This window comes from Massilia sp. Root133 (genome assembly GCF_001426525.1).
Lineage (GTDB): Bacteria > Pseudomonadota > Gammaproteobacteria > Burkholderiales > Burkholderiaceae_D > Telluria > Telluria orientalis.
This window is the reverse complement of the sequence record NZ_LMEW01000001.1, coordinates 338,751-395,544: the sequence shown is the minus strand read 5'-3', so window position 1 is coordinate 395,544 and position 56,794 is coordinate 338,751. Positions and strand designations below refer to the sequence as shown.

Below are 56,794 nucleotides of genomic sequence, written 5' to 3'. Positions count from 1 at the left end.
CCGACCATGCCCACCTGCACCTGGCGCACGAATTCGCGCGCCACGCCGCCGTCGCGGGTGAATACGGCGACGCCGTTGCCGTACTCGTTGCGGTTGATGAGGGCCAAAGCGCTGCCCACGTCGGGCAGGCGCACGACGCACAGCACGGGGCCGAAGATTTCCTCCTTGTAGATGGACATCGAAGGCTGGACGTGGTCGAACAAGGTGCCGCCCACGAAGAAGCCGTTGTCGCGCTCCGGCACCTTGAAGCCGCGGCCGTCGACGACCAGCGTCGCGCCCTGCTCCACGCCTTCCCCGATCAGTTTTTCGATGCGCTGCTTGGCCGCCTGCGTGACCACGGGCCCCATCTCCGCACCATCCGCCATGCCGTCCGCGATTTTCAGGGCGCGGGTGCGCTCGGCCAACCGCGCGACCAGTGCGTCGCCCGCGTCGCCGATCGCGACCGCCACCGAGATCGCCATGCAGCGCTCGCCGGCCGATCCGTACGCGGCGCCGATGAGTGCATCGACCGCCATGTCCATGTCGGCATCCGGCATCACGACCATGTGGTTCTTCGCGCCGCCCAGCGCCTGCACGCGCTTGCCGGCAGCGCTGCCGCGCGCATAGATGTATTCCGCGATCGGCGTCGAGCCCACGAAGCTGACGGCCTGGATGTCCGGGTGATCCAGCAGCGCGTCGACCGCGCCTTTGTCGCCCTGGACGACGTTGAACACGCCGTCCGGCAGCCCCGCTTCTTTCAGCAGCCGCGCATGCAGCAGCGACGCCGACGGATCGCGTTCGGACGGTTTCAGGATGAACGTGTTGCCGCACGCGATGGCGACCGGGAACATCCACATCGGCACCATCACGGGGAAGTTGAACGGCGTGATGCCCGCGACGACGCCCAGCGGCTGGCGCATCGACCAGGCGTCGATGCCGCGCGCGATCTGGTCCGTGAATTCGCCCTTGAGCAGCTGCGGGATGCCCACCGCGAACTCGACGACTTCGATGCCGCGGGCGACTTCGCCGCGCGCGTCGGCGAACGTCTTGCCGTGTTCGCGCACGACCAGCGCCGCGAATTCGTCCGTGTGGCGCTGGCACAGCTGCAGGTAGTTGAACAGCACGCGGGCGCGGGCCAGCGGCGGTGTCGCGGCCCAGGCGGGGAATGCGGCGCCGGCGGCCGCCACGGCGGCGGCGACGTCGTCGTCGCTCGCCAGCGCCACGCGTGCACAAGGCTCGCCCAGCGCGGGGTTGTAGACGTCGGCGAAGCGTTCGCCGCCGTCAAGCACGCGGCCGCCGATAAAGTGGTTGATGGTCTCCATGGTCGCCTTTCAGTCGAGGTTTTTCAGGACGGCGGCCAGCTTGCCGAACAATTCGTCGATATGTTTTTTCTCCAGCACGAGCGGCGGCGACAGCGCGATGATGTCGCCCGTCGTGCGGATCAGGATGCCGTCCGCGAAAGCCTGCTTGAACGCGGCAAAGGCACGCGCGCCTGGCTTGCCGGGGATGCTTTCCAGCTCGATGCCGGCGACGAGGCCGATGGTGCGGATGTCGATCACGTGCGGCAGGCCGCGCAGGCTGTGCACCGCGTCTTCCCAGTACGGTTGCAGTGACTTCGCGTTTTCCAGGATGCCCTGCTCCTTGAAGACTTCCAGCGTGGCGATCGACGCGGCGCACGCGAGCGGGTGGCCGGAATACGTGTAGCCGTGGAACAGTTCGATGCCGGCCGGCGCTTCCATGAACGCGTCGTGGATGAATTTTTTCGAGAACACGGCGCCCATCGGCACGGTGCCGTTGGTGAGGCCTTTCGCCGTCGTCATCATGTCCGGCTCGACGTCGAAGTAATCGACGGCGAACGGCGTCGTCAGGCGGCCGAAGCCCGTGATCACTTCGTCGAAGATCAGCAGGATGCCGTGCTTCGTGCAGAGTTCGCGCAGGCGCTTCAGGTAACCCTGCGGCGGAATCAGCACGCCCGTCGATCCGGCCACGGGTTCGACGATGACGGCGGCGATGGTCGACGCGTCGTGCAGCGCGACGATGCGTTCCAGTTCGTCGGCCAGTTCCGCGCCATGTTCCGGCTCGCCGCGCGAGAACGCGTTCTTGCCGAGATTGTGCGTGTGCGGCAGGTGATCGACACCCGGCAGCAGCGGCCCGAAGGCCTTGCGATTCGGGCCGATGCCGCCGACGGACAGCCCGCCGAAGCCGACGCCGTGATAGCCCCGCTCGCGCCCGATCAGCCGCGTGCGGCCGGCGTCGCCGCGGGCCTTGTGATACGCGAGCGCGATCTTGAGGGCCGTGTCCACCGCTTCCGAGCCGGAATTCGTGTAGAACACGTGGCCGAACTTGTGGTTCGTGTAGTCCATCAGGCGTTCGGCCAGGTCGAAGGCGGCCGGGTGGCCCATCTGGAACGTCGGTGCGAAGTCGAGCTGGCCGACCATCTCGCTGACGGCGGCGACGATCTTCGGCTGCGCGTGGCCGCACGGGACGCACCACAGGCCGGCGGTGCCGTCGAGGACCGCGTTGCCGTCGACGTCCTTGTAATACATTCCTTGTGCCGAGACGAGGAGGCGCGGATGGGCCTTGAAGTCACGGTTGTTGGTGAATGGCATCCAGAAGGATGACATCGATTCGGGTCTGGACTCGTTCATGCGACTCCCCTTTTAGAATCAGTGGCCAGTACAAAATTTACCAACTGGCAAAAACAATGATGCAATAATAGACAGCAGTACAACAGTGGCACATATACACAGTCTGCGAAAATGGCCAACCGTATAGGTAGCATAGCCTGTACAGTTTCGGACGTCGCGCGATGGAGGCGCATGGAACCCACCGAAAAGAGCGAGAGCGAGGGATGGCCGGTGCTGGCGATCGACCGCCAGCGCCGCGGCAGCCTGGTCGACCAGATCGTCGCGGCCATCGCCGAGATGGTAAATCGGCGCACGCTGCCCGCCGGGACGAAGATGCCGTCCGTTCGACAATTCGCAAAAGTGAATGGCGTCAGCACCTTCACCGTCGTCGAATCGTACGACCGCCTGCTGCACCTGGGCCTGCTGTCATCGCGGCGCGGGTCCGGCTTTTTCGTCGCGCGCGGCGCGGAAGCCCCGGCGCAGCAAGCGTGCCTCCCCGCGGCCGCCAATGTCGTCGACACGCTCACGCCCGACCTCTATTCCGGCCAGACGGATGCGCTGCCCGTCGGCGCCGGCTGGCTGCCGCCCGAGTGGTATGGCGAATCGACGATCCTCGACGCGGTGCGCCACGCGATGAAGATCCCGGCCGGCCGCCTGCGCGGCTACGGCCATCCGCTCGGCTTTCCCAGCCTGCGCCAGCATCTCGCCACGACGCTGTCGGCCGATCTGTGCGCGGTTGAACCGGAACAGATACTGCTCACGCACGGCGCCACGCATGCGTTCGACCTCGTGCTGCGCACGCTCACGCGGCCGGGCGACGTCGTGTTCGTCGAGGATCCCGGCTACGGCAATCTGCTCGCGCTCGTCCGGCATCACGGCTGCGAGGCCGTCGGCATCCCGCGCGGCGCCCATGGCCTGGACATGGACGTCCTCGCGCGCGAGTCCCAGGCGCGCCAGCCGAAGCTCATGTTCGTCAACACGGTGCTGCAGAATCCCCTCGGCACGTCGCTGTCGCAGGCGCAGGCGCACCGGCTGCTCGCGCTGTCCGAGCAGTACGATTTCTGGCTCGTCGAGGACGACATCTACCGCGAACTGGCCGCCCGCGGCGACTCGTCGCTGGCCGCCATGGACGGGCTGCGCCGCGTGATCCGCATCGGCAGCTTTTCCAAGACCCTGTCGCCCGTGCTGCGCGTGGGTTCCGTTTGCGCGTCGGGCTCGTTGATGCCGGAACTGGTGCGCGTCAAGATGCTCACGGGCCTGACGACGTCCGAGGTGAACGAACGCGCCGTGTACGATGCCGTCAGCAGCCGCGCCTACCGCAAGCAGGTCGAGCGCCTCGTGCTGCAGCTGGACGACGCGCGCGAGCTGGCGCTGGAGCGCCTCGGCGGCGCGGGCCTCGTGCCGCTGGCCCGGCCGCGCGGCGGGATGTTCGTCAGCGCAGGCTGGCCGGCGCAAAAACAAAGCGGCCGCGCCATCGCCGAACGGGCGCTGCGCGCGAGCATCCTGCTGGCGCCGGGCGAATTCTTTGCGCTGAAGCCGCCCGCCACGGCCTGGTTCCGCTTCAACGTCGCCTATGCCCACGAGCCGGCCCTGCTCGACTTCCTGCGTTCGATTTGAGGAGAACACCCATGACCGTTGCCCCCGTCAAACACCGCGTCAGTCATCGCATCAGTCACCGAGACAGAGTCGAAGCGACCATCCTCGGCGAAGCCGTGCGCCAGTTCGCCGAATGCGGCTACGAAGGCACGTCGATCGCCACCGTCGCCGAGCGCGCGGGCCTGTCGAAGCAGAACCTGATGTACTACTTCCCGACCAAGCAGGCCCTGTACCAGCGCGTGCTCGACAACGTGCTGGACGACTGGCTCGCGCGCATGGCCAGCCTCGCGGATCCGGGCAAGGACCCGGGCGACGTCCTGCGCGCCTATGTGCGCGCGAAGCTGACGTTCTCGCGCGAGCAGCCGCTCGCGTCGCGCGTGTATGCGATGGAAGTGATCGGCGGCGCCAAGCTGTACGCCGACCAGATCCGCCGCCGCGTGATCCCGCTGCTGCGCGCGGACATCGCCGTGTTCGAGCGCTGGATCGCGGAAGGAAAAATCGCGCCCGTCAACGCCACCCATCTGCTGTTCGCCGTCTGGGCGATGACGCAGTCGTACGCCGACTTCGCCGCCCAGATGACGCTCGTGCTCGACCGCGAACAATTGGAACCATCCGACTTCGACGACGCCGAGCGCCTGATCACGGGCATGGTCCTCGCCGCCGTCGGCCTCCAGGAGAATCCATGCCCACCCTGAGCCCCATCGAACTGTTCACACCCCGCCTGAAACTGCGCTGGATGGACGAGCGCGACGTCGACGCGCACTATGCCGTGTTTGCCGATCCGGAAGTGGCGCGCTACTGGAGCAGCGGGCCGTGGACGTCGCTCGACCAGTCGCGCGAGCATATCGCCGCCACCCAGGCCGCCTATGCGGACGGCAGCGGCATGCGCCTGGGCGTGGAACTGATCGACACGGGAGAACTGATCGGCAACGTGAGCCTGCACCGCTTCGTCGACACCAGCCGCCGCTGCGAAATGGGCTACGCACTGGCCCGCGCCCACTGGGGCGGCGGCTACGTCAGCGAGGCGCTGCGCGCGCTGCTGGCCTACGGTTTTACGACGCTGGACCTGAACCGCATCGAGGCCGACGTCGACCCGCGCAACGGGGCGTCCGCGCGGGTGCTGGAAAAGCTGGGCTTTCAAAAGGAAGGCTATATGCCCGAGCGCTGGATCGTGCAGGGCGAGCCCGCCGATACGGTGTATTACGGCCTGCTGCGCCGGCACTGGAACGGGTGATCCGCTAGTCCACCGCCAGGATCCAGTCGCGCAGCGCGGCCACCTTCGGGTTGTCCTGCCGGGCCTCCGGATAGACCAGGTAGTAGGCGAACGTCTCCATGTGGGCCGGTTTCGCGAGGCTGACCAGGCGCCCGGCGTCCACCTCGTGCGCCACCATCGCGGCCGGCAGCAGGCCGGCGCCCTGCCCGGCCAGGACTGCAGCGAGCAGCAGGCTGGCGTCGTCGAACGACGGGCCGCGCGGCAGCGCGACGTCGTCCACGCCGTTTGCCTGGAACCACAAGCTCCATCCCTTGCGGTCGGCGTCGTGCACGTGCGGCCAGCGCGCCAGGTCCGCAGGAGATGACGGCAAGCCAAGGCGTTCCACGAGGGCCGGCGCGGCCACCGGCACGATCTCGACGGAGGCCACGCGATAGCTGCGCAAGCCGGGATAGCGGCCCGCGCCGTGCCGGACGGCGACGTCCACGCCGTCGCGCGCAAAATCCGCCAGCGCGGTGCTGGTCACGATATGCAGGTCGATGCCGGGATGCGCGTCGCGGAACCGCTGCAGGCGCGGCATCAGCCACGCGGACGCGAAGAACGGCGTGACGCTCAACGTCAGCGTGCCGGCATCCGCGGACGCCGCGAGGCGCTGCGTGGCCTGCGCGATCTGCCGGAAGGCGTTGCGCACGGGCGGCAGGTAGTCGCGGCCCGCCTGGGTCAGCAGGATGCCCCGGTTGACCCGCTCGAACAGCTTTACGCCGAGGTGCTCCTCCAGTTGCCGCACGAGCTGGCTGACGGCGCCCGGCGTCACGCACAACTCTTCCGCCGCGGCTTTCACGGACAGGTGCCGCGCGGCGGCTTCGAACGCGCGCAGCGGCTTCAAGGGCGGCACCGGTTCACGGATCATTTAGAAAATCTCAATTGAAACAGACAGGAAAACTCGGTTGTGCCACTGTCACGCCGAGGCTACAGTACCCGCATTGTAAGCCGATTCAGGAAAGAGAATGACTAAACCGACAGACGTCCTGCACTATCGCGACATCGGCGCGCTTGCGGCCCTGATCCGCAACCGCGACGTGTCTTCCCGCGAGGTGACGCAAGCGCTGCTCGATCGCATCGCCGCGCTCGACGGCGACCTGCATGCGTACGCGCTGGTGCTGGCCGACGCCGCGCGCGCGCAAGCCGACGCGGCCGACAGGGAGATCGCGGCCGGCGGATGGCGCGGGCCGCTGCACGGCGTGCCGATCGCGGTGAAGGACTTGTTCGACATCGAAGGTGTGCCGACGCGCGCCGGCATGCGGCTGCGCAGCCAGCCCGTCGCCACCCGCGACGCGACGGTGGTGCGGCGCCTGCGCGACGCCGGCGCTGTCCTCATCGGCAAGCCCGAGCTCACCGAAGGCGCGTATTCCGATCACCACCCGGCCGTCAGCCCGCCGCGCAATCCGTGGCACGCGGACTATTGGCCGGGCATCTCGTCGAGCGGTTCCGGCGTCGCCGTCGCGGCAGGCATGGCATATGGCTCGCTGGCCTCGGATACGGGCGGGTCGATCCGCTGGCCGTCCGCGGCGAATGGCCTCACGGGACTGAAGCCGACGTGGGGCCGCGTGAGCCGCCACGGCGCGGCCGAACTGGCGGCGTCGCTGGACCATGTCGGGACCATGGCCCGCAGCGCCATCGACGCCGGCATCCTGCTGGGCGCCATCGCGGGGGCCGATCCGGACGACCCGACGGCGTCGCTGATGCCTGTCCCCGACGACACGGCAGGCGCCGGCATCGCGGGCTGGCGCATCGGCGTGGACGCGGCGTGGAACCGCGACGGCGTGGACGCCGGCACGCGCGCGGTCCTCGCCGACGCGCTCGCGACGTTTGCCGCGCTGGGCGCCGGCATCGTCGACGTCCGCTTCCCCGACGTCGCGCAGGCCGTCGCCGACTGGGTACCGCAATGTGCCGTGGAGGCGGCCGTGGCGCACCGGGACCGCTATCCGCGCATGCAAGCGGATTACGGCGCCGTCCTCGCGGCGGTCATCGAGGCCGGCAAGGCGTTGTCCGGCACCGATTACCAGGCCATCCTGCTGCGGCGCGCGGCCTTCCGCGGCCGTGTCGACCGGGTCCTCTCAGCCGTCGACGTCCTGCTCACGCCCGTGCAACCGTTCGCCCCGCTCACGCTCGCGCAGATCCGGACGCTGGGTGAGCAGCCCGACCTCATCGCCGGGCTGCAGCGCTACACGTGCCCCTTCAACATGTCCGGCCATCCGACGCTCACGCTGCCGGGCGGCTTCACCGACGCTGGCATGCCGGTCGGCCTGCAACTGGTGGCGCCCCGCTGGCGTGAGGACGCGCTCGTACGCGCCGGCGCCGCGTTCCAGGCGCGAACGCCATGGCACCGGCGCCATCCAGAGCGCTAGCATGGGATCGCGTGTCTTCTATGGCTGGGTCGTCGTCGCGGCGGCGTTCGCGGTCTGTTTCGTCGGATTCGGCTGCGCGTACACGTTCAGCGCGTTCGTGCCGGCGCTGCAGCGGGACTTCGCGGCGTCGCGCGGGTCCGTGTCGCTCGTGTTTTCGCTGGCGGGGTTCCTGTATTTTGCGCTGGGCGTCGTCAGCGGCCCGCTCGCGGACCGCTGGGGCGCGCGCCGCCTGGCCATGCTCGGCATGCTGCTGGTGGGCGCCGGCCTCGCGCTGGCCGGCGTCGCGCGCAGCCTGCATGCGGTGTACGCGGCCTACGGCCTCGGCGTCGGCCTGGGCATCGGTTGTGCGTACGTGCCCGCGCTGGGCGCCGTGCAGCGCTGGTTCGTCACGCGCCGCGGCGTCGCATCGGGCCTCGCAGTCAGCGGCATCGGCGTCGGCACGCTGGTCATGCCCCCGCTCGCGACCGCGCTGATCGACGCGCTGGGATGGCGCGGCGCCTACCTCGCGCTCGGCTGCGGCGCCGCCGTCGCCGGCATCGGCATGGCCGCGCTCATTGCCGACGATCCCGTCGACAAGGACATGGGGCCGGCCCGCGTCCATGCCGGCATGCTGCTGCGCGAGGCCGTCCGGTCGCGGCAATTCGCATTGCTGTACGCGGCCTGCCTGGTCTGCTCGTTCGGGGTGTTCGTGCCGTTCGTCCACCTGGTGCCGTATGCGCTGGACCACGGCATCGGCCAGAAGGACGCGGCTTACCTGCTGGGGTCGATCGGCATCGGCAGCACGCTGGGCCGGTTCTTCCTCGGTGGACTGGCGGACAGGGTCGGGCGACTGGCGTTCCTGCTGGCGATGTTTGCGGGCATGGCTGCCGCACTGGCGGTGTGGGCCGTCTCGACGGGCTTCCTCGCACTGGCCGGGTTCGCCCTGCTGTTCGGCCTGTTCTACGGCGGCTGGGTCGCGATCATGCCGCCCGTGGTGACGGATTTGTTCGGCAACCGCCAGGTCGGCAGCATCATCGGCGTCCTGTACACGAGCGTCGCGGTGGGTACGCTGCTCGGACCCACCGCGGCCGGCTATCTGTTCGACGCGAGCGGCAGCTATACGGTGCCGATCGTGGCCAGCGCAGCCGTCAACGTCGCCGCGGCGGGGATCGCCGCGCTGGTGGGCAGGCCGGCCTGATCACCATTCGTGCGCCGTCCGCTGCCACGCCGGCAGCGCCTGAATGCGCTCGAACCAGGCCAGCAGGTGCGGATACGCATCCAGCGGCAGGTGCGCCCTGTCCTTGTACATGAGCGGCGCCGCGACGGCGTAGTCGGCCAGGGTCACGCCGTCGCCGGCGAGCCAGTTGCGCGTGGCCAGGTGCTGGTCCAGCACGCGGGCCGCCTCGGCCAGGTCGGCTGCGCCGCGCGCGACTTCCGTCGGATCGGCGTCCTGGCCGGTGACGAATTTCTTCCAGAGGTGTTCCCACGTGAACACGCCGATGGCCGGAGCGAAATGCTGGCAGGCCCAGAACATCCAGCGGCCGACGTCCGCGCGCGCCCGGCGCTCCTGCGGCCACACGGTCTGGCCGGGCGTGCCCTCGGCCAGGTATTGCATGATCGCGCACGATTCCCACAGGATGAAGTCGCCGTCGATCAGCACGGGCAGCTTGGCGTTCGGATTGACCTCGCCAAGGCGACGGCGGTCGTCCTGGCTGGCCAGGTTGATCTGGATGAGGTCGAACTCGATGCCGAGGTGGTCGGCTGCCAGCAGCACGCGGCGGGTATTGGACGAGTAGTGGTTGTAATAAAGCTGCATGGCCGTCTCCTGTGGGTTGGTTGATGCGTTTATGTTAAGACGGGCCACTGACAGATCCTGTCAGGAGTATTCCGGAATGTCGTACAGCTTGCGCCACTCCCGCAGCAGCTGGTGCCGCGGCGACGGATAGCGCTCCGTGCTCGGTTCGGCCCGGACGATGCGGTCGACGCGGAAGTGGCGGATCGCATCGCGCAGTTCGCACCACGCCGCCATCACGCGCTTGCCCTCGAAGAACGCGAGCGCGAACGGCCACACGATGCGCTCCGTCGCCGTGTCGCGCTCGTCGCGGTAGGCGATGCGCAGCTTGCACTGGCGCCGGATCGCCTCGCGCGCGGGCTGGATGAACGCCTCGACCGGCGCCGCTTCCGGAAAGGCCGGCACCCACAGGCTCATCTCGGCCATGTGGTCGCGCAGGTCGCGCGGCGTGGCCGTCGCGATCTTGGCCAGGGAGCGGTCGGCCGCGTCGGACAGCGCCGCGTCGCCCTGCTGGCGCACCCAGCGCGCGCCCAGCACGAGGGCTTCCAGCTCGTCGGCGTCGAACATCAACGGCGGCAGGAAAAAGCCCGTGCGCAGCACATAGCCGACACCGGCCGAGCCCTCGACGGGCGCGCCCAGTTGCACGAGCGTCTGGATGTCGCGGTAGATCGTGCGTTCCGACACGCCGAGGCGTTCGGCCAGGGCACTGGCCGTCACGGGGCGGCGGTGGCCGCGCAGGGCGTCCATCAGCTGGAACAGGCGTCCGGTGCGGCTCATGGCAGGCGTAAAAGTTTCATGGACGACATCATATTACGCCGGACCGGCGGGGTCCAGACGCCCCCGCCCATCCGGCCGCACGACCAGTCATCCCGCATTTTCGGCAGTTCGTCGGCGCCCCGTGGCCACGATGCCTGCAGGGATGTAGAGTGACTCCATCGAAACAAGTTCCAACCGCAAGGAGTGATCATGACCAGGACCTACCACCGCAGCTTCGGCGCCACGCTGGAAGACCTCGCCCGCGACATCGTCGACGCCTGCCGCCGCGCCGCGCGCGCCATCGCCGTGATGCCGTGGCCCGCGATGCTGGTGTGCTGCATCGCCCTCGCCGTCGTGATCAGCATCCTGCCGCTCGCATTGTTCCTGTTCGTCCTGTTCATGGGCATCAAGGTGATCATCGGCGCATTCGTCGTGGACCAGCGCCGCACAAGCCGCGACCACTACAGCGAGAAATAAGCAGGAGAGCATCATGCGCGCCAGCGACATCAACCGCGTACTCGACTTCGTACGCGACGCCTTCCACGAAGCCAGCAAGCTGTGGTGGCGCTTCTTCGACTGGCTCGCCGTCGTCGAATGGCGCCAGCTGTTCCTCACGTGGTTCTTCGTCGTGATCTTCTTCCAGCTCGTGAATACGCCCGAGCCGGGTTTCTGGTACATCTTCATCTCGTTCGCCGTCAAGGTGCTGGCGGGCGGCAAGCGCAAGGCGGAGCTGATGGCGCGCGAAGCCACGGCGCAGGCCAACGTCGCCACGCTGGAACGCCGCCTGATGGAGGCGCAGATGGCCGCGCTGCAGGCGCAGGTCGAACCGCACTTCCTGTTCAACACGCTGGCCCTGATCGGCCAGCTGATCGAGACGGACCCGAAGGAAGCGGCGCGCGTGCATGCCCACCTGATCGACTACCTGCGCTCGACCCTGCCGCAGATGCGCCAGCGCGGCGGCACGACACTGGGCAAGCAGGTCGAGCTGTCGCGGGCTTACCTCGCCATCATGCAGGCGCGGATGAAGGAACGGCTCAACGTGCGCTTCGACGTGCCCGACTTCCTCGGCAGCGCCCCGTTCCCGCCGATGATGCTGCAGACCCTGATCGAGAACGCCATCAAGCACGGCCTGGAGCCGAAGATCGAAGGCGGCACAGTCGCCGTGCGCGCCCACGTGGTGGGGGCTGACCTGCACGTGGAAGTGTGCGACGATGGCGTCGGCATCGATCCGCACGCGGACGACGGCGTCGGCCTCGCGAACATCCGCGAGCGCCTGCAACTGCTGTACGGCGCGGAAGCGTCGCTGGCCATCTCGACCCCGCCGGGCGGCGGCGCCTGCGCCACGATCCGGCTGCCCTACAAGATGATGGAGGATGCTTGAACATGGTTACCGCCCTGATCGCCGACGACGAAGCCCCGATGCGCGACCTGCTGCGCACACGCCTGCAGCAGGCGTGGCCCGACCTGCAGATCGTCGCCGAGGCCGCGAACGGCGTGGAAGCCGTCGAGCTGGGCGAAAAGCTGCGGCCCGACATCGCCTTCCTCGACATCCGCATGCCGGGCCTGTCCGGCATCGAAGCGGCGCGGCGGCTGTACGAGAGGTCGCACATCGTGTTCGCCACGGCCTACGACCAGTACGCGCTGGACGCGTTCGAACAGGGCGCGCTCGACTATCTGCTGAAGCCCGTGTCGGCCGAACGGCTCGCGACCACCTGCGCGCGGCTGCAGGCACGCCTGCACAAACGTTCGTCGGCCGATGCCGCGCCCCCACAGGATATCGGCCAGCAACTGGCGAAGCTGACCACCTTGCTGGAAAACAAGGGCAAGCCCGAAAAGCCAACTTACCTGCGCTGGATCCAGGCCCAGGTCGGCGCCAGCCTGCGCATGGTGAGCACGCGCGAGATCCTGTTCTTCCAGTCGGACGAAAAATACACGCGGGTGCAGACGGGCGCTGCCGAGTTTCTGATTCGCAAGACGCTGAAGGAATTGCTGGACGAACTCGACCCGGACGAGTTCTGGCGCATCCACCGCTCGACGCTCGTGCGCGTGGACGCCATCGCCGAAGTGAAACGCGACCTGCGCGGACGCCAGATGCTGAAGGTGCGCGGCTATCCGGGCGAGTTGGAAGTGAGCCGCAACCACAGCTATCTGTTCCAGCAGATGTGAATCAATCCCATAGGAGACCGCCATGCCCTCGATCGCCATCCCCTGCCTGCGCTACCGCGACACCCCGGCCGCCATCGACTGGCTGTGCGAAGTCTTCGGCTTCGCCTGCCAGGTCGCCGTGCCCGGCATCGACGGCGCCATCGCCCACGCGCAACTGACGCTCGGCGACGGCATGATCATGCTGGGCTCGGTCAGCGACGAGGGAGAATATGGCAAGGTGCTGGTGCAGCCGGACGAGATCAAGGGCCGCCAGACCCAGACCGTCTACCTGCAGGTGAACGACGCCGACCGCGTGTGCGAGCGCGCGCGCAATGCCGGCGCCATCATCCTGCAGGAACCGAGCGACACGGAGTTCGGCAGCCGCGGTTTCATGTGCCGCGACCTCGAAGGCCATGTGTGGAATGTGGGGACGTACGATCCGTGGAAGCCGGAGGATTTGTTTGCCACGAATTCATAGCTACCGTCGCCCCCGCGGAGGCGAGAACCCATAATGAGGCACCGAAGTCAGACGTTAAAAATATTTCGGTGCCTCCGAGATACCGAATTCTGTAAGTCGGCATGGATTCCCGCTGGCGCGGGAATGACGAGCTTATCTCAGCTGAACAGCCCTTCGTCGGAACCATCCCCGTCGAAAAAGCCCTGCCCGCCGTCGATGCTGCCATTGTCGACACTGCTGTCGAACAACCCTTCCGACGAGCCATTGTCCAGCACACGGTCCACATCGCCCAGCCCCGCCTGGTCGGCCAGTGAGCTGCCGGACTGGTCGCTGAACAGGTTGTTGCTCGGATCGTCGCTGTTCAACAAGCGGTTGCCGCCTTGGTCGTGGTGGCCGAACATGTTCTCCAGGCCCTGGAAGAGGAAGCCGCCGGCCGCGACACCCGCCGCCGTCGCGGCGATCGAGCCGAGCGTGCCGCCAAAGCCGCCGAAGCCGCCGCGCAGGAAGCCCGACGACGGTGCCGACTGATATTGCGGCTGCTGATACTGCGGCTGATTTTGCGGTTGGGATTGGTACGGCTGCTGGGTATCGCGCTGGTAGGACTGCGCCGGCGGCGTCCTGCCGCTATTGCCCCACGAGTTTGCGTCGAGGAATTTACCGTCGTCACCTTGCTGACCGGAACGTACCTGGTTTTCCAACGACGCGATGCGGTCCTTGGCATTGTTCAGCGCCTGTTCGAGCAGCAACGCCCTTTGCACCAGCAGGTAGGCGGCATCGGGCTGCTGGGCCACGGCGCGCTGGATCAGGGCATCCGCTTCCGGGTCTTTCTGGATGCCGCGGGCCTGGATCAACTGGCTCAGGAAATCGTGCAACATCTGCGAATCTTGCGGGCTCATGACGTCTGCTCCTTTGAATGGTCGGATAGCCCACATGTTGTGGGCCCGTCCTTGAATTCAAGTTTGACAGCATCCGGGCAAGATTGCCTTAAACGGCGCTGAACCGTGCGCTCAAGACTTCTGGAGGTCGCGCCCGCCGAACGCGTTCGGCAACTGTGCGGCCGCGGTCGTCTCCATCACGTCGCCCTTCAGGTTCGCCAGCACGACCGCGAGGTCGTTGCCGCCCAGTTCCAGGATCACCTGGCGGCAGGCGCCGCACGGGGCGATCGGACCGTCGGTGTCGCCGATCACGGCCAGCGCCGCGAAATCGCCCGGCACGTAGCCGTGCGCGATGGCGGAAAAGAATGCCGTGCGCTCGGCGCAGTTGCACAGGCCGTAGGATGCGTTCTCGACGTTACAGCCGCGGAACACGCGGCCGTCCTTCGTCTCGAGCGCGGCGCCCACCTTGAAGCGCGAATAAGGCACGTAGGCCAGTTCGCGCGCGGCGCGGGCTTCGTCGATCAGTGTTTCGTATTTCATGGGGACTCCCAGGAACGTCGTCCCGAAGGCGGGGACCCAATTTTGCTTGCGTATCGACTACGCAGGTAACTTGGGCTCCTGCCTCCGCGGGAGCGACGGTAGATATGATCTTATGGGCGAATGGTCTTGTAGATCATCGGCTGCGCGGCAGGCTGTTCGGCCGCGATGCGGTAGGCCGCCTGCACTTCGCGCACGGCGCGTTGCGCGGCATCCTGCGTGCGCGCGTGGACGAGCGCCAGCGGCTGGCCCGCTTCCAGTCGCGTGCCCAGCTCGACGAGGTCCGTGAGGCCGACGGCGAAGTCGATCGGGTCCTGTGGACGGATACGCCCGCCGCCCAGGCCGACGACGGCCAGGCCCAGGCCGCGGCAATCCGTCGCGTACGCGTAGCCCGATTCGAGCGCCGGCACAGGCACGACGACCGGCGCCTTGGCGAGGTGCGCGTCCGGATTGTCCATCAGGTCGGCCGGACCGCCCAGCGCCTTGACCATGCGCGCGAAACGCTCGGCCGCTTCGCCCGAATCCAGCGCGTGCTGCAGCTTGGCGCGCGCTGCCTCGTCGGTGGCGGCGAGGCCGGAGATGACGAGCATCTCGGCGCACAGCGCGATCGTCACTTCGTGCAGGCGGGCCGGGCGCGATTTACCCGTCAGGTAGTCGATCGCGACGCGCACCTCGACGGCATTGCCGGCCGCCGGGCACAGCGACTCGTTCATGCCGGTCAGGATCGCGGACGTGCGCGTGCCCGCACCGTTGCCCACGTGGACGATGGATTCCGCCAGCTCGACGGATTTTTCATACGTCGGCATGAACGCGCCGCTGCCGGCCTTGACGTCCATGACGAGGGCGTCGAGGCCCGCCGCCAGCTTCTTCGACAGGATCGAGCCCGTGATCATGGCGACGGATTCCACGGTGGCCGTCGTGTCGCGGATGCTGTAGAAACGCTTGTCGGCCGGCGCCAGCTGCGCGGTCTGGCCGATGATGGCGACGCCGACGTCCTTGACGATCTTGCGGAACAGTTCCGGATCCGGCACGGTGCAATAGCCGGGAATCGAATCGAATTTATCGAGCGTGCCGCCCGTGTGACCGAGGCCGCGGCCGGAAATCATCGGGACAAAGCCGCCGCATGCCGCGACCATCGGGCCGAGCATCAGCGACACGACGTCGCCGACGCCGCCCGTCGAATGCTTGTCGACGACGGGGCCGGGCAGGTCCAGCGACTTCCACTCCATGACCTGGCCGGAATCGCGCATCGCGAGCGTGAACGCGACGCGCTCGTCCATCGACATGTCGTTGAAGTAAACGGCCATCGCGAGCGCGGCGATCTGGCCTTCGGTGACGCTGCCGTCCGGGATGCCGCGCACGAAGAAGCGGATCTCTTCCGCGGTCAAGGTGCCGCCGTCGCGTTTTTTACGGACGATTTCCTGGGGGAGGAACATAGGTTATCCCGTTTAAGAGTTTTCTCTAAAACGTCATTCCCGCGGAAGCGGGAACCCATGCTGAGCGATCGAAGTCGACTTCGGTGCCTCAGTATGGATTCCCGCCTGCGCGGGAATGACGGGCTTGGGGTTCCGGGCCTCAAACGCCGTACGGAATCCACACATTCTTGACCTGGCTCGCGTGCTGCAGCACCGCGCGCCCGCCCGCCTGCTTCGCATCGAACCAGTCGCGCCCTTTCGCGCCGCCCGTCCACGTGCGCTTCAGCGACTCGGCCGACAGGCGCTCGACTTCCGCGCAGCCTTCCGCCGAGCCATCGTGGCGCCACACGGCATCCACGTCGAAGTGCGACGCCAGCGTGCGGGCCAGTTCGTCGTGGCTGCCCGTGACGATGTTCAGCGCGCCGCCCGGCAGGTCGGACGTGTCCAGCACCTGGTACAGGTCCGTGCTTGAGAGCGGATGCGCTTCCGACGGCACCGCCACGACGCGGTTGCCCAGCGCCAGTGCCGGCGCGACGAGCGAGATGAAGCCCAGCAGCGGGTTCTCGTTCGGGCACACGATGCCGATCACGCCCACCGGTTCGTTCAGCGCGACGGTGATGCCGTGCATCGGCGGCTGATGCGCCAGCCCGTCGTATTTGTCGGCCCATGCGGCCCAGTAGAACAGGCGCTCGACTGACGCTTTTACTTCGCCTTCGGCATCCTTGGCACCGGTCTGCGCAAAGATGCGCGCCGCGAATTCGTCGGCGCGGATCGCCAGGTTCTCGGCGATGTAGTACAGCACCTGCGCGCGATTGTGCGCGGTCGCCTTCGCCCAGCCGGACGCCTTGTGCGCCGCTTCGACGGCGTTGCGGATGTCCTTGCGGTTGCCCTCGCCCACGTCGGCCAGGAACTCGCCGCCCGCGCCATGGATCGCGCGGCTGTACGCGCCGTCCGGGCGCGCCTGTTTGCCGCCGATGTACAGCTTCGCCGTGCGGTCGATCGTGAACGGGCTGTCGCCACTTGCCAGTTTTACCTTGCCCTTCTCTGCCACGACCGGTGCGGCCGGACGCGCATCTTCCGCCAGCGGCACCAGGTATTCCGTCATGCCCTCTTTACCGCCCTCGCGGCCGAAGCCCGATTCCTTGTAGCCGCCGAAGCCGCACGCGGCATCGAACTGGTTCGCCGTGTTGATCCACACGACGCCGGCCTTGATCTGGGGAGCGACGTCCAGCGCGAGGCTGATCGACTCGCTCCACACGCACGCGGCCAGGCCGTACACGGTGTTGTTCGCGAGTTGCACGGCTTCGCCCGGCGTGCGGAAGCTCGACGCGACGAGCACGGGGCCGAAGATCTCGGTCTGCGACACGGTGGCCGACGTCGACGCGCCCGTGATCAGGGTCGGCAGATACCACGAACCGGCAACCGGCGTTTCGCCTTGCGGCTGCCAGATCTCGCAGCCTTCGGCACGCGCCGCTTCCACGAGGCCGTGGATGCGCTGCTGCTGCACCGGATCGACGAGCGCGCCGATGTCGTTCGATTTGTCCAGCGGCGAGCCGACGCGCAGGTTCTGCATGCGCGCCTTGACCTTCTCGATGAAGCGCGGGTAGACGCTTTCCTGCACGAGCAGGCGCGAACCGGCGCAGCAGACCTGGCCCTGGTTGAACCAGATCGAATCGACGAGGCCTTCGACGGCCGCATCCAGGTCGGCGTCGTCGAACACGATGAACGGCGACTTGCCGCCCAGTTCCAGCGACAGTTTCTTGCCCGTGCCGGCCGTGGCCTTGCGGATGATGCGGCCCACTTCCGTCGAGCCGGTGAACGCCAGCTTGTCGATGCCCGGGTGGTTGACGATCGCCTCGCCCACGCGGCCGTCGCCGGTGACGATGTTGACGACGCCGGCCGGCACGCCGGCCTGCTGGCAGATCTCGGCGAACAGCAAGGCGGTCAGCGACGTGTACTCGGCCGGCTTGAACACGATGGTGTTGCCGGCGGCGAGCGCGGGCGCGATCTTCCAGGCCAGCATCAAGAGCGGGAAGTTCCACGGCACGATCTGGCCGACGACGCCGACGGCGCGGTAGTCCGCGAATTCTTCCGACTGCAGCTGGGCCCAGCCGGCGTGGTGGTAGAAATGACGGGCGGCCAGCGGCAGGTCGGCGTCGCGCGTTTCGCGGATCGTCTTGCCGTTGTCCAGCGTCTCGAGCACGGCGAACAGGCGCGCGTGCTTTTGCAGCAGGCGCGCCAGCGAATACAGGACTTTCGCGCGGCCGTGGCCACCGAGGGCGACCCAGCCCGGCTGCGCGCGGCGCGCGGCGTCCACGGCGCGGTCGACGTCGGCCTGGCTCGCCTGCGTCACCTGCGCCAGCTCGCTGCCGTCGGCCGGGTTGAACGAGCCGAACGTCGCAGTGTCGTCACCTTCGGCATCCGTCCAGGTGCCGTCGACGAACAGGCCGAAACGGCGGCCATGGGCGTCCAGCCATGCTTGCGCTTCCTTGGTGCTCTCGGGTGCGGGGCCGTAATCCATCGTTTGCAGAATCTCTTTAATAGTGGGCATGACAGGTCCGATCGATCAAGGTTGCGCGTGACGGTGGGCGGCCGAATAGCTGCCCGTGACGTAGTGTTCGAGCTGGCGCTCGATGTCGGTCAGGAGGCTGGAAGCACCGATGCGGAACAAATGCGGTTGCAGCCATTCGTTGCCCAGCTCTTCCTTCATCACGGTCAGGTATTGCAATGCGGTCTTGGCGGAGGACACACCCCCGGCCGGCTTGTAGCCGACCTTGTAGCCGGTGCGTTCATAGTACTCGCGGATCGCTCGTACCATCACCAGCGACACGGGAATGGTCGCGTTCACACCTTCCTTGCCGGTCGATGTCTTGATGAAATCGGCGCCTGCCATCATGCAGACCCACGATGCTTTTGCTACGTTTTCCAAAGTGACGAGATCGCCCGTCGCGAGGATCGCCTTCACGTGCGCCTCGCCGCACGCCTGGCGGTACGCGACCATCTCGTCGTACAGCGCCTGCCAGTTGCCCGTCAGGACGTGCTGGCGCGTGATGACGATGTCGATCTCGGTGGCGCCCGCGGCCACGGACAGTTCGATCTCGCGGATCTTCGTTTCGAGGCTCGACAGGCCGGCCGGGAACGCGGTCGATACGGCGGCGATCGGCAGGCGGCCCTGCAGCACCTGCGCGGCCGGCTGGATCATCTCGTGGTAGACGCACACGGCGCCCGTCGTCAGGGAGTCCAGGCCCAGCGCCTGCATCAGGTCCGCGCGCAGCGGACGCATCGCCTTGCGGCACAGGCGCTCGACGCGGCCCGGGGTGTCGTCGCCGGACAAGGTCGTCAGGTCGATGCACTCGATGGCGCGGATCAGCCACGCGGCCTGGTATTCCTTCTTGACCGTGCGGCGGTTCGCGAGGCTCGCGGCGCGGCGGTCGGCGGCGTTGCGGTTGACCTTCAGGTGGTTGATCCAGCCCAGGTCAAGATCGATCGCGGTATTACGTTTGAAATCGAGGTTCGGGCTCATAGCAAAGCGGTTCCGTTGGCAGTAGGTTTGACGCCGAGGTGGTGCGCCAGGGTGGCGCCGATGTCGGAGAACGTGTCGGACACGGGCAGCTCGCGCGCCGGCGCGGCCGGGCCGAAGAACAGCATCGGGATGTGTTCGCGCGTGTGGTCCGAACCGGCCCACGTCGGGTCGCAGCCGTGGTCCGCCGTGATGACGACGAGGTCGCCCTCTTTCAGCTTGCCGATGAAGTCCGGCAGGCGCGCATCCAGTTCGTGCAGCGCGTTCGCGTAGCCCGCGACGTCGCGGCGGTGGCCGAAGTGCATGTCGAAGTCGACGAAGTTCACGAACGTCAGCGACTTGTCCGGCGCGGTATCGGTCACTTCCAGCAGGCGGTCGAACAGCGCCATGTTGTCGGCGCCCTTGATGAGTTGCGTGACGCCCTGGCCGGCAAAAATATCGCTGATCTTGCCCAGCGCGATGACCTCAAAGCCGGCATCCTTCACGTGGTCCAGCAAGGTCGGCGCGACGGGCGGCACCGCGTAATCGTGGCGGTTGCTCGTGCGCTTGTAGTTGCCGTTGCTGCCGGTGAAAGGACGCGCGATCACGCGGCCGATGTTGTACGGCTTGACCAGCTCATAGGCGGCTTCGCACACCTGGTACAGGCGCTCGAGGCCGAAATGCTCTTCGTGCGCGGCGATCTGCATCACGGAGTCGGCCGACGTGTAGATGATCGGCTTAGCCGTAGCGACGTGCTCGTCGCCCAGTTCCGTGATGATCGTCGTGCCGGACGCGTGGCAGTTGCCCAGCCAGCCCGGCACGTTCGTGATCCCGGCCAGTTTATCGGTCAGCTCTTGCGGAAACGTGGGCACCGTCTTCGGGAAGTAGCCCCAGTCGAACAGCACGGGCACGCCGGCGATTTCCCAGTGGCCGCTCTGCGTGTCCTTGCCCGTCGAGCGTTCGCGCGCGACGCCCCAGGCGCCCGTGAAACCGTCGCGTTTCGCAAAACCCGCTGGCCATTCGCCGCTCGCCTTGTGCGCGGCGGCGCCGAGGCCGATGGTTTCCAGCGTGGGCAGCGACATCGGCTTGCCCGCATCCGCGGCCCACTTCGCGATGTGGCCGAGCGTGTTGGCGCCCGTGTCGCCGTATTTGTCGGCGTCGGGCAAGGCGCCCAGGCCGAAGGAGTCCAGCAGGAGGATGAATGCGCGTGACATGTCTATTTTTCCAAGTCAGATAACACGTCATTCCCGCGAAGGCGGGAATCCATACTGAAGCCCGGAACTCGACAGCGTCGGCATTACCCGTAACGATTGCCGGCACCTCAGCATGGGTTCCCGCGTCCGCGGGAACGACGGTGTGTTTAGGCCGCGTTAGTCGTTTTACCCAGTCGTTCAATAAACCCGTGAATCAGCGTAACCATATCCTTGGCCGCAACCGCAGCATACTTCAGGGTCTGCTCGTGCGACAGCGGGAACGGGGTCAGGCCTTCGGCCAGGTTCGTGATGGCGGACATGCCCGCGACCTTCAGGCCGCAATGACGGGCCGAGATCACTTCCGGGACGACCGACATGCCGACGACGTCCGCGCCCAGCGCCTTGAACGCGCGGATCTCGGCGGCCGTTTCGAAGTTCGGGCCCGGGCAGGCGAGGTACACGCCTTCGTTCACGGTGATGTTCTTCTCCGCCGCCGTGGCCTTGATCAGGTCGCGCATGTCGGCATCGTACGCATTGGCCATGCTGAAGAAGCGCGGGCCGAAGCGGTCGTCGTTCGGGCCGGCCATCGGGCTGCCCGGCAGCAGGTTGATGTGGTCCGTCAGCACGACGACGCTGCCCGCATCCACTTCCGGACGCAGCGAGCCGGCGGCATTCGTCACGAACAGCAGTTCGCAGCCGATCAGTTTGAAGGTGCGCACGGCGGAGGTCATCACGGCCGGGCCATAGCCTTCATAGAAGTGGCCGCGGCCCTTCATGCACACGACCGGCACGCCCGCCAGCGTACCCAGCACCAGTTCGCCCGCGTGGCCGTGCACGGTGCTGATCGGGAAGCCCGGCAGGTCGGCATAGCTGATCGATACCGCATCCTCCATCTGCTCGGCCAGCACGCCGAGGCCGGAACCGAGGATCAGGGCCACGCGCGGCATGAAGCCCGGCTTGCGGGCGCGGATGACGTCGGCGGCTTCGAAGGGGGTGTTGCTGAACTGGTGAGTAGTCATTGTCGCGGTCTGGTCGAGGATGGGGCGGCGGGATGCACCAAAATATGTCAACTATGCATGAATGCCGATTGTGTTGGCAAATACCATTTTTCTGGGGTATTTATATCTTCACGCAATAAATTCGCACTAGACTTTAGCCATGCATATGTCCGCGTTGACCTTGCGCAAACAAATGTTTAATATGAAAAACAAAAGTTTAAACTATTCGTCATCGTGACAGAACCGTCGAAGAAACAACAGCTCTACGAGGCCATCCGCGCGAATCCTTTCATTTCGCAGCAGGAGCTCGCCAACCAGCTCGGGCTGTCGCGCTCCGCGGTCGCCGGCTATATCGCGGGCCTGATCCGCGAGCGCAAGCTGCTCGGGCGCGCCTACGTGCTGCCGGACCACCGCCCCGTCGTGTGCGTGGGTGCGGCGAACCTCGACCGCAAGCTGCGCTCGACGGATACGATCGCCCTGCGCACGTCGAACCCGGCCAGCCAGAGCGAATCGTTCGGCGGCGTGGCGCGCAACATCGCCGAGAACCTCGCCCGGCTGGGCACGACGGTCGCGCTGCTGACCGCGATCGGCGCGGATTCCTCCGGCGCCGCCCTGCTCGACCACGCGGACAGCCTCGGCATCGACGTGCGCGGCGCACTGCGTCTCGACGGCTGCTGCAGCGGCACCTACACGGCCGTGCTGGACCGCGACGGCGAGATGGTCGTCGCGCTGGCCGACATGGCGCTGTACGACCGCATGGAGCCGGCGTTCGTCGACGCGCGCCAGGCGCAGCTCGCGGGCGCCGCGCTCGTCGTCGCGGACCTGAACCTGCCGCGCGACACCGTTGCCGCCCTCGCCCACCAGGCGCGCCGCAACGCGACGCCGCTCGTACTCGTCGCCGTGTCCGAACCGAAGATGGCGCGCCTGCCCGACGACCTGTCCGGCGTGCGCCTGCTGATTCTCAACGCCGGCGAGCTGGCGGCGCGGGTCGGGCGTCCGCTGGTCGACGACGCTGCGCTCGCGGAGGCCATCCGCGCCGTGCAGGCCCAGGGCGCGCAAGACCTGATCGTCACGCGCGGCGCGCGCGGCGTCCTCGTCAGCGCGGGCGATGCCATCGTCGACCTGCCCGCGCCGGCGGTCGACGTCGTCGACGTGACGGGTGCCGGCGACGCGTTCGCCGCCGCCGTCTGCTGGTCGCTCGTGCAGGACGCCGGGACCGAAGACCTCGTGCTCGCGTGCCGCCGCGGCCTGCATTTGTCGGCCCTCACCCTGGGCGTGCCCGAGACCGTGCATCCTGGCCTGGGACCGGACAGCCTCGCCACCGAATCCCCTCCGATTTCACAGGACTGAACATGCAAGCCTTCCTCCAGTTTTCCCCCGAAGTGCAAGCCGCGCGCGCGGCCGGCAAACCCGTCGTCGCGCTCGAGTCGACGATCATCTCGCACGGCATGCCGTACCCGCAGAACGTGCAGACGGCGCGCGAGGTCGAGCAGGTGATCCGCGACGCCGGCGCGGTGCCGGCCACCATCGCCCTCATCGACGGCCGCATCTGCGTGGGCCTGGCCGACGACCAGCTCGAACAACTGGGCACCGCCAAAGATGCGTTGAAAGTGAGCCGGCGCGACCTCGCGTACGTGCTGGCCGAGAAGAAGCTGGGCGCGACGACGGTCGCCGCCACGATGATCTGCGCGGCGCTGGCCGGCATCGAGGTGTTCGTCACGGGCGGCATCGGCGGCGTGCACCGCGGCGCGGAGACGAGCTTCGACATCTCCGCCGACCTGCAGGAACTGGCGCGCACCAACGTCGCCGTCGTGTGCGCGGGTGTGAAATCCATCCTCGACATCGGCCTCACCCTGGAATACCTGGAGACGCATGGCGTGCCGGTGGTCAGCGTCGGCCAGCCCGGCTTCCCCGCGTTCTTCACGCGCGAATCCGGCTTCAACGCCGACTTCCAGCTCGACACGCCGGAACAGCAGGCCCGCTTCATCCGCACCAAGTGGCAGCTGGGTTTGACGGGCGGCGTCGTCGTCAGCAATCCGGTGCCGGCGGAATCCGCGCTGAAGAACGAGGAGATCGACGGCATCATCGCGCAGGCCCTTCGGGAGGCCGCCGACCAGGGCGTGAAAGGCAAGGCCGTGACGCCGTTCCTGCTGGCCCGCATCAAGGACCTGACGGGCGGCCGGAGTCTCGCCACGAACATCGCGCTCGTGAAGCACAATGCCCTCGTCGGCGCCCGCCTCGCGGTGGCGCTGCACGCGGCGGCCCACGTTTGAGACCATCATGTCGATCGACCTGAAGCAACTGAAATACTTCCTGGCGGTGGCCGAAGAAAAAAGCTTCAGCCGCGCCGCCGAGCGCCTGCACATCTCGCAGCCGCCGCTGTCGCAGCAGATCATGAAGCTGGAGAGCGAACTGGGCGTGCGCCTGTTCGCGCGCACGACGCGCAGCTTCGAGCTGACGGTGGCCGGCAAGGCGCTGATGCACGAAGCGGCCGACCTGCTGGGCCGCATGCGCATGACCATCGACACCATCCGCCAGATCGACCGCGGCGAAGTGGGCCGCCTGCGCGTGGGCATCGTCGGTTCGGCGATGTGGGGCCCGATCCCCGGCCTGCTGGAACAATTCCAGAGCCAGTTCCCGCGCGTGACGTGGACCATCCACGAACTCGGCCCGAACGACCAGTGGGACGCGCTGCGCGGCAAGCAGATCGACGTGGGTTTCTGGCGCGAGCCGAAGATCGACGAGGACATGCTGAGGAACGCCGGCCTGCGCCAGGAACTGGCTTTCCGCGAAGACGTGTGCATCGCGATCAACGCCCAGCATCCGCTCGCGCAGCAGGATGCGATCGAACTGATCGCCATCGCCGACGAGCCGATGCTGACCCTGCACCTGGACCAGTCGGCCGAGCCGCGCTACCTGATCCAGTGCTGCGTCAACGCGGGCTTCCAGCCGACGATCTTCCAGGAAGCCGCGGAGCCGCAGACCCTGCTCGCGATGGTCGGCGCGGGACTCGGCGTGGCGCTGATGCCGGCGACGACGAGCCGCATCGGCTGGCCCGGCGTGCGCTTCCTGCCGGTGCGTACCAATCCACCGTCGGCCAATCTGTACATCACGTATCCGACGCAGGACGATGCGCCGGTGGTGCGGGCATTCCTCAAGATCCTGCATCCGGCCGGCGAGTGATCGTCTAGCGCAGCGAACTGTAATTCAGCGGCGCCCACGCGTAGCCGCTGCCGCTGCGCTCGACGTGGCCGAGGCCGGGGAACGGCGTGTGCGCCGCCGCCACGATATAGCCGCGCGCCGCTGCGTCGGCGAACAGCGTCTCGCGCTGGCGCCGCGCCGCGGCGGCATCTTCGTCGAAACGGATCGTCACCTGCGGCTCCGCCATCTGCACGTCCTTCGCATGCACCGCGTCGCCCACGAAACGGAGCGTCTGCCCGCCCGCCGTCAATTCATACATCGTGTGGCCCGGCGTATGCCCCGGCACCGGCACCGCCCGGATGCCGGGCACCACCTCGCCGGGACCGTCGAACGTCCGCACCCGGCCCGCCTTCCGGTAAGGCGCGAACGCCGCCAGCGCCTCGTCGATCACGTGGACGCTTTCCGGCCGCACCTTCGCGCGGTTGGCCGGATCCAGCCACGCATCGGCATCGCGCCTGGCCACCACCACCTCCGCGTTGGGCAACACGGCCTTGCCGTCTATCGCCAGGCCGTTCGAATGGTCGCCGTGGATATGCGTGAGCAGCACGGCGTCGACGTCCTCGGGACGATAGCCGGCGGCGCGGATGCTGTCCGCCAGGTGGCCGCCGTGCGCGCCGAAGCTGGCGCCGGCGCCGGTATCGATCAGCACCAGCTGTTTGCCGGTGTTGACGAGGAAGGCGTTGATCGACGTCTCGACCTGGGTGCCGAGGTGGTGGAACGCCAGCACGTCCTTCACGTGGGCCGCGCTGGTATTCGTCAGCAGCTTGTCGAGCGCGATGGTCACGGTGCCGTCGGACAGCGCGGTGATCTCGACGTCGCCGAGCAGCACGCGATAAAAACCGGGCGCCTGGGTGCGCACCTGGGGCGCGGCCGCGTGCGCGGCGGGCAGCCATGCGGGCGCGGCCAGCAGCACGGCGGCGGACAGGAACAGGGGTGAAAGCGTGGTCATGGTGAACTCCTCTGGCGTTGAACGATGCATCCATGATCCAATGGCGCACGACATCAATCAAATCGATTATCGAGATTATGGGAATCAGTGAAAATGATTTCAGGGGCGTCGACCTGAATCTGATGGTGACATTTCTTGTGCTGATGCGCGAACGCAGCGTGTCCGCCGCCGCCCACAAGCTGTTCCTCGGCCAGCCGGCCGTCAGCGGTGCGCTGGCGCGGCTGCGCCAGTTGTTCGGCGACGAATTGCTCGTGCGAGGCACGCGCGGCATGGAACCGACGCCGCGCGCGCTCGACCTTGCAGCGGCCATCGAACCGGCCGTGGCGCTGCTGCAAAAGGCGATCGCCGTGCCGCCGGCCTTCGACCCGGCGAGCAGCGAGCGCCTGTTCGTCGTCGGCATGCCGGACTGGGTCGAGCACTGGCTGATGCCCGGCCTGCTGACGCGGGTGCGCCGGCTGGCGCCGCGCGTGCGCATCGTGCTCAAGGAAAGCAATCCGTTCGCCGTCGGCGACATGCTGGACAAGGACGAGATCGAACTCGGGGTGGCGGCGCTGCGAACCGGCCCGCGCTGGCAGCATCAGCGGCCGCTGCGCGAGATGGGGTTCCGCTGCGTGTACGACCCGCGCCAGCTGCCGTTCGCGGGCGCCGTGACGCTGGCGCAGTACGTCGCCGTGCCGCACCTGCTGGTGAGCTACCGGGGCGCCGTCGAAGGCACGGCCGACGCGGTACTGGCCGGGCTCGGGCTGCGCCGCGACGTGTGCTACACGACGCCGCGCTTCTCGGCGGTGCCCGGCGTGCTCGGGGCGAACGCCATCGTGTCGACGGTGCCGGAAGTGCTGGCGGACCGCTGGGCCGCGGCGGGCCTGCTGGCGTCGAGCGCGCTGCCCATCGCGATGGACCGCTTCACCGTGTCGATGGCATGGCATGCGCGGCGCGACGACGACGCGGCGCTGCACTGGCTGATGGGTGTGATCGAGGACGAGGCGCGCGCGGCCCCGTGACGGCCTCAATGCGTGGCGCCGCCCGCCTCGTGGGTATCGGTCTCCGTCACCACCGCCACCTCCACCGCGATCCTGAGCGCATCGACGATGTCGCGCAGCGCCATCGACGGCGGCCGCTCCGGACGATCTGCCGCCTGCTCGGGCAGGAACGGCACGTGGATGAAGCCCGCCTTCACGGGTTGCCCGACCGCGTGGTGCATCAGGCCATAGAACACGTGGTTGCACACGAACGTGCCGGCCGTCTGCGACACGCCGGACGGGAAGCCGCGCAGGCGCAGCGCCTTCACGATGGCCTTGACGGGCAAGGTGGTGAAATAGGCAGCCGGGCCATCGGCCGCGATCGGCGTGTCGAGGGGCTGGTTGCCCGCGTTGTCGCGGATCGACGCATCGTCGACGTTGATGGCCACGCGCTCCAGCGACATCTCGGAACGGCCGCCGGCCTGGCCGACGGCGATCACGATGTCGGGCTTGACGCCCGCGATGGATTCGCGCAGCACGTCGAGGGCGGTGCCGAACACGCACGGCAGCTGGCGCGCGACGACCGCGAAGCCCGGCCCGGACCAGCCGTCCAGCGCGCGCACGGCTTCCCACGACGGGTTGATGGTGGCGCCGTTGAACGGTTCGAATCCGGTCAGCAGGACGGTCCTGGTGGGCACTTGAGTGGTGGGTGCGGTCATGGTCGGCTCATCGATACATCAGGAAGTACAACAGGACGATATTCGCGCCCAGCAGCGGCAACGCGGTCGGCAGCTGGGCCTTGATCACGGCATTCTTGTCGGGCAGTTCGAGCAGTGCCGCCGGCACGATGTTGAAATTCGCCGCCATCGGCGTCATCAGGGTGCCGCAATACGCGCTGAACATGCCGATCGCGGCCATCACGGCCGGGTTCGCATGGTACACCCCGACCAGCACGGGAATCCCGATGCCGCCCGCGATGACGGGGAACGCGGCAAAGCCGTTGCCCATCACGACGGTAAATAATGCCATGCCTACGCAGAACGCGGCGCAAGCCAGCAGGCGCGAATCGAGCGGGATGTAACTCGTCGCGACGTAGGCCACGGCCTTGCCCACGCCCGCCTCGGAAAACAGCAGCCCGAGCACCGCGAGCATGTGCGGCAGCACGACGGCCCAGCTCATCGCGTCGATCAGGCGCCGCGCCTCGCGCACGCCCTGCAGCGGCGTCGCGCGCGTGAGCCAGCATGCGAGCGCCAGCGCGGCGATGCTGCCGCAGCCCATGCTCACCAGGGTCAGGTTCTTCGGGTCCAGCAGGTAGCGCATGCCGACGTGGACGTCCTTCAGGACGACGGAACCGAGCATCGTCACGACGGGAATCGCCAGCGCCGGCACGAGCAGGCGGTTGCCCAGGCGCGCGGCGGTGGATTGTCTTTGGTCTTCCGGCAGCACGTCCGCCTTCCCCGGCCGCACGAAACCGAATCCGGCGACCAGCGCCATCACGATCATCAGCACGCCGGCGACGCTTGGGGGCAGGCGTTCGCCCAGCAGGTAGACGAGCGCGTACAGGCCCCAGAACAACGCCGTCGTGTAGCGGCGCGGATTCGTTTTGTCGCCCAGCGTCATGAGCGCGCAGGCGGCGAACAGCAGGCCGACGAGCAGGTAAAAGAAGTCGAGAGATACGATCATCGCGCGGTCTCGCGGCGGATGCGGGCGTCGAGCCGGCGCAGGTTCCACGCGTGGATCACGAACGCCGTCACCGCCGTCGGGATGCCCCACAACGCCATGTGGATGGGATCGACGTCCAGGCCCTCGGCTTTCAGGATCGTCTGCATCAGCACGATGGCGCCGAACGCGACGAACACGTCCTCGCCGAAGAAGAGGCCGACGTTGTCCGTGGCCGCGCTCATCGCCCGGATGCGCTGGCGCAGCGGTTCGGGCAGGTGCCCGTGGCGCGCCTCGGCCGCCGCCTCGGCCATCGGCGCGACGAGCGGACGCACCATGTTCGGATGGCCGCCCAGGCTCGTGAGGCCGAACGCGGCGGCCACCTCGCGCGCCAGCAGGTACACGGTCAGCAGGCGCCCCGTCGTGGCCGAGCGGATGCGCGCGATGCTGGCCTGCGCGTGCTCCTTCAGGCCAAAGCGTTCCAGCAGGCCGATCGCGGCCAGCGGCAGCAACAGGATCAGCGGCAGGTTGCGCGTCTTGATGAACGCCGTGCCGAGCGATTCCAGCAGGTGCAGCAGCGGCAGGTGCGCGGCCCAGCCGGTCACGCCGCAGGCCACGATCACGACGAGCACCGGATTGGCGCGCAACACGAATCCGGCGGCCACGGCCGCAATGCCGAGCAGCGGCCACAGGTTGACGGCAGATTGCATGATCCTCCAGCGGTTGTGGTTGCGTGCGGAATCTTAACCTAGAGCTAGCTCTGCGCCGCTCGTGTCTTGTGCATCCGGTGATGCCGTCGCTTCGCCACGACGCCCCGCCGACCTGCACACAAGCGGCCGGCACGCTTTGCGCGCACGCATGGCCTACGGGGCGATGCGCGCTAAGCTCGATGCCGTTTCCATTCGGGGTAAGGCCATGACAGTTTTCGAACGCACGCTACGCTGGTTTGTGTCTGGCGTCCTGCTGCTGGGCTTGTCCAGTTGCGGTGGCGACGTGGGCATCGGCATCGGGATCGGCTGGTTCCACGAGCCCGACCATCCATGGCCCGACCATCCCGACTGGCCCAGCTGGCCCGACCGGCCGCAGGGCGCCACAGGCCTGTTTCCGATCGCGGGCAACGTCTGCGGGCAATGCGCCGGCTCGCAGGACGGCACCGGCGGCGGCGCGCGCTTCAACGGTCCGCAGGGCATCGCGGCGGACGCGGCGGGCAATCTATATGTGGCGGAAAGCGCCAGCGCCACCGTGCGCAAGATTTCTCCCGACGGCGTGGTGACGACGCTGGCGGGCACGCGCGGCGCCCTCGGCTATGCGGACGGGACCGGCGCGGCGGCCCGCTTCAACGATCCGAGCCGGCTCGTCGCGGACGGCAACGGCAATGTGTACTTGACGGACAGCGGCAATTCCGTCATCCGCCGCGTGGCGCCGGACGGCACGACGACGACCATCGCCGGCGACGGCACCTGCGGCAGCGCGGACGGCAAAGGCACGGCGGCGCGCTTCTGCAAGCCGCGCGGCATCGCGCTGGACCGCGTGGGCAATGTGTGGGTGGCCGATACCGGCAACCACATGCTGCGCCGTATCGACGCGGGCGGCAACGTCACGACGGTCGCCGGAAGCCCGGGCGTGTGCGGCAGCCGCGACGGCAACGGCGGGCAGGCGCAGTTCTGCGAACCGCAGGACGTGGGCGTCGACAACTGGAACAACGTCTACGTCGTCGACACCGGCAATTCGACGGTCCGCATGGTGAATGACAAGGGTGTCGTGTCCACGCTGGCCGGCCAGCCGGGACGCTGCGACGCCGTGGACGGCAGCCCGGGCGTCTCGCGCCTGTGCGCGCCCAGCGGCATCGCGGTCGACGGCAACGATCTCTATATCGCCGACACGGGCAACTCGACGATCCGCCGCATCAACCTCGACAACGTGACGAGCACCGTGGCCGGCGTGCCGGGCCACGCGGGCATCACCCTCGGTGCCCTGCCCGGCAGCCTGGACCGGCCGATCGGTGTGGCCCTGGCCCCCGACCGCTCGATCGCGCTCACGACGCACAACCTCGTCGTGAAGCTGTTGCCGGCGAAATGATTACTCCGGGCGGACCGGGGTGCTGGCGTCCTGGCCAACCACGGTGATCCAGGGCCGCACGTGCCACTGCGTGACGAGTCCATTCACGACATACGGATCGGCACGGGCAAAGCGCTCGGCGGCGTCCGACGATTCGCCGCTGAACAGCAGCACGGCCTTGTCGGCAGGATCGGCCAGGGCACCGGCGATGACGATCTCGCCGCGTTGCTGGGCGTCCCAGGCCAGCTTCAGGTGTTCGTTGCGGAATGCGCCGCGGCGTTCAAGGTAGTCCGGGGCCAGGTCATAGATCAGCAGGAAGTGCACAGTAGGTCTCCGTAAAAACGCGATGGTGCGGGACATGGTAATCGCTTCGGCGCGGCGGCGCCGTGTCAAGGCGGTTTGCACAACGTCCACGACGGCGGCGCGTGACAGCATGGGAAGATGAAGCGACATCACATCACACTGGGTGCGGCCACCACGGCCGGCGGCACCGTGACCTCCGCGAGCGCGCTGGTCTCGATCAACGGCGTCCGCGTTGCGCTGGAGGGCGACACGGTCGCTTGCCGGACGTGCGGCAGCACGGGCGTCATCCGCTGCGTCGGGCCGCGCCTTCCGGAGCGCTACAACGGCAAGCAGGTCGCGCTGGAGAACGACTTGTGCATCTGCAACTGCCCGAGGCCGCCCGGACTGGTGGCGAACCAGACGATCAAGGCGCAGTTCGTCGACGATGGCGATACGCCATGAATGTACCGTGCGTAGCCAATCGCCAGCCAGGATGCTGCCGGGCGACGAACGCATCGATCACGCGCTGCACGACGCGGAACGTTACGCGCCCTCGTCCGGCCCCATGCTGCACTAGAGCTGGGCAGCGCTACGGCGGACACCGTTGTTGGGCGCGCCCGGCGTCGCCAGGTCGCCCGCCGCCGTCATCACCGTGCCTGCCGGGTGGGCCTTGGCGAGCGGGACGGCAAGGGTGATGCCGGTGCCCGATACGCTGGCGCCCGTGTCATGGGCGCGGGCCAACGGCGCCTGGAGCGTCAGCTTGCCCGTCCGCCAACCCGTCTCCACCGCGGCGACGACACCTTGCTCTTCATCCGCGCCGCTACCGACGATCACCGGCTGGCCGGCCACGAACTGGCGCGCGTCGTCGACGCGGACGACCGTCGCGCCCTTGTCGGCGGGCGCCGAGGCACGGGTGAGCCCCGATGAACCGACCGTGGCGACCGTCAGGGTTTCGGCGTGGTCGCCCGCATCGATGACGACGGACTGGCCGGGCGCAAAGTGCGCGACCGTGGCGGCCCTGACGCTCGTCGAGCCCGCCGCCGTCGCGCCCGTCCGGATCGAGACGGACGTCACGAAATCCGTGCAATCGTTGTCGTTGTCCTGGCCGTCGGGATAGCGTCCCGTGCTGCCCTGGGCCGCGTCGACTTGCGCGACGGCGCCGCTGAACGGGATGCCCGGGAGTGCGCGGTCCCACGTCGGCTCGTTGGCGATGCCCGGCGCTGCCGCGTGACAGGTGGCGGCCTTGCCGGCGGCGCCGCGGAATCCACCGGATGCCCATGGATCGACGAGATCCCCGTAGTTCAGGCTGTCGACGACGTGCCCCGCCGCATCGCGCAACACCATGCTGCCCGCTTCGCGCGACAGCGCCGGGCCGCCGAACCACTGGTTCGGTGTGCCCTGGAATCCCGCGGCGGTCACGGTGTCCACGCGCACGACGGCATCCGTGTCATGCGCACGCGCCAGGGCGCGGTCGAGCACGATTCCGCTGCCCGCCGGGCGCACCGGTTCGTTGCTCGAGTGCGCATGGCGGGTGGCGGGGGTGAAGGTAATGCCCGTACCGCGCACGCTGAACGGCAGGTTGGCGGCATGGGGGTACTTCAATGGCGCCGCCAGGTCGAGGCCCGTGCCCGGTTCCACGAACGGTTCGTTGGCCACGTGGTCCTGGGCGAGCGCCGGAGAAATGGTCAGCGTGAGGTTGCCGCCCGGCGTGCCCTCGACGCGCACGATGTCCACGGTCTGGAGCTTGCCCGGCGCGCCGATCACGGCCTTGCCGGGCGTGTAATCGACGTTCTTCTTCGTGGGGAAGCCGATCGCGCCATGCACGACGATCGTCGTGGCGCCCGCAGCGGCATCACGGGCCAGGCTCGTACGGCGGGCGGCCGTGCCCACGTGCTTGACGGTGACCGTATCGATGCCGTGATCGGCGCTGTCGATGTCGAGACGGATCCTGTCGCCGGCGGCGATGCCGGCGGTCGACGTCACCTGGATATTGGTGGAACCTGGCGCCGCATCGAGACCCAGCCATGCCTGGCTGCCCGCGGTGCCGACGCCGGTGATGGTCACTTTTTCGTAGTGCTCGGTCGCGCGCCCATCGACCGGATACGCGGTGCCGTAGCCGAGGGCAAGCGTATCGCCGACGGCAAAACCTTCGGTGCTGGTCACGGGGACGGTCGTCGAACCGGCCGGGATGGTGATGATGGGACCGTCCGGCAGCGGCTGCCACAGCGGCGTCGCCTGGCCGGCCGCCGTGCCGACGCGGACGACCTTGCGGGTTTCGTCGCCGACAACGATGGTGTCGCCCGGCTTGATGCCATCGACGTTGCGCACGTGGATGGTCGCATCGCCCGGCCGGGCAGGCAGCACGAGGCCCGAATTGGACAAGCCCAGTACATAAAAACCGTGCGGCGCCAGCCGGGTCCCGGCAGGCATCTTCACCTTGGAAAACAGGGGCTCGCGCGTCGCGTGTTGCGCGAACGTCCAGTTCGAGATATCGACTTCTTTCTCGCCGGCGTTGTATAACTCGACGAACGCATTGGTCGCGTTCGTGCGCGCGCCGTCGCTCAGGCGGAATTCGTTGATTTTTACCGGCGCCACGTTGCGCACCTTCGCGGCGGCCGATTCGGTGCGGCCTGCCCACGTCGCCACGCCTTTCAGATCGCCATTGAACGGGGCGGCGCCGGATGTCACCTTGAACACGGCATGCACGCTCTGACCGGGCGCGATCGCATCAAGGATGGTTTGCGCGGCCGCGTCGACATGCCAGCCCTTCGGCACCGCCAGCGACAGCGCGACGCCCCGGACGGGCTGGCCCGTCGTATTCGTGAACGTGACCGCCAGGTCCTTGGACGCCCGCGGCGCGAACGTGTGCAGGCTGGCCGGGACGTCGGACGCCGACGTGGCCCCGACACTCACGGCAGCCGCGTCGTAGCGGGCCGCCGCCACGTTCCGGGCGACCAGCTGGTCCGTCTCGTTGGACGGATACGTCCGCGGCGCCGTCATCGCGCCTTCGTAGAACGTGCCTTGCGACGCGGTACTGTTGTCGCCGCCATTGCCGAGAAGGACGGCGCCTTGCTTGCGCATGGGGTCGTACGACGCATCGATCCGGCGGCCTTCGTACATGACGGCCAGTTGTCCCCGCTGGGCATCGCCGCCCAGGGTTGCCCAATGTCCGGGCTTGCCTTTCGTGACGGCGGTGACGAAGCGCGTAGCGAGGGTGGGCAGGTTGGCGCACAGCTTCGATTTGTCGTCGTTGACGCAACCGACGAGATTGTTTTCGTGGTCGGCCATCACCCACGGCCCGGCCCCGCTGCCGCGATACCACCCTTTCGCGTTACCGAAATAGATCGCTTCCATGGTGCCGTTGTCGTCATCGATGCTGTCGATCTCGCCGTTGCCATAGTCGAAGCAGCAGGCACCGTTGTAGTGATAGCCATTGATGACGGCATATTGCCCACCCGCCTGGTCATCGACGGGCACGCCGTGCGTATCGTTCAGGCGCAGGCCCATGCCGGGCGCAATGTACACGCCATAGACCTTGTGCCCCATGATGGTGACCGGCGCCAGGTCCGCGAGCGGCAGGTTGTCCATGCCGCCCAGCGCGGGCCCGGTCCACGTGCCGCGCGGCGCCTGGACCAGGTGATTGCGCTTGCCCGACTGGTCGTACAGGATCGTGATCCAGCAATAGGTGTCGGCGCAAAATGCGTCCTGCGCCGCCGCGTTTGCGTAGCCGGCGCCTCGCACGACGCCGATGTCGCGCGTCTTGCCGTCCGACTGGCGCATGACCTGGTACAGCGGGCCGTCGTACGCGGCATAGAGCGCGCGCGTGGTGCTGTGCGCGGCCACGCAGGGCGCGCCCGCCTTCGCATAGATGTCGCAGGGGCCTTCCGGCCGGGCCGCCTGGGTGGATGCCCAGGCCGGCAGTCCACTCAACAGCAGCGCCAGGCTGAAGAACAATTTTAGAATATTCATGTTATCGATCTCTCCAAGAATCTCCCATCGTAGAGTCGATCACATGACCTGGACCAATTACTTTTTTTGCTTGATCGATATCCGATTTGCAATGTCCCGTTGATCCGCCGCGCGGGCGACGATCGCATCCGCATGCGCCTGCGCACGCGCTTTCTGTTCCGGCGTGAGGCCGGTGCCGATCTCGTCCAGGAACGGGCCGTTGAACGGGATGGCCTGCTGCTCGGGCACGCCATCCAGCTTGACCATGATGTCGCGCAGCGCCATGCCGTAGGCCAGCGCGCTCTGGCGGTCCGCGGCGATGGCCGGATGGCCGAACCAGAAACCGGTAAAGAGCTGGTACAGGCTCGCCCAGTAGCCCTGCTCCGCCTGCTCGTTCAGCATCCCGTTGATCCTTTCCTTCCATTCCTTCACGAGCGGATCGTCGGGACGCGTCGTGAGGGCGGTCGGGTCGCCGAACGGGCCCTCTTCGACCAGTTCCGCCAGCGCACCGTCCACGCCCCCGCGCGCGGCGCGTTCGAGATGGTCGATGCGCGCCATCTTCATTCTTTCGTTGACGGTCGCGCAGGCATGCGCGGGATCGGCGATGGCATCCGGCTCGGTCCCGTCACGTTCGGGCAGGTGACCGGTGCGCCCGAACACGACGCAGGCATGCAACAGCCACCACGCACGATACGCGTCACGCGGATCGCCGCTCGCCACCAGCCGCTCGATGCGCTGCGCCAGCGGTTCGGCAGGCGCCGGCAGCGGGACCGGCGGCGCGCCGAGGTCGGACAGCCAGGCCGGCCCGGCCGCCGCACCGGTCGTCGACGCGGGCGGCACAGGCGCCACCGCCGGCGTGACGGCCGGCGGCGTCGACCGCCACGCCGGCACCATCAGCACCGCCAACAGGCCCAGCCCGGCACATGCCGGCACGACCGCTTTCCACGTCATCCCGCCTCCACATCCTGTCTTCATGGACAGCCTAACAAAGCCTGTCACGCGACGACAACGCCCGCGCTGTAACAGGATGTTGCAGCAAAGCTACTCTTCGTGAATTCGCACCATAATGAAGGTGTATTTGATGGGCAGCGCACAGACTTCATCCGTAGCCAGAGGTAGACTGTATACATGAGCACACATAAAAAATTGGCGGCAGGTATGGCTGGCTTTGCCAGCATGTTGTGGCTGGGCCTCACGGCCGCGGTCGCGGCAAACCAGCGCCGTCTCGTGTTCAATCCCACCGTCGAGCGCGAAGTGGCGCATCCGCGCAGCAGCGGCCACCGCACCCGCCCTGTCGTGCTGCGCGCCAAGGACGGCACGCGGCTGTCCGGCTGGCTGATGACGCCGAAGATGCCCGGCCTGCGTCCCGCCGTCGTCTATTTCGGCGGCCGGTCCGAGGAAGTGTCCTGGGTCGTGCGCGATGCCGGCAAGCTGTTCCCCGGGATGGCCGTGCTGGCCGTGAACTACCGCGGCTATGGCGACTCCCACGGCGACCCGGCCGAAGCGCACATGATCGACGACGCCTGCATGCTGTTCGACTGGATGGCGGCGCACCACCACGTGGACCCGAAACGCATCGCCGTCGTCGGCCGCAGCCTCGGGTCCGGCGTGGCCGTGCAGGTCGCGAAAGAGCGGCCCGTGCATTCCGTCGTGCTGATCACGCCGTACGATTCGATCCTCGCCCTCGCGAAGCGCAAGTTCCGCGTGATGCCGATCGAATACATGCTGCGCCACCGTTTCGAGTCGATCAAGTACGCACCCACGCTGAAGGCACCGACCTTCGTGCTGCGCGCGGCCAGCGACGACATCGTGCCGCACTCGCACACCGACCAGCTGGTCGCCAAGCTGGCCCGGCTGATCGGGGACGAGACCGTGCCCGACTCGGACCACCTGAATATCCCGTACCTGGAAGACACGCAAACCCGCATCGCGCGCTTCCTCACGTCGCAGTTCGCCAAGCCGATCGAGGTCGCCAACCTCGCATCCGCCGCACCGATTCCGGCGCCGGCCGCGGACATCGTCATCCCAACCGTGACGACAGCCACCGCCCCCACCGCCGTCGCCAGCATCGCCGTTCCGCCCGCGCTCCCGCTCGCCGACTGAAACGGCGCTATTTATATGTCAACGAAATAAATAGCAAAGTAAAATCGTATTTGCCACGAATAAACTGGCTGATGCATAGTTCCGAAAATCCCCCTCCCTGCACAGCCGTTGCGCCGGTAAAATACGGGATCCAGGAGCCCAAATCGATGAAATTCAAGCAACTTTGTACGATGATCGCGGCGCTGTGCATCAGCGCCGGCGCCAGTGCCGACATGGCGGGCGCGAAACTGGCGATCGTCTACGATGCCGGCGGCAAGTTCGACAAATCCTTCAACCAGTCCGCCGCCGAAGGCGTCGCGCGGTTCACGAAGGAAACCGGCGTCAAGGTGTTTGAAGCCCAGGCTAACTACGACACCCAGGCCGAGCAGGTCCTGCGCGCCCTCGCCCGCAAGAAGCTGAAACTGATCGTCTCGATCGGCTTCTCGCAGACGCAGCCCGTGCAAAAGATCGCGGCCGAATACCCGAACGTGCACTTCGTCATCATCGACGGCAATGCGCAGGGCAAGAACGTCAACTCCGTCCTGTTCAAGGAAGAGGAAGGCTCGTACCTCGTCGGCGTCGCCGCGGCGATGGCGTCGAAGACGAAGACGATCAGCTTCGTCGGCGGCATGGACATCCCGCTGATCCGCGCGTTCGCCTGCGGCTACGTGCAGGGCGCGCGAGCGGTCAATCCGAAGGTGCAGGTCTTGCAGAACATGGTCGGCACGACGGCCGCGGCCTGGAACGACCCGGCCAAGGGCGGCGAGCTGGCGCGCGCGCAATTCGAACGCGGCTCCGATGTCGTCTTCGCGGTCGCGGGTGGCTCCGGCATGGGCGCGCTGCAGATGGCCAAGGAAAAGGGCAAGCTGGCGATCGGCGTGGACTCCAACCAGAACTACCTGTACCCGGGCACGATGCTGACGTCGATGGTCAAGCGCGTCGATAACGCCGCGTACGAAGCGTTCATGAAGGCGAAGAACGGCCAGTTCACGTCCGGCATCACGTACGAAGGCCTGAAGGAAGGTGGCGTGGACTGGGTGCTCGACAAGGACAACCGCATGGTCGTCACGCCCGAGATGGAAAAGCGCGTGACGGGCGCCCGGGCCGACATCATCGCCGGCAAGATCAAGGTGGTCGACTATCGCGCGGCCAATTCGTGCCCAGTGCAGTAACACGGCATCGAACACAGTTTGACAGTGAAGCGCGCCGCGCCGGTTTCCATGCCGGCGCGGCGCGCTTTTAAATGAATGGACAGACCGCTATGCAGCCAGCCGTAGAATTTCGCAACATAAGCAAAGCCTTCGGGGCGGTGCAGGCGAATGCCGACGTCAGCTTCGCCATCGCCAAGGGCTCGATCCATGGCGTGATCGGCGAAAACGGCGCCGGCAAGTCGACCCTGATGAGCATCCTGTACGGCTACTACAACGCCGACAGCGGCCAGGTCCTCATCGACGGCCAGCCCCAGGACATCCGCACCAGTCACGAGGCGATCGCGCTCGGCATCGGCATGGTGCACCAGCACTTCATGCTCGTCGAGAACATGACCGTCCTCGACAACGTCATGCTGGGCAACGAGGGCGGCTTCAAGCTGGCCGCGAAACGCGGCGCCGTGGAAGCGAAGCTGCGCGAGATCTGCGACCGCTACCGCCTCGACGTCGATCCGCTCGCGACGATCCACGATCTATCCGTCGGCGCGCAGCAGCGCGTGGAGATCCTCAAGCAGATCTACCGCAGCGCCAACATCCTGATCCTCGACGAGCCCACCGCCGTGCTGACCGCGCAGGAGACGGCGTCGCTGTTCGAGATCCTGCGGTTGTTCAAGGAACAAGGCAAGACCATCATCCTGATCACCCACAAGCTCCAGGAAATCATGGAGATCACGGACGAGGTGACGGTGATGCGCGCGGGCCGCGTCGTCGGCGCCGTCAAGACCGCGGAGACGTCGCGTGAAGAACTGGCCAACATGATGGTCGGCCGCCCGATCCAGAGCGAGCTGCCGCGCGCGCCGTACAATCCGGGCACCGAGGTGCTGAAAGTGTCGGACCTGCAGCTGCAGGATGCGAACGGCGTCGCCCTCCTCGCCGACATCGATTTTACATTGCGCGCGGGCGAAGTCGTCGCCATCGCGGGCGTGTCAGGCAATGGCCAGAGCGAGCTGCTGGAAATCCTGTCCGGCATGCGCCTGCCGACGTCGGGCAAGGTCGAATTCGATGGACGCGCGCTGCCGTACGGCGGCCGCACGAACGCGGACGGCCTGCCGGCAGAATTCCGCGAACTGGGCATCGGCCACGTGCCGGAAGACCGCCTGCGCGACGGCGTGATCAAGGATTTCTCCGTGATGCAGAACACGGTGTTCGGCTACCAGGACAAGGTGACGAACCGCTGGGGCCTGTTCGACCATAAAAGGATCGCGCAGCGCTGCGCGCACCTGATGACGGCGTTCGACGTCCGCCCGAACAATCCGGACTTGCGTATCGGCCTGCTCTCGGGCGGCAACCAGCAGAAGGTCGTCATCGCGCGCGAAGTGGCCGCGAAGCCGAAGCTGATGCTGGTCGGCCAGCCGACGCGCGGCGTAGACATCGGCACCATCGAAAGCATCCACACGCAGCTCCTGCGCCTGCGCGACGAAGGCGTGGCGATCCTGCTGTCGTCCGTGGAACTGGAAGAGGTGCGCGCACTCGCGGACCGCATCATCGTGATGTCCGGCGGCCGCATCACCGGCATCCTCCCCATCGACGAATTCGACACCACCCGCATCGGCCTCTTGATGGGCGGGATGCACAAGCACTGACATCATGCCAAAGACTGAATTGCCACGCTGGGCCACCGGTTTCGTCCTGCCCATCCTGAACCTGATGTCGGCGCTGCTCGTCGCGGGGCTCGTGATCCACCTGCTGGGCGAGAGCCCGTCGGAATCGCTGCGCATCCTCGTCGACAGCGCCATCCTCGACCCGGAAGGCCTCGGCTACACGCTGTTCTACGCGAGCACCTTCATCTTCGCGGGCCTCGCCGTGTCGATCGCGATGCAGGCGGGCCTCTTCAACATCGGCGCGGAAGGCCAGATGTACGTGGGCGGCCTGGGCCTGACGTGGGCCGTGCTGGCGCTCGACGCACACCTGCCCGGCATCCTGATGATCCCGCTCGCGATGATCGGCGCGGCCGTCTTCGGCGCGCTGTGGGCGTTCATTCCCGGCTATCTGCAGGCGAAACGGGGCAGCCACGTCGTCGTCACGACGATCATGTTCAACTTCATCGCTGCGAGCCTGATGAACTTCGTGATCGTCAAATACCTGATCCCGGAAGGCCAGCAGAACCCGGCCTCGCGCGTGTTCGCCGACAGCGCCGCCCTGCCCCTGCTGAACAAGGTGCTGCCCGTGTTCGGCGATACGCCGCTGAACATCAGCTTCGTTCTCGCGCTCCTCGCGTTGGTCATCTACGGCGCCGTCGTGTGGCGTTCGTCGTGGGGCTACCAGCTGCGCGCCACGGGCCTGAACGCGCACGCCGCGCACTACGCCGGCGTAAAAATCAGCCGCACGATCATCGTGACGATGCTCGTGTCGGGCGCCCTGGCCGGCCTGGGCGCCGTCAACTCCGTGATGGGCTCGACGCACTATTTGTCGCTGAATTTCCCCGCCGGCGCGGGCTTCGTCGGCATCGCGATCGCGCTGATGGGCCGCCAGCATCCGGTCGGCATCTTCCTGTCGTCCGTGCTGTTCGGCGCGCTGATCCAGGGCGGCTTCGACCTGTCGCTGGAAAAGCCGAACATCCCACAGGAGACGTTCATTTTCATCCAGGGCCTGATCATCCTGTTCTGCGGCGCGATGGAAAACTTCTACGCCCCGGCCATCCTGAAACTGCTCAACGTCACCCGTACCAACAAGGGGATTTGAATGGAAGACTTCCAACTCGCCAGCATCATCGTCTCCACGGTCCGCAATGCGCCCGTGCTGATGTTCGCCGCGCTGGCCGGCCTGTTCGCCGAGCGCTCGGGCGTCGTCGACATCGGCCTCGAAGGCAAGATCCTCGCCTCCGCGTTCGCATCGGCCGCTGTTGCGTACACGACGCAGAATCCGTGGTATGGCATCCTGGCCGGCATGGGCGTGTCGGTCGCCCTCGCGATGGTGCAGGCATTCGTGTCGATCACGCAGAAGGGCAACCAGCTCGTGGCCGGCATCGCCATCAACATCGCGATGAGCGGCCTGACGTTCGTGCTCGCGCAATTCTTCTTCCAGCAGGGCGGCCGCACGCCGGACCTGCGCAACGCGCGCCTGTTCGACGTCGTCCTGCCCGGCACGGCGGCCGTCGAGCACATTCCCGTCATCGGCTGGCTGTACGGCCACCTGATCGGCGGCCAATCGGTGCTGGTCTACGTCGCGTTCCTCCTGCTGCCCGTCGTGCACTGGGTCGTGTACCACAGCCGCTTCGGCCTGCGCCTGCGCGCGTGCGGCGAGAATCCGCATGCGGCCGACGCGGCCGGCGTGTCCGTCGAGCGCACACGCTATCTCGGCATGTTCGTGGCCGGTGTCCTGTGCTCGTTCTCGGGTGCGTACCTGACGCTGGTCCAGAGCGGCTTCTTCCTGCGTGACATGTCGGCCGGCGCCGGCTACCTGGCGCTGACGGCGCTCGTCTTCGGCAACTGGCGCCCGCTGCACACGGTGCTGGGCTGTTTGATGTTCGGCCTGTTCGGCGCGATCCAGATCCAGCTCGAAGGCGTCGACCTGCCGGTCGTCGGCCGCCTGCCGGGGTCCCTGATCCAGGCGATTCCGTATATCGTTACCGTGGTCGTGCTGGCCGGCCTGATGGCCAAGTCGGTCGCGCCGAAGGCCATCGGCAAGCCGTTCGTCAAGTCGCGTTGAACATCACTCGTTGGCGCGCTTGCTCGAGCGCGCCAACGTCCACGCCAGCCCCACCCCGGCCGACGCGCCGACATCCTTCCTGAACAGCGGACTCTCCCGGTTCGCATTCCCCGCATAGCTGTCGAGCCGCACGAACGCGAACGCGCGCACGTCCGGATTGACCCTGACCGTACCGAACACGCCCGTCCGCACGAGCATCAACCCGCTGCCGGCCCGGTACGCCGGGCGGTCCGCCGTCGCATACTGCGGCGCGACGTCGAAGAAATAGCCGTGGATGCGGCGGTCGCCGAACACGGCCCCGACCTGCGCCTCCATCGTCCAGCGGCCCCCATCGCCGCGGCGTTCCCACACGAAGCGCGGCTCCGTCGTCCAGCCCTGGCGGCGCAGGCCGCCGCGGGCTTCGATGACGGCGCGCACGGGCAGTTCGAAACGCAGGCGCCCCGCCTCGCCCAGGTCGGCGAATTTATACTTCACGCGCGGGCCGAATTCGACGAGCGTGCCGAGGTCGGGCATGCCGCGGCGCGCCTCGACGTCGTCCGAACGGGACGGCAGCGCGCCCGCGAAACCGATGTCGAATTCGACCTTGTCCGTGTCCAGCAGGCGCGCGCCGACGCCCTGCTGGTCGGCGCGCAGCACCTTGCCGCGATAGAGCAGGAACGGCAGCACGAGGCCGCGGTTGCTGCGGTCGGATGCGCCCGGATAGGCGGGCGTGTTGAACACGGCGGCGCCGATGCCGGCTTCCCACAGCGGCAGGTTGGGTTCGGCGGCCACGGCGGGCACGAGTGCCACCAGTGTGGACGCGGGGATGATGAAACGAAGAATCGTGGGCATGGTGAGGGTCCGTATGAATGCCGCGATTCTAACCCACGAAAAAAAACCGCCGCGGCCTTGTGGGCGCGCGGCGGCTTGCGGAAGGCTGGCGCCGGGATTACGGCCAGATCGCCTTCAGCAGCGCGGCCAGGTTGTAGCCGCCCTTGATCATCTGTGTCTTTGCGAGCGCGGAGCTGGGCACCGGATAGTCGGCCGGCACTTCCAGGGTCCACGTGTAATAGGTCTCGCCCTTCTTGCTCACCTGCGGCACGATCTTGCCCGCGGTGACGCCGGCGAATGCAATCTTCGAGACGGCCAGCGTATCGTCCGCCCACTGGTACGGCCACGTGACGGGATCGCCGCTGTTCTGCGCCACGTTCGGCTTGCCGTCGATGGCGGCTTGCGCGAACTGTTCCGGCGTCTTCGTGCGGATCCGGCGGAACGCGTAGTCGACCGTCGTGCTGTCCCAGTACGAGTGGAACGGCTTCGTCAGCGCCTTCGGCACGCCCGGCTTGGCCGGCGTCGGTTCGCCGGGCGGAATCAGGTTGGCGGACATCTGCTCGATCTTGGCGTCGTCCATCAGGAAGTTGTTGCCGCCGCGCGAATCGAAGACGACGGTCTCGTCGATCTCTGCCTTCGTCTTCGGCACGATGAACTTCCCGTCCTTGTCGACGAAGGCGGCGCCCACGTGCAGCGGCTGGACGATGTCGCCCGCCAGGTGGGTCACGAGGATCAGCGCCTGGCGCTTCGTGAACTTGTGCGGATTGGTCGCCGGCGTGTCCTTGCCCTGCAGGACCGCGATGGCTTCCTTCAAGGTCTGCACGATGTCGTCGTCGGCCGTGCCGGCGGCGCCGTCGTGGTAGTGGTCGAGCTGGAACGGCACGTCCGTGTAGTGGTATTCGCTGTGCTTCGGATTCGCGTTCACGTACTCGATCATTTCCGGCGTCTGCGGACCGCACCAGTTGCCCTTCACGCAGTCGGGCCACGTCGACACGGCTTCCAGCGATTCGCCCGGCAGCAGCAGCGCCTTCACCTGCGCCTCGGCATGCGTGCCCTTGATCAGCTTGTCGGCGATGGCGCCCACGGCGCGGTGGCCGTCCGTGCCCCATGCGGCCGCATCCAGCGACACGAAGGCGCCGGCCAGCGCCACGACACATGCGATTTTCTTCATGAGCTATCTCTCAATACGGTTTATATCGTTAGCGGACCTTGCGGATGCGCTGTGGTGCGGTCAGGCTCATGCCGCCGGCTTCCGGATGCTTCTGCAGGTACGCGATCAGCGCATCGAGGTCACGCAGGCCCGTCTCCACGCGGCGCGTGCCCTTCGCGAACATCGGGATGTTGTCGCCGCCCTCGGCCAGGAAGTTGTTGGCCACGACGCGATACACCTTGTTATCGTCGAGCGCCTTGCCGTCCACCTTCACGTTCGCCGTGCGGCGGCCGGCGGGTTGCGTGCCATCCCAGTCGTACGTCAGGCTGCTGGACACCGCAAGGACCGACGGGCTCGATGCCGCCGGCCGGTCCCACTGCTGTTCGAGCACGCGGCGCAATTGCGCGCCGGTGAGGTCCATCACGACGAGCGTGTTCCCGAACGGGAGCACGGCCTGCGCCTGGCCGAAGCTGACGATGCCGCCTTCTCCCGTTTCCAGGTCCTTGCGGATGCCGCCCGGGTTCATGAAACCGACCTGCGCGCCCTGGTCGCGCGTGGCGGCGACGGCCGCGTCGGCGATCACGCCGCCCAGCACCGATTCGCCGGCCGGATTCTCCTTGCGCGACAACGCCCCCTGCACGCGCGCCACCGGTTTCGCGAGCGCCGCGCGGCTCTTCGCGCGCACGTCGGCGAGGTACGCGGACAGGCTCGCGTCGGGCTGGAATGCGTCCGGCGCCATCACGACGTTGCGCACCTGGATGTCCTGGACGGCCTTCGTGGCCGGATCGAGCGTCAGCCGGATGCGCGACAGCAGGTGGCCGTACGCGTCCGCCTGCGTGACGACCTTGCCGTCCACCTTGCACAGATAGCCCGTGTGCGAATGGCCGCTGATGACGAGGCGGATGGCCGGGTCGAGTTGCTTCGTGATGGCGACGATCGGGCCATGCAGGGTGTCGCAATCGGCCTTGTCGTAGGGCTGGTCGGCGAAACCGCCTTCGTGGATCAGCACGACGAACACCTGCGCGCCCTGCGCACGCATGACGGGCAGCACGGCGTTGATCGATGCCGCTTCATCCTCGATGGCCAGGCCGTTGATGGACGAGGCGATCGTCACGGAGGCGAGGTCGTGCAGCACGGCGCCGATCAGGCCCACCTTGACGCCCTTGACGTCGACGATGCGCCAGCCCGGCACGAGGGTCTTGCCCGTCTGCGCGTCAACGACGTTCGCGGCGAGGTAGGTAAAACCGGCGCCCTTGAAATCGGGCGAGAGGCGGCATGCCTTCGCGGGCCGCGGCGAATCGCAGCCGCCGTGCTGCTGGCGCAGCAGTTCCTTCGGGCCCTGGTCGAATTCGTGGTTGCCGAGCGAGCTGGCGACGAGGCCCATGCGGTTCAGCGCCTCGATGCTCGGTTCGTCCGCGAACATCGACGACGCGGCGGGGCTCGCGCCGACGAGGTCACCGGCCGCGACGAACAGCAGGTCCGGGTCGTCCTTGCGGAACGTGTCCAGCGCGCCTTTCAGCACGTCGATGCCGCCCGCCTGGATCGTGCGCGGCTGCGTGGAACCCGGCGGCGTGTACGTGTACTTGCTGGGCTCGAGATTGCCGTGGAAGTCGTTCAGCGCGACGAGATTGATCTCGAGCGGACGGACCGGCGCGGAGGCGCAGCCGGACAGCAGCAACGCGGCGCCCAGGGCCAGCGCGAACGGACGGGTTACGATCATATGAAATCTTTTGTGATGCAAACGGCAGCCATCGATTATGGCACGCGCGTTCGCCTTTCTGGTCTTTACAAGGGAAGAAAAACGGCCGGTGTCGCCACCGGCCGTCTCATTTACGTCATGTCAGGCCCGGATCAGAACTCGTACTTGACGGTGACCTGTGCCGACCACTGCGACTCGCCCTTCACCTGGCGGATCTGCAGCGGATCGGCGGCCGAGCGGACCGCGTAGACATAACGGCCCTGGCTGTCCATGCCGGCGTAGTCGACGAAGCCGCGGGTCTGGCCGCCGTTCGAGAAGAACGGTGCTTCGTAGATCTGGCCCCACTTCTTGTTCAGCAGGTTGCCGACGTTCAGGATGTCGAACGAGACCGACGCCTTGTTGCGTGCGAACAGGCCCGGGATTTCCTGGCTGATGCGCAGGTCGAAGCTGTTCGTCCACGGCGAGAAGTCGCCGTAGCGGGCCACGGTGCCGCCGGCTGCCTGGCGCAGGGCCTTGTTGGCGTTGACGACGTCCCAGAAACGCTGCTCGTTGGCGTGGCTGGTCGCCGTATCGCCCGCGAACACGACTTCACCCGAACCGAAGGCTTTCGGGATGTACATCAGGTCGTTGCTGCCGATGCCGTCGCCGTTCATGTCGTTCTTGAAGGTCCAGCTGTACGGCTTGCCGGTACGGCCTTCGTAGAACACGCCGAAGCGGGTCTTGTACTTGCCGAAGAACGCCTTCTCGAAGTTCAGCAGCGCGTTGATGCGGTTCTTCACCAGGTACGCCGAGTTGGCGGCCACGTTGTCGTTCGGGTTCAGGGCCGAACGGGCGCCGTAGTTCGAGCCGGACGTCGACGACGTCAGGTTCGAGACTTCCGTCGCATAGGTGTGGCTTGCCGCGACCGACCAGCCGAAGCCCTTGGTCATCGGGTACGACAGCGACAGCGTCGAGACGCGGTTCTCGCCCTTGTCCGTGCCGGTGACCTTGATCACGTTGCCGAACGCGGAATTCGACAGCGACTTGGTCGTGTTGGTGCAGCCCTTGGCGGTGCTGACGGCGTTGTTACCCACGCTCCAGCAGTTCTGCGACAGGCCGTTCGCGTTCCAGAACAGCTGGCGGCCATCGACGCCGATGCGGGTCGGCTGGCCCAGGTTCAGGTTCTGGAAGAAGATACCGTCCTTGGTGTGCGCGTACAGCACTTCGGCGCCGGCGACGAGGCCGTACCACGGCAGTTCCGTTTCGAAGGCCAGGTTGGCTTTCCATACGGACGGCTGCTTCACGTTCGGGTCGATCAGGTCGACGTTGGCGATCGGCGGGGTCGAGCCGCCCAGCTTCGGCTGGTTGTTGATGTCGGTGCTGAACGCGCCGTTCGGCGTGCCGGCGACCGGCGGGCACTTGGTGTTACCCGTGGCCGAGCAGGTAATCTGCTGCGTCGTCATGCCGGTGTTCTGGAACGGGTTCGCGAGCCAGACGGACATCGCGGCGCCCTGGAACAGGCCGAAGCCGCCGCGCAGCTGCATGCGGCGCGGGGTGTCGAAGTTGTAGTTGAAGCCGAAGCGCGGCTGGAACAGCTTGGTGCCGTCGATCGTCTGCTGGTTGTTGTAGCCGAAGCCGCCGGTCTGGCGTGCGTTCGGGTTCAGCACGGCAGCCTGGGCCACTTTCGTGTTCGCGACCGGCGTGCCGCCGACGCCCACCTGGTCCACGCGGAAGCCGTAGTTCAGGGTCAGCTGGCGGTTGACGTTCCAGGTGTCCTGCAGGAACAGGCCGGTGTTCGTCATGTTGAACTGCGCGACGGCGTCGTTCAGCGTGAAGCCCGGTGCGGCGACCTGCAGCGTGTACGACGTGTAGCGGCCGCTGCGCAGGTTTTCCAGCACCGCGGCTTCGACCTGCGCCTGGGACGCGGTCGTGCAGTTGATGCTGCCGAACGAGTAGCTCAGGTTGTTGTCGCAACCGAAGGTGTAATTGCCGTACACGTTCTGCAGGAACGCGTTGTAGATCTTGTTCTTCTGGTAGTCCGCACCGAACTTGATCTCGTGGTCGCCCACCGTCCAGTTGGCGCCCGCGTAGAAGTCCTGCGTGCGGGTGCGCAGCAGGTTCATGTGACGCGAGTTGTCGGTGCCCAGGTTGATCGTGCGGCTACCCGTCGTGACGTTGCTCGGGGTGCCGGCCGGCAGCGCGCCGGTGAACTGCACGCCGATGGTCGGCAGCTGCGTGTTGTTGGTCGGGACGGAGTCGTAGTTGCGCGACGACGCCTTCAGTTCGGTCGAGAACGTCGGGGTCCAGTCCGAGAACAGCTGGGCGACAGTCGTCTCGATCTGCTTGCCCTGCGAGTAGTACGCCGAATCCAGGCTCAGGCCGGTGGCGCTGAACAGCGAATACTGCGGCTCGGCCTGCGTGGTGCGCTGGTAGCGGATATTGGCGCGGTGGTTGTCGCTGATGTTCCAGTCGACCTTCAGCATCTGCTCGCGCGACACGAAGTTACCGCCGCCCTGCGCCAGGCCGCCGGCGTTGACGCCGTACTGGTTCTTCATGATGTTCTGCACGGCGGCGATTTCCGCCGGGGTCACGGCGACCGTCGTGCCGTTGTTCGAGCCGACCGGACCGTAGTCGGGCGCGCTGCGCGACGAGTTGGTCTCTTCCGACAGCGCGTACAGGAACAGCTTGTCCTCGACGAGCGGGCCGCTCGCCCACACGCCCTTGGTCGTTTCCTTGAACGGGACCGGATCCGAATAGGTGTCGTTGGCCGGGTTGTAGCGCTGGCCGGCCAGGCGGTCGTCGCGGTACACGTAGTACACGCCGCCCTTCCACTGGTTCGTGCCGGACTTGGTGACGGCGTTGATGTTGCCGCCGGTGTAGCCCTTCTGCGTGACGTCGTAGTTGGCGACGTTCACCTGGGTCGACTGGATCGCTTCGATCGAGATCGGCTGGCGCGAGGTCGGGCTGCCGTTCGCTTCCAGGCCGAACGTGTCGTTCACGTTCACGCCGTCGATGGTGATCGAGTTGTAGCGCGAGTTCTGGCCGGCGACGGACAGTTCGCCGCGTTCCTTGTCGGTCTGCGAGACGCGCGGGTCGGCGCGGGCGTAGTCCTGCAGGTTGCGGTTGACCGACGCCTGGATCTGCAGCTGCGCGTTGCTGATCGCGGTGCCCGCGCCCATGTTGGAGCGGCTGAAGATGTCGGAGCGGGCGCGGTTGCCGGCGACGGTCACGGTCTGCATCGGTGCGCCGACGGTCGCGTCGACGGTGGCGGTTTCCGCCAGCTGCAGGTAGATGCCTTCGCGTTTTTCGGTAACGCCGTCCTTCGTGATGATGATCGTGTACGGACCGCCGGTACGCAGGCCGCGCGCGATATAGCGGCCTTCCGCATCGGTGACGACATTGCTGACCGAACCGGATTCGGTGTGAACGATTTGCACTGCGGCGCCGGCGGCCGGTCGGCCGTCAGCGCTCGAGATACGACCACCGACAGCCGACGTCGTGTTCTGCGCCAGGGCCGGCGCCCCCGCGAGCGCAATCGACAGAGCCAGCGCCAGCTTCGTCAGCTGGATCCGTTTTTGATAGATCATTGGATTAACCCCAAATAGACTTGATAGTTATGGTTGGGAACGGAGTTCCCCCCTCTTGAGTACTGCAATCCTGGACCGGTCGCTCATGACGGCCGGTCTCTTGTTCTGTCTGCCTGCTGTTCGATGGTGCGGATGCGGATGACAATGCACCAGCAAAAAGCAGCGCACGCGAGTCTAGCGGTTAATTGTTTCCAGGCTATTACACCCAAAACCGCGCATTTTCTCGGACGTTGGCTTAATAAAAGGCCAATATGGCATGAAGCCGTTTATCGAGACAAATACGTTTTCACTTGGGAATTTATAGCTTGCGCGTATAAGTTGCTTAAGAAGTGAGCAGATGATCGCGTGCAGGTTGCCTCTTCCCTCAGAAACAGACACGGCGGGATGATAAATGGGGCGTTCTGGAATGAAATTGTTTAGCTTGGTTTTTAAGCAAGCGACGTGAGAATTAATCCATTCTGTAGCGAGTTGGCCACAGGGACGGCATATGCATATACCTGTTCCACCTGGTCGGGTGGCAACCGGAGTTTGGAGGAAGATGCCGGCGGCGGGACCGCCGCCGGCGGGAGGTCGATACTTAATGCTTCACGGCGGTGCGTTCGAGCGCGGCGACGTCCGACTCGAAGCGTGCGAAGCGTGCATCGAGCAGGCGCGTCAGGCGCTGCTTGTCGGATTCCGGCAGGAAGCTGTAGCGGATGCTGTTGTACGACGCCTTCTTCACTTCCGCATAGCTCGGCTTGTAGCGGCTGGCGAACAGCACGTATTCGTTGGCCAGGTTGTGGCGCGTGACGCCCGCGTCGTCCGTCGAGATCACGTACGGCACGCCGTATTTGCGGTACAGCGTGATCGGGTGGTTCTCGCCCTGCACGCCCTCGATGAACGCGTTCGACGTCAGGTTGATCTCGACCGGGATGTCCTTCGCGCGCATCGTCTTCATGATGCCGACGGCGTTCGTCTCGTGCGCGAGGTCGATGCCGTGGCCGATGCGCTGCGCGCCCGCCACGTTCAGCGCCTGGTCGATGTGGTATTTCAAGTCTTCCGGCGGCACGTCGCCCAGCGCCAGCTCGCCCGCGTGCAGCGCGACGTTGACCTTCGGGTACACCTTCTTCAGGTAGCGGAACATCTGCATGTGCAAGGTGTAGTCGCGCATGGAGACCATCTGGCTTTCCTGGCCCACGATGTTCACGCCGACGATCTTGCCGCCCCGCGCGGCCGATTCGAACGCGGCCAGCATCGAGGAAAACACGCGCGACGGCGAGAACAGGCGCACGACGTAGGTCTGGTAGCGCATGGTGAAGTTCTCGTCGTCGATGCCCAGCGCCGCTTCGTTGACGGTGCGGACGAACGTGTCGACGGAGGTGCGGAACGCCGGCGTCGCGTTCAGCTTCTGGCGCGCGGATTCCAGCAACTGGGCGAATTTCGCCTCGTCGCGCGCGCTGTCCCACGCGCGCTTGTCGAATTCGGGATCCGAGACCGTGTCCGGGCTCTTGAACATCGTCTCGATATAGGCCACGTTCTCGGCCAGCGCGCGGTTCTTCAGTTCGACGAGGCCGTCGTGGAAGTTGCGGTCGGAGACGGGGCCGAAGTAGCCGAACGTCTGGAAGAACTGGCGGTCCGGCGGCGGCTGGATGGCGCCGTGGTTATTGAAATCCTTGCTCGACCAGCGCTGCAGCAGCTCGCGCCACGTGGCGTCGTCGGCATACACGTCGGACGACGACAGGCAGGCGCGGTCCTTCGGCTGCTTCGCGCGTTCGTGCTCGACGACGCTCTTGTCGGTCTCGATCTTGTAAGTCAGCTTGTTGACGCAATAGCCCTGCTTGTCGAGCCAGTCGACATAGGTCTCGGCATAGATCGCGCCGGAGTAGTGGTGGTGCAGGTCGCCGCCCTTGGGCATCTGCGAGAAGAACAGGACCAGCTCCGCCGTCTTCGGCTGCGCGCCCGCGATCAGGGACGCGTAGTGGCGCGCGGTGGCCGCTTCGTTGGGGCCGGACGCCGGGGTGCGCGCGGAAGCGGCGGCCGCGAGGGCCGCCAGGGTGATCAGCAGGCTGCTGCTCAGGGTTTTTGTCATGTTGGTCTCGGCTGTGAGTGATTGTCGACAGTATCTCACCAGCGCCGAAGTCGTCGTTCCCGCGCACGCGGGAACCCATACTGAGTGTCCTGTTCGGCTCAGCATGGATCCCCGCGTTCGCGGGGATGACGTATCAATGCCGCTCGTGCACCCGCTTGCCCGCCGCATACGTGGCACGGATCGCGCGGTCGTCGCCCAGCAGCGCCAGCGCGAACAGGGTTTCCTCGAGCGAGTCGCCGTTCGCCGTGCGGCGCGCCAGCAGCGGCGTCGCCTTCGGGTCGAGGACGATGAAGTCCGCCTCGGTGCCGGCGGCAAAATTGCCGATCGTCCCTTCGAGCTGCATGCTGCGCGCGGCGCCCAGCGTGGCGAGATAGAACATGCGCAGGGCCGGGAGATAGCTGCCTTTTAACCGCGCAACTTTATACGCTTCATTCATTGTTTGCAACATCGAGAACGACGTGCCCGCGCCGACGTCCGTCCCCAGCGACACGTGGGCACGCACGCTGTCCGCCTTCGCGACGTCGAACAGGCCGCTGCCGAGGAACAGGTTCGACGTCGGGCAGTGCGAAATCGCGGCGCCCGTGTCGGCCATCAGCGCGAAGTCGACGTCGTCCAGCCAGATGCAGTGGCCGAACATGGAACGTTGCCGCATCAGCCCATGGTGCTCGTACACCTGCAGGTAGCTGCGGTTGTCCGGGTACAGGCTTTTCACCCACGCGCATTCGTCGCGGCTTTCCGACACGTGCGTCTGGATGTAGGTGGTCGGGTACGCGCGCGCCAGCTCGCCCGCCGCGCCCAGTTGGGCCGGGGTCGACGTCGGCGCGAAGCGCGGCGTGATCGCGTACATGGCGCGGCCGTGGTCGTGCCAGCGGCGGATCAGGTCTTCGCTGTCGCGCAGGTCTGCCGTGTCTTGCAGGAAGTCCGGACAGTTCCGGTCCATCAGCACCTTGCCGCCGGCCATGCGCAGGTTGCGCGCGGCGCTCGCCTCGAAGAACGCGTCGACGGATTCCTTGTGCACCGTGCAGTAGACGAGCGCCGTCGTCGTGCCGTTGCGCAGCAGTTCGTCGAGGAAGAATTCGGCGATGGTGCGCGCGTGCACCGGATCCTTGAACTGGCGCTCGGTCGGGAACGTGTAGTTCTCCAGCCACGGCAGCAGGTCCGGCGCTGGGGAGCCGATCATGTCGGTCTGCGGGAAGTGCAGGTGCGTGTCGATGAAGCCGGGCGTGATGATCTGGCCGCGGTAGTCGACGACGTCGGTGCCGTCGGGCAGCGTGGCGGCCAGCTTGTCGTAGTCGCCGGCGGCGAGCACGCGGCCGTTCTCGACGACGAGCAGGCCGTCCCGGTGCCAGGCGTGGGCGTTCTCGGCGAAGGCCGGATCGGCGTGGAAGTGCAGCAGGCTCGCTCGGTAGGCCTGCACGGTACGGGTATCGTTGGACATCTCAGTCTTGTTCCAGTGGGACTTCGGTTGCGGTCGCGGGCGCGGCGCGGGCCGCCGCCTCCCAGACCATCAGCAGTTGCGCGACGACGGCGACGGCGATCACGGCGGGCTCCTTGCCCTTGATGCCGGGGACGCCGATCGGGCACACCATGTCGTCCAGGCGCGCGCGCGAAATCCCGCGGTCGCGCAGGCGGTGCTCGAACTGCTTGCGTTTGGTTTCCGATCCAATGAGGCCGAACCAGTCCAGGTTCGCGGGCCTGCGGAGGATCGCTTCGGTCAGGCGCTGGTCCAGCGCATGATTGTGCGTCATGACGAGGAAGCTCGTGCCGGCGGGCGCCGTGCGCACGAGGGCTTCCGGCATGTCCGTCGCTTCCACGACGACGTTCGGGGCGACGGTGGCCGGGAACAGGTCCTCCCGCTCATCGACCCAGGTCACCTTGCACGGCAGGTCCGCCAGCAGGCGCACGATGGCGGCGCCCACGTGGCCGACGCCGAACAGCATCACGTGCGCGCGCGGCGCCGGGACGTGGTCGACGAGCCAGCGCCGCCCCGCGTCGTCGAGCAGCACGCGCGTGCCGCCGCCGCGTTCGAAGTCCGGGTAGCGGCCGCCCTTGCGCTGGAGGTTATGGCCCAGCGCGTCGACGAGCGCGAGGTCCGGCTCGCCGTCCAGCGCGACGACGCGCCACACGTCTTCATGGCGGCGCGCGGCCAGCTCGGCGCACTGGTCGCGGTCGACCAGTTCGAATGCGAGGTGCACGACGCCGCCGCAGCACTGGCCCAGGCTCGGGCCGAGCGGGAAGCGTTCCAGCCGGCGCGCTTGTCCGCTTTGCAGCATGGCGCGCGCCGTCTCGATGCCGCGCAGTTCCAGATGACCGCCGCCGACGGTGCCCCACTGCCCGCCGGCGTCGACGAGCATGCGCGCGCCCGGTTCGCGGGGTACGGAACCGTCGACCTTCGCGACCGTGATCAGCACGGCCGGTTGCGCGGTGGGGATGAGCCAGTCGTCCATGTCAGGCTGCCTTTTCCCGCACGGCTTGTTCGACGAAGGACACGGCGTCGAGGATCGCCTCGCTCGTCGCCGGTGCGCGCAGCGGCGGGTTCACCTTGTGGTCGCCGACGGCCGAGATGGCGTCGCGGAGCGCGAGGAACACGGAGAACGGCAGCAGCAGCGGCGGTTCGCCGACGGCCTTCGAGCGGTGGATCGAATCGGCCACGTTGCGGTTGTTGAAGAGCTTCACCGTGAACGCGTCCGGGCAATCCGACACGCCCGGGATCTTGTACGTGGACGGCGCGTGCGTCATCAACTTGCCCTGCGCATTCCACCACAGTTCTTCCGTCGTCAGCCAGCCCATGCCCTGGATGAACGCGCCTTCCACCTGGCCGATGTCGATGGCGGGGTTCAGCGAGTTACCGGCGTCGTACAGCGCGTCCGCGCGCAGCAGCTTCCACTCGCCGGTCAGCGTGTCGATGACGACTTCCGCCACCGCCGCGCCGTATGCGAAGTAGAAGAACGGGTTGCCCGTCATCGTCTTCGGATCCCAGTGCAGGTTCGGCGTCGCATAGAAGCCGTCCGACCACAGCTGCACGCGCGACAGGTATGCCTTGGCGACCAGTTCGCCGAACGGGACTTCGTGGCCGTTCGCGAACACGGTATCGGCGACGAAGCGCACGTCTTCCACGGCACCGCCGTACTGCTTCGCGGCGAAGGCGGCGAGGCGGTCGCGGATCTGGCGCGCCGCATCCTGCGCGGCTTTACCGTTCAGGTCCGCGCCCGTCGATGCCGCCGTCGCCGACGTGTTGGCGACCTTGCTCGTGTTCGTCGCGGCGATGCGCACGCGGGTCAGGTCGACGCCCAGTTCGTGCGCGACGACCTGCATCACCTTCGTGTTGACGCCCTGCCCCATCTCCGTGCCGCCGTGGTTGACGAGGATGGAGCCGTCCACGTACACGTGCACGAGGGCGCCGGCCTGGTTCAGGTGCGTCACGTTGAAAGCGATGCCGAATTTCACGGGCGTCAGCGCGAGGCCCTTCTTCAGCACGGGGCTCGTCGCGTTGTATGCCTGGATCGCCTGGCGGCGCGCGCGGTATTCGCTCGTCTGTTCCAGCTCGCCCACCAGTTCATGGATCACGTTGTCGACGACGGGCTGGCCGTACGGCGTGACGTTGCGGTCGATCTTGTCGTAGAAATTCAGCTTGCGGATGTCGAGCGCATCCTTGCCGAGGTTGCGCGCGATCTCGTCGATGATGTACTCGATCGCGATGGCGCCCTGCGGACCGCCGAAGCCGCGGAACGCCGTATTCGACTGTGTGTTCGTCTTGCCGGCCGCCGCGCGGATGTCGCAGTCGGACAAATAATACGTGTTGTCGAAGTGGCAGATGGCGCGGGTGGCCACGGGGCCGGAGAGATCCGCCGAGTAGCCGGCACGGCTCACCATGTCGACCTTCGCCGCGACGATGCGGCCGGCGTCGTCGTAGCCCACCTCGTACAGGTAGTGGAAGCAGTGGCGCTTGCCGGTCACCATCATGTCGTCGTCGCGGTCCGCGCGCAGCTTCACGGCGCGGCCCAGGCGTTTCGCCGCGATGGAGGCCGCGGCGGCCCACAGTGCCGACTGCGATTCCTTGCCGCCGAAACCACCGCCCATGCGGCGGCACTCCACCACCACGTTGTGCGAATGCAGGCCCAGCGCGTGCGCCACGACGTGCTGCATCTCGCTCGGGTGCTGCGTGGAGCACAGCACGAGCATGCCGTCGTTTTCCTGCGGGATCGCGTACGAGATCTGGCCTTCGAGGTAGAACTGCTCCTGGCCACCGACGTACAGCTCGCCCTTCACGCGCAGCGGGGCGCGTTCGAATGCGGTTTCGGCGTCGCCGCGCGTCAGGCGCATCGGCGGCAGCACGTACGAGCCGGCGGCGCGCGCGGCCTGCGGCGTCAGGATCGCCGGCAGCTCCTCGTAGCTGACCTTCGCCTTCTTCGCGGCGCGGCGGGCCAGGTCGTGGCTGTCGGCCACGACCACGAAGATCGGCTGGCCGATGTATTGCACGAGGCCGTCCGCGAGGATCGGGTCGTCGTGGATGATCGGGCCGCAATCGTTGGTGCCCGGGATATCCTTTGCAGTGAGCACGGCGCGCACGCCGCGGCTGGCCAGGACGTCCGTAAAATCGATGTCGAGGATGCGGGCGTGCGCCTTGCCCGACAGGCCGAGCGCCGCGTGCAAGGTGCCGCGCACTTCGGCGATATCGTCGGTGTAGTCGGCCTGGCCCAGCACGTGCAGCCGGGCCGATTCATGGGCTTTGCCGAGGCCGACCTGCTTCCATTCGGCCTTGGTCAGTGCGGGGGATCCTGCGTCGTTCATGTGTGTCTCCTCAAGCCAATGCGGTCGCGAACGGGTTGACCGCGTTCGGCGGCAGGGGGTTGTCCTTGCGCGTTTCGAGCCAGTAGCGGCGCAGCAGGTTCTGCGCCGTCTTCATGCGGTAGGCGCTCGATGCGCGCATGTCGGACAGCGGTGCGTAGTCTTGCGCCAGCGCGGCCATCGCTTCCGTCACGGCAGCTTCGTCCCACGCGCGGCCGTTCAGCAGGCCTTCCGCCTGCGCGGCGCGCTTCGGCGTCGCGGCCATGCCGCCGTAGGCGATGCGGGCCTCGACCACGATGCCGTCTGCCAGCGTGAAAGCGAAGGCGGCGCACACGGCCGAGATGTCCTGGTCGAAGCGCTTGGCCAGTTTATAGGTGCGGAACGCGACATTCGGACGCGGCAGCGGCACGCGCACGGCCTGCACGAACTCGCCGTCGCGCCAGTCCTTGACCTGGTAGCCGAGGTAGAAGTTCTCGAGCGGCATGGTGCGCTCCCCGTCCGGGCCGCGCAGCACCAGTTCGCTGCCGATGGCGATCAGCCACGGCATCGAATCGCCGATCGGCGAGCCGTTCGCCACGTTGCCGCCCAGCGTGCCCGCGTTGCGGATCGGGAGCGACGCGAAGCGCTGCCACAATTCGCCCAGCGCCGCCTCGTAATGCTTGCAGATGGCGGCGTACGCATCCTCGAGGGAGACGCCGGCGCCGATCTCGATGAAACCGTCCTGCTCGCGCACGGTCTTCAGTTCGGCCACGTGGCCCAGGTAGATCACGTCGGTCAGGTCGCGCATCTGCTTCGTGACCCACAGGCCGACGTCGGTCGAGCCGGCGAGGATCGTCGCCTTCGGATGCGCGGCGCGCACGGCGACCAGTTCATCGAGGGTGCGCGGGGCGTGGAAGGTCTGGCCGTCGTACTCGTAGGTGGCGCCCGCGTCGCGCTGCAGCGCCTGCAGTTGTTCGGTGACGGCGGCGCGGTCGAAATCGACGCGCGGCAAGGTGACCATGCGCTTGGCCGCGTCGATGATGGGACGGTAGCCCGTGCAGCGGCACAGATTGCCGGACAGGGCGTCGTCGATCTCGCAGCGGCTCGGCTCGCGGCCTTCCTGTTTCAGGTACATGCCCCACAGCGACATCGCAAAACCCGGCGTGCAGAAGCCGCATTGCGAGCCGTGGCATTCGACGAGGGCCTGCTGCACGGGGTGCAGGTTGCCATCCTGCTGCGCCAGGTCTTCGACGGTGAACAGGGCCTTGCCGTCC

48 protein-coding genes (2 of these 48 only partly in view) are annotated in these 56,794 nt (G+C 67.0%); 20 read left to right on the top strand and 28 right to left on the bottom strand.

Features of this window, described 5'->3' with window-relative positions:
- Both ASD28_RS01820 and ASD28_RS01815 read right to left on the bottom strand, forming a co-directional pair.
- Positions 1–1,301, bottom strand: the 5' portion of a protein-coding gene (locus tag ASD28_RS01820; protein ID WP_056123049.1) for a CoA-acylating methylmalonate-semialdehyde dehydrogenase. Its footprint begins 190 nt before the window's first position; only the first 1,301 of its 1,491 coding nucleotides appear in the window; it begins with the start codon at positions 1,299–1,301; its stop codon lies beyond the left edge, outside the window.
- A 9-nt stretch (positions 1,302–1,310) separates the two neighbouring features.
- Complete coding sequence (locus ASD28_RS01815; protein ID WP_056123045.1) at positions 1,311–2,627, bottom strand: aspartate aminotransferase family protein; 1,317 nt, start codon at positions 2,625–2,627, stop codon at positions 1,311–1,313.
- Positions 2,628–2,798: 171 nt separating this feature from the next.
- Between ASD28_RS01815 and ASD28_RS01810 the strand changes: the two genes are divergently transcribed.
- From ASD28_RS01810 to ASD28_RS01800, 3 genes are read left to right on the top strand one after another with little or no spacing between them, the layout of a single operon-like run.
- Positions 2,799–4,223 (top strand): PLP-dependent aminotransferase family protein, encoded by a 1,425-nt coding sequence (locus tag ASD28_RS01810; RefSeq protein ID WP_056123042.1) that lies wholly within the window; start codon positions 2,799–2,801, stop codon positions 4,221–4,223.
- Positions 4,224–4,234: 11 nt separating this feature from the next.
- Positions 4,235–4,897, top strand: coding sequence for a TetR/AcrR family transcriptional regulator (locus ASD28_RS01805; protein ID WP_056123039.1), 663 nt, complete (start codon positions 4,235–4,237; stop codon positions 4,895–4,897).
- Complete coding sequence (locus tag ASD28_RS01800; RefSeq protein ID WP_056123036.1) at positions 4,885–5,436, top strand: GNAT family N-acetyltransferase; 552 nt, start codon at positions 4,885–4,887, stop codon at positions 5,434–5,436. The genes ASD28_RS01805 and ASD28_RS01800 overlap by 13 nt, the downstream gene beginning before the upstream one ends.
- Before the next feature lie 4 nt (positions 5,437–5,440).
- Here the strand turns inward: ASD28_RS01800 and gcvA are convergent, their stop codons facing one another.
- Positions 5,441–6,322, bottom strand: coding sequence for a transcriptional regulator GcvA (gene gcvA, locus ASD28_RS01795; protein WP_056123033.1), 882 nt, complete (start codon positions 6,320–6,322; stop codon positions 5,441–5,443).
- Positions 6,323–6,419: 97 nt separating this feature from the next.
- Between gcvA and ASD28_RS01790 the strand changes: the two genes are divergently transcribed.
- Both ASD28_RS01790 and ASD28_RS01785 read left to right on the top strand, forming a co-directional pair.
- The gene (locus ASD28_RS01790) at positions 6,420–7,820 is read left to right on the top strand and encodes an amidase (protein WP_056123030.1); all 1,401 of its coding nucleotides are present in this window, start codon (positions 6,420–6,422) and stop codon (positions 7,818–7,820) included.
- Position 7,821: 1 nt separating this feature from the next.
- The gene (locus ASD28_RS01785; protein ID WP_056123026.1) at positions 7,822–8,997 is read left to right on the top strand and encodes an MFS transporter; all 1,176 of its coding nucleotides are present in this window, start codon (positions 7,822–7,824) and stop codon (positions 8,995–8,997) included.
- Here the strand turns inward: ASD28_RS01785 and ASD28_RS01780 are convergent, their stop codons facing one another.
- A complete protein-coding gene (locus ASD28_RS01780) occupies positions 8,998–9,615 on the bottom strand; it encodes a glutathione S-transferase family protein (protein WP_056123022.1) in 618 nt (205 codons plus the stop codon).
- A 60-nt stretch (positions 9,616–9,675) separates the two neighbouring features.
- Positions 9,676–10,368, bottom strand: a complete 693-nt coding sequence (locus ASD28_RS01775) for a YafY family protein (protein ID WP_056123019.1) — start codon at positions 10,366–10,368, stop codon at positions 9,676–9,678.
- A 189-nt stretch (positions 10,369–10,557) separates the two neighbouring features.
- Between ASD28_RS01775 and ASD28_RS01770 the strand changes: the two genes are divergently transcribed.
- The 4 genes from ASD28_RS01770 to ASD28_RS01755 are packed head-to-tail and all read left to right on the top strand — an operon-like array spanning position 10,558 to position 12,970.
- Entirely contained in the window at positions 10,558–10,824 is a 267-nt protein-coding gene (locus tag ASD28_RS01770; RefSeq protein ID WP_056123017.1) for a hypothetical protein, read from the top strand.
- A 13-nt stretch (positions 10,825–10,837) separates the two neighbouring features.
- On the top strand, positions 10,838–11,728 hold the full coding sequence (locus ASD28_RS01765) for a sensor histidine kinase (RefSeq protein ID WP_056123014.1): 891 nt from the start codon (positions 10,838–10,840) through the stop codon (positions 11,726–11,728).
- Positions 11,729–11,730: 2 nt separating this feature from the next.
- Positions 11,731–12,513 carry a LytTR family DNA-binding domain-containing protein gene (locus tag ASD28_RS01760; protein WP_056123011.1) on the top strand — a complete coding sequence of 261 codons (783 nt, stop codon included), beginning with the start codon at positions 11,731–11,733 and terminating at the stop codon, positions 12,511–12,513.
- Positions 12,514–12,535: 22 nt separating this feature from the next.
- On the top strand, positions 12,536–12,970 hold the full coding sequence (locus ASD28_RS01755) for a VOC family protein (RefSeq protein ID WP_056123008.1): 435 nt from the start codon (positions 12,536–12,538) through the stop codon (positions 12,968–12,970).
- Positions 12,971–13,107: 137 nt separating this feature from the next.
- On the opposite strand, the gene ASD28_RS01750 is transcribed toward ASD28_RS01755, so the two are convergent.
- The 7 genes from ASD28_RS01750 to xapA all read right to left on the bottom strand — a co-directional run bounded on the left by ASD28_RS01750 (position 13,108) and on the right by xapA (position 21,487).
- The gene (locus tag ASD28_RS01750; RefSeq protein WP_056123005.1) at positions 13,108–13,845 is read right to left on the bottom strand and encodes a DUF2076 family protein; all 738 of its coding nucleotides are present in this window, start codon (positions 13,843–13,845) and stop codon (positions 13,108–13,110) included.
- 111 nt (positions 13,846–13,956) lie between these two features.
- Positions 13,957–14,364: a cytidine deaminase gene (locus ASD28_RS01745; RefSeq protein WP_056123002.1), complete on the bottom strand. Its 408-nt coding sequence runs from the start codon at positions 14,362–14,364 to the stop codon at positions 13,957–13,959.
- 110 nt (positions 14,365–14,474) lie between these two features.
- Entirely contained in the window at positions 14,475–15,797 is a 1,323-nt protein-coding gene (gene deoA, locus ASD28_RS01740; RefSeq protein WP_056122999.1) for a thymidine phosphorylase, read from the bottom strand.
- Positions 15,798–15,936: 139 nt separating this feature from the next.
- Positions 15,937–18,327: an aldehyde dehydrogenase family protein gene (locus tag ASD28_RS01735; RefSeq protein ID WP_371831800.1), complete on the bottom strand. Its 2,391-nt coding sequence runs from the start codon at positions 18,325–18,327 to the stop codon at positions 15,937–15,939.
- Positions 18,328–18,342: 15 nt separating this feature from the next.
- Complete coding sequence (gene deoC / locus ASD28_RS01730) at positions 18,343–19,299, bottom strand: deoxyribose-phosphate aldolase (RefSeq protein ID WP_056122992.1); 957 nt, start codon at positions 19,297–19,299, stop codon at positions 18,343–18,345.
- Entirely contained in the window at positions 19,296–20,489 is a 1,194-nt protein-coding gene (locus tag ASD28_RS01725; protein WP_056122988.1) for a phosphopentomutase, read from the bottom strand. Before ASD28_RS01725 ends, deoC begins: the two co-directional genes overlap by 4 nt.
- A gap of 146 nt (positions 20,490–20,635) precedes the next feature.
- The gene (gene xapA, locus ASD28_RS01720) at positions 20,636–21,487 is read right to left on the bottom strand and encodes a xanthosine phosphorylase (protein WP_056122985.1); all 852 of its coding nucleotides are present in this window, start codon (positions 21,485–21,487) and stop codon (positions 20,636–20,638) included.
- Between the two features lie 213 nt (positions 21,488–21,700).
- Between xapA and ASD28_RS01715 the strand changes: the two genes are divergently transcribed.
- The 3 genes from ASD28_RS01715 to ASD28_RS01705 are packed head-to-tail and all read left to right on the top strand — an operon-like array spanning position 21,701 to position 24,649.
- Positions 21,701–22,816, top strand: coding sequence for a carbohydrate kinase (locus tag ASD28_RS01715; protein ID WP_056122982.1), 1,116 nt, complete (start codon positions 21,701–21,703; stop codon positions 22,814–22,816).
- Between the two features lie 2 nt (positions 22,817–22,818).
- Positions 22,819–23,739 carry a pseudouridine-5'-phosphate glycosidase gene (locus tag ASD28_RS01710; protein WP_056122979.1) on the top strand — a complete coding sequence of 307 codons (921 nt, stop codon included), beginning with the start codon at positions 22,819–22,821 and terminating at the stop codon, positions 23,737–23,739.
- Between the two features lie 7 nt (positions 23,740–23,746).
- On the top strand, positions 23,747–24,649 hold the full coding sequence (locus ASD28_RS01705; RefSeq protein ID WP_056122975.1) for a LysR family transcriptional regulator: 903 nt from the start codon (positions 23,747–23,749) through the stop codon (positions 24,647–24,649).
- A gap of 4 nt (positions 24,650–24,653) precedes the next feature.
- Here the strand turns inward: ASD28_RS01705 and ASD28_RS01700 are convergent, their stop codons facing one another.
- The gene (locus ASD28_RS01700; protein WP_056122972.1) at positions 24,654–25,616 is read right to left on the bottom strand and encodes an MBL fold metallo-hydrolase; all 963 of its coding nucleotides are present in this window, start codon (positions 25,614–25,616) and stop codon (positions 24,654–24,656) included.
- A gap of 122 nt (positions 25,617–25,738) precedes the next feature.
- Here ASD28_RS01700 and ASD28_RS01695 point away from each other — a divergent pair, with 122 nt between their 5' ends.
- On the top strand, positions 25,739–26,617 hold the full coding sequence (locus ASD28_RS01695; protein ID WP_229411890.1) for a LysR family transcriptional regulator: 879 nt from the start codon (positions 25,739–25,741) through the stop codon (positions 26,615–26,617).
- Between the two features lie 5 nt (positions 26,618–26,622).
- Here ASD28_RS01695 and pcp read toward each other — a convergent pair whose 3' ends face one another.
- Genes pcp through ASD28_RS01680 form a run of 3 tightly spaced genes read right to left on the bottom strand, consistent with a single transcriptional unit; the run spans position 26,623 to position 28,944 of the window.
- Positions 26,623–27,294: a pyroglutamyl-peptidase I gene (gene pcp, locus ASD28_RS01690; RefSeq protein WP_056122966.1), complete on the bottom strand. Its 672-nt coding sequence runs from the start codon at positions 27,292–27,294 to the stop codon at positions 26,623–26,625.
- Positions 27,295–27,301: 7 nt separating this feature from the next.
- Complete coding sequence (locus ASD28_RS01685) at positions 27,302–28,258, bottom strand: DUF979 domain-containing protein (protein WP_056122962.1); 957 nt, start codon at positions 28,256–28,258, stop codon at positions 27,302–27,304.
- Positions 28,255–28,944, bottom strand: a complete 690-nt coding sequence (locus ASD28_RS01680; protein ID WP_056122959.1) for a DUF969 domain-containing protein — start codon at positions 28,942–28,944, stop codon at positions 28,255–28,257. The genes ASD28_RS01685 and ASD28_RS01680 overlap by 4 nt, the downstream gene beginning before the upstream one ends.
- Positions 28,945–29,149: 205 nt before the next feature.
- Here ASD28_RS01680 and ASD28_RS01675 point away from each other — a divergent pair, with 205 nt between their 5' ends.
- A complete protein-coding gene (locus tag ASD28_RS01675) occupies positions 29,150–30,313 on the top strand; it encodes a hypothetical protein (protein ID WP_056122956.1) in 1,164 nt (387 codons plus the stop codon).
- Here the strand turns inward: ASD28_RS01675 and ASD28_RS01670 are convergent, their stop codons facing one another.
- Entirely contained in the window at positions 30,314–30,616 is a 303-nt protein-coding gene (locus ASD28_RS01670) for a YciI-like protein (protein ID WP_056122953.1), read from the bottom strand. It abuts the gene before it with no gap.
- Positions 30,617–30,733: 117 nt separating this feature from the next.
- Between ASD28_RS01670 and ASD28_RS01665 the strand changes: the two genes are divergently transcribed.
- A complete protein-coding gene (locus ASD28_RS01665; protein WP_056122949.1) occupies positions 30,734–31,036 on the top strand; it encodes a PAAR domain-containing protein in 303 nt (100 codons plus the stop codon).
- A gap of 111 nt (positions 31,037–31,147) precedes the next feature.
- Here the strand turns inward: ASD28_RS01665 and ASD28_RS01660 are convergent, their stop codons facing one another.
- Both ASD28_RS01660 and ASD28_RS01655 read right to left on the bottom strand, forming a co-directional pair.
- Positions 31,148–34,543 (bottom strand): arabinofuranosidase catalytic domain-containing protein, encoded by a 3,396-nt coding sequence (locus ASD28_RS01660; RefSeq protein WP_082577009.1) that lies wholly within the window; start codon positions 34,541–34,543, stop codon positions 31,148–31,150.
- 57 nt (positions 34,544–34,600) lie between these two features.
- Positions 34,601–35,473, bottom strand: a complete 873-nt coding sequence (locus ASD28_RS01655) for a hypothetical protein (protein ID WP_056122946.1) — start codon at positions 35,471–35,473, stop codon at positions 34,601–34,603.
- 207 nt (positions 35,474–35,680) lie between these two features.
- Here ASD28_RS01655 and ASD28_RS01650 point away from each other — a divergent pair, with 207 nt between their 5' ends.
- From ASD28_RS01650 to ASD28_RS01630, 5 genes are all read left to right on the top strand, one after another.
- Complete coding sequence (locus ASD28_RS01650) at positions 35,681–36,625, top strand: alpha/beta fold hydrolase (protein ID WP_229411892.1); 945 nt, start codon at positions 35,681–35,683, stop codon at positions 36,623–36,625.
- 146 nt (positions 36,626–36,771) lie between these two features.
- A complete protein-coding gene (locus tag ASD28_RS01645; RefSeq protein WP_056122942.1) occupies positions 36,772–37,776 on the top strand; it encodes a BMP family protein in 1,005 nt (334 codons plus the stop codon).
- Between the two features lie 89 nt (positions 37,777–37,865).
- Positions 37,866–39,395: an ABC transporter ATP-binding protein gene (locus tag ASD28_RS01640; RefSeq protein WP_056122938.1), complete on the top strand. Its 1,530-nt coding sequence runs from the start codon at positions 37,866–37,868 to the stop codon at positions 39,393–39,395.
- A 4-nt stretch (positions 39,396–39,399) separates the two neighbouring features.
- Positions 39,400–40,494 (top strand): ABC transporter permease, encoded by a 1,095-nt coding sequence (locus ASD28_RS01635; RefSeq protein WP_056122934.1) that lies wholly within the window; start codon positions 39,400–39,402, stop codon positions 40,492–40,494.
- Entirely contained in the window at positions 40,495–41,460 is a 966-nt protein-coding gene (locus ASD28_RS01630; RefSeq protein ID WP_056122931.1) for an ABC transporter permease, read from the top strand.
- A 3-nt stretch (positions 41,461–41,463) separates the two neighbouring features.
- On the opposite strand, the gene ASD28_RS01625 is transcribed toward ASD28_RS01630, so the two are convergent.
- The 9 genes from ASD28_RS01625 to xdhA form a co-directional block, all read right to left on the bottom strand.
- Positions 41,464–42,291, bottom strand: a complete 828-nt coding sequence (locus ASD28_RS01625) for a MipA/OmpV family protein (protein ID WP_056122928.1) — start codon at positions 42,289–42,291, stop codon at positions 41,464–41,466.
- Between the two features lie 97 nt (positions 42,292–42,388).
- Positions 42,389–43,441, bottom strand: a complete 1,053-nt coding sequence (locus ASD28_RS01620) for a S1/P1 nuclease (RefSeq protein WP_056122925.1) — start codon at positions 43,439–43,441, stop codon at positions 42,389–42,391.
- 28 nt (positions 43,442–43,469) lie between these two features.
- The gene (locus tag ASD28_RS01615) at positions 43,470–45,140 is read right to left on the bottom strand and encodes a bifunctional UDP-sugar hydrolase/5'-nucleotidase (RefSeq protein WP_056122922.1); all 1,671 of its coding nucleotides are present in this window, start codon (positions 45,138–45,140) and stop codon (positions 43,470–43,472) included.
- Between the two features lie 131 nt (positions 45,141–45,271).
- Complete coding sequence (locus ASD28_RS01610; RefSeq protein WP_056122920.1) at positions 45,272–48,685, bottom strand: TonB-dependent receptor; 3,414 nt, start codon at positions 48,683–48,685, stop codon at positions 45,272–45,274.
- Positions 48,686–49,262: 577 nt separating this feature from the next.
- Positions 49,263–50,753 (bottom strand): adenosine deaminase, encoded by a 1,491-nt coding sequence (locus tag ASD28_RS01605; protein WP_056122918.1) that lies wholly within the window; start codon positions 50,751–50,753, stop codon positions 49,263–49,265.
- 133 nt (positions 50,754–50,886) lie between these two features.
- On the bottom strand, positions 50,887–52,191 hold the full coding sequence (gene guaD / locus ASD28_RS01600) for a guanine deaminase (protein WP_056122915.1): 1,305 nt from the start codon (positions 52,189–52,191) through the stop codon (positions 50,887–50,889).
- 1 nt (position 52,192) lies between these two features.
- Positions 52,193–53,200 (bottom strand): xanthine dehydrogenase accessory protein XdhC, encoded by a 1,008-nt coding sequence (xdhC, locus tag ASD28_RS01595; RefSeq protein WP_056122912.1) that lies wholly within the window; start codon positions 53,198–53,200, stop codon positions 52,193–52,195.
- Between the two features lies 1 nt (position 53,201).
- Positions 53,202–55,544, bottom strand: a complete 2,343-nt coding sequence (gene xdhB / locus ASD28_RS01590; RefSeq protein ID WP_056122909.1) for a xanthine dehydrogenase molybdopterin binding subunit — start codon at positions 55,542–55,544, stop codon at positions 53,202–53,204.
- 10 nt (positions 55,545–55,554) lie between these two features.
- Positions 55,555–56,794 carry the 3' portion of a xanthine dehydrogenase small subunit gene (gene xdhA, locus ASD28_RS01585; protein ID WP_056123611.1) on the bottom strand. Its footprint extends 230 nt past the window's final position, so 1,240 of the gene's 1,470 nt are visible here — the last part of the coding sequence; the start codon falls outside the window, past its right edge; its stop codon occupies positions 55,555–55,557.

Bases quoted from the DNA above. Each gene is read 5' to 3' on its own strand.
- deoA (WP_056122999.1), bottom strand. From the start codon at position 15,797: ATGTTCCTCCCCCAGGAAATCGTCCGTAAAAAACGCGACGGCGGCACC.
- guaD (WP_056122915.1), bottom strand. From the start codon at position 52,191: ATGTCCAACGATACCCGTACCGTGCAGGCCTACCGAGCGAGCCTGCTG.
- ASD28_RS01700 (WP_056122972.1), bottom strand. From the start codon at position 25,616: ATGACCACGCTTTCACCCCTGTTCCTGTCCGCCGCCGTGCTGCTGGCC.
- ASD28_RS01805 (WP_056123039.1), top strand. From the start codon at position 4,235: ATGACCGTTGCCCCCGTCAAACACCGCGTCAGTCATCGCATCAGTCAC.
- ASD28_RS01650 (WP_229411892.1), top strand. From the start codon at position 35,681: ATGGCTGGCTTTGCCAGCATGTTGTGGCTGGGCCTCACGGCCGCGGTC.
- ASD28_RS01645 (WP_056122942.1), top strand. From the start codon at position 36,772: ATGAAATTCAAGCAACTTTGTACGATGATCGCGGCGCTGTGCATCAGC.
- ASD28_RS01750 (WP_056123005.1), bottom strand. From the start codon at position 13,845: ATGAGCCCGCAAGATTCGCAGATGTTGCACGATTTCCTGAGCCAGTTG.
- ASD28_RS01665 (WP_056122949.1), top strand. From the start codon at position 30,734: ATGAAGCGACATCACATCACACTGGGTGCGGCCACCACGGCCGGCGGC.
- ASD28_RS01630 (WP_056122931.1), top strand. From the start codon at position 40,495: ATGGAAGACTTCCAACTCGCCAGCATCATCGTCTCCACGGTCCGCAAT.
- xdhB (WP_056122909.1), bottom strand. From the start codon at position 55,544: ATGAACGACGCAGGATCCCCCGCACTGACCAAGGCCGAATGGAAGCAG.
- ASD28_RS01605 (WP_056122918.1), bottom strand. From the start codon at position 50,753: ATGACAAAAACCCTGAGCAGCAGCCTGCTGATCACCCTGGCGGCCCTC.
- ASD28_RS01635 (WP_056122934.1), top strand. From the start codon at position 39,400: ATGCCAAAGACTGAATTGCCACGCTGGGCCACCGGTTTCGTCCTGCCC.
- ASD28_RS01655 (WP_056122946.1), bottom strand. From the start codon at position 35,473: ATGACGTGGAAAGCGGTCGTGCCGGCATGTGCCGGGCTGGGCCTGTTG.
- ASD28_RS01815 (WP_056123045.1), bottom strand. From the start codon at position 2,627: ATGAACGAGTCCAGACCCGAATCGATGTCATCCTTCTGGATGCCATTC.
- ASD28_RS01620 (WP_056122925.1), bottom strand. From the start codon at position 43,441: ATGAAGAAAATCGCATGTGTCGTGGCGCTGGCCGGCGCCTTCGTGTCG.
- ASD28_RS01775 (WP_056123019.1), bottom strand. From the start codon at position 10,368: ATGAGCCGCACCGGACGCCTGTTCCAGCTGATGGACGCCCTGCGCGGC.
- ASD28_RS01810 (WP_056123042.1), top strand. From the start codon at position 2,799: ATGGAACCCACCGAAAAGAGCGAGAGCGAGGGATGGCCGGTGCTGGCG.
- ASD28_RS01770 (WP_056123017.1), top strand. From the start codon at position 10,558: ATGACCAGGACCTACCACCGCAGCTTCGGCGCCACGCTGGAAGACCTC.
- ASD28_RS01790 (WP_056123030.1), top strand. From the start codon at position 6,420: ATGACTAAACCGACAGACGTCCTGCACTATCGCGACATCGGCGCGCTT.
- ASD28_RS01675 (WP_056122956.1), top strand. From the start codon at position 29,150: ATGACAGTTTTCGAACGCACGCTACGCTGGTTTGTGTCTGGCGTCCTG.
- ASD28_RS01780 (WP_056123022.1), bottom strand. From the start codon at position 9,615: ATGCAGCTTTATTACAACCACTACTCGTCCAATACCCGCCGCGTGCTG.
- ASD28_RS01800 (WP_056123036.1), top strand. From the start codon at position 4,885: ATGCCCACCCTGAGCCCCATCGAACTGTTCACACCCCGCCTGAAACTG.
- ASD28_RS01680 (WP_056122959.1), bottom strand. From the start codon at position 28,944: ATGCAATCTGCCGTCAACCTGTGGCCGCTGCTCGGCATTGCGGCCGTG.
- ASD28_RS01660 (WP_082577009.1), bottom strand. From the start codon at position 34,543: ATGAATATTCTAAAATTGTTCTTCAGCCTGGCGCTGCTGTTGAGTGGA.
- ASD28_RS01785 (WP_056123026.1), top strand. From the start codon at position 7,822: ATGGGATCGCGTGTCTTCTATGGCTGGGTCGTCGTCGCGGCGGCGTTC.
- ASD28_RS01735 (WP_371831800.1), bottom strand. From the start codon at position 18,327: ATGCCCACTATTAAAGAGATTCTGCAAACGATGGATTACGGCCCCGCA.
- ASD28_RS01760 (WP_056123011.1), top strand. From the start codon at position 11,731: ATGGTTACCGCCCTGATCGCCGACGACGAAGCCCCGATGCGCGACCTG.
- deoC (WP_056122992.1), bottom strand. From the start codon at position 19,299: ATGAGCCCGAACCTCGATTTCAAACGTAATACCGCGATCGATCTTGAC.
- ASD28_RS01725 (WP_056122988.1), bottom strand. From the start codon at position 20,489: ATGTCACGCGCATTCATCCTCCTGCTGGACTCCTTCGGCCTGGGCGCC.
- ASD28_RS01745 (WP_056123002.1), bottom strand. From the start codon at position 14,364: ATGAAATACGAAACACTGATCGACGAAGCCCGCGCCGCGCGCGAACTG.
- ASD28_RS01710 (WP_056122979.1), top strand. From the start codon at position 22,819: ATGCAAGCCTTCCTCCAGTTTTCCCCCGAAGTGCAAGCCGCGCGCGCG.
- ASD28_RS01685 (WP_056122962.1), bottom strand. From the start codon at position 28,258: ATGATCGTATCTCTCGACTTCTTTTACCTGCTCGTCGGCCTGCTGTTC.
- ASD28_RS01705 (WP_056122975.1), top strand. From the start codon at position 23,747: ATGTCGATCGACCTGAAGCAACTGAAATACTTCCTGGCGGTGGCCGAA.
- ASD28_RS01640 (WP_056122938.1), top strand. From the start codon at position 37,866: ATGCAGCCAGCCGTAGAATTTCGCAACATAAGCAAAGCCTTCGGGGCG.
- ASD28_RS01755 (WP_056123008.1), top strand. From the start codon at position 12,536: ATGCCCTCGATCGCCATCCCCTGCCTGCGCTACCGCGACACCCCGGCC.
- xdhC (WP_056122912.1), bottom strand. From the start codon at position 53,200: ATGGACGACTGGCTCATCCCCACCGCGCAACCGGCCGTGCTGATCACG.
- ASD28_RS01615 (WP_056122922.1), bottom strand. From the start codon at position 45,140: ATGATCGTAACCCGTCCGTTCGCGCTGGCCCTGGGCGCCGCGTTGCTG.
- xapA (WP_056122985.1), bottom strand. From the start codon at position 21,487: ATGACTACTCACCAGTTCAGCAACACCCCCTTCGAAGCCGCCGACGTC.
- ASD28_RS01610 (WP_056122920.1), bottom strand. From the start codon at position 48,685: ATGATCTATCAAAAACGGATCCAGCTGACGAAGCTGGCGCTGGCTCTG.
- ASD28_RS01765 (WP_056123014.1), top strand. From the start codon at position 10,838: ATGCGCGCCAGCGACATCAACCGCGTACTCGACTTCGTACGCGACGCC.
- ASD28_RS01625 (WP_056122928.1), bottom strand. From the start codon at position 42,291: ATGCCCACGATTCTTCGTTTCATCATCCCCGCGTCCACACTGGTGGCA.
- pcp (WP_056122966.1), bottom strand. From the start codon at position 27,294: ATGACCGCACCCACCACTCAAGTGCCCACCAGGACCGTCCTGCTGACC.
- ASD28_RS01695 (WP_229411890.1), top strand. From the start codon at position 25,739: ATGGTGACATTTCTTGTGCTGATGCGCGAACGCAGCGTGTCCGCCGCC.
- gcvA (WP_056123033.1), bottom strand. From the start codon at position 6,322: ATGATCCGTGAACCGGTGCCGCCCTTGAAGCCGCTGCGCGCGTTCGAA.